55 protein-coding genes (1 of these 55 cut by a window edge) are annotated in these 56899 nt (G+C 60.6%); 10 read left to right on the plus strand and 45 right to left on the minus strand.

Annotation, left to right across the window (positions count from 1 at the left end; translation table 11 throughout):
- The first annotated feature begins 5 nt into the window (after positions 1-5).
- Positions 6-218, plus strand: a complete 213-nt coding sequence (locus GIW28_RS07095; protein WP_236447850.1) for a DUF6124 family protein — start codon at positions 6-8, stop codon at positions 216-218.
- Between the two features lie 125 nt (positions 219-343).
- Here the strand turns inward: GIW28_RS07095 and GIW28_RS07100 are convergent, their stop codons facing one another.
- The 39 genes from GIW28_RS07100 to GIW28_RS07290 all read right to left on the minus strand — a co-directional run bounded on the left by GIW28_RS07100 (position 344) and on the right by GIW28_RS07290 (position 39240).
- A complete protein-coding gene (locus tag GIW28_RS07100) occupies positions 344-547 on the minus strand; it encodes a cold-shock protein (RefSeq protein ID WP_169984815.1) in 204 nt (67 codons plus the stop codon).
- Between the two features lie 391 nt (positions 548-938).
- Positions 939-1100 (minus strand): hypothetical protein, encoded by a 162-nt coding sequence (locus GIW28_RS07105; protein WP_017134952.1) that lies wholly within the window; start codon positions 1098-1100, stop codon positions 939-941.
- A gap of 272 nt (positions 1101-1372) precedes the next feature.
- Entirely contained in the window at positions 1373-2680 is a 1308-nt protein-coding gene (locus GIW28_RS07110) for a type II toxin-antitoxin system HipA family toxin (protein WP_236447849.1), read from the minus strand.
- Positions 2677-2973: a helix-turn-helix domain-containing protein gene (locus GIW28_RS07115; RefSeq protein WP_099548883.1), complete on the minus strand. Its 297-nt coding sequence runs from the start codon at positions 2971-2973 to the stop codon at positions 2677-2679. The genes GIW28_RS07110 and GIW28_RS07115 overlap by 4 nt, the downstream gene beginning before the upstream one ends.
- Before the next feature lie 354 nt (positions 2974-3327).
- Entirely contained in the window at positions 3328-4464 is a 1137-nt protein-coding gene (gene flhB / locus GIW28_RS07120; protein ID WP_056859763.1) for a flagellar biosynthesis protein FlhB, read from the minus strand.
- 3 nt (positions 4465-4467) lie between these two features.
- Positions 4468-5253, minus strand: coding sequence for a flagellar biosynthetic protein FliR (gene fliR, locus GIW28_RS07125; RefSeq protein WP_017134949.1), 786 nt, complete (start codon positions 5251-5253; stop codon positions 4468-4470).
- A gap of 3 nt (positions 5254-5256) precedes the next feature.
- Positions 5257-5526, minus strand: a complete 270-nt coding sequence (gene fliQ / locus GIW28_RS07130; protein ID WP_003214552.1) for a flagellar biosynthesis protein FliQ — start codon at positions 5524-5526, stop codon at positions 5257-5259.
- A gap of 4 nt (positions 5527-5530) precedes the next feature.
- The gene (gene fliP / locus GIW28_RS07135; protein WP_017134948.1) at positions 5531-6274 is read right to left on the minus strand and encodes a flagellar type III secretion system pore protein FliP; all 744 of its coding nucleotides are present in this window, start codon (positions 6272-6274) and stop codon (positions 5531-5533) included.
- Positions 6274-6714 carry a flagellar biosynthetic protein FliO gene (gene fliO, locus GIW28_RS07140; protein WP_236447848.1) on the minus strand — a complete coding sequence of 147 codons (441 nt, stop codon included), beginning with the start codon at positions 6712-6714 and terminating at the stop codon, positions 6274-6276. Before fliO ends, fliP begins: the two co-directional genes overlap by 1 nt.
- A gap of 1 nt (position 6715) precedes the next feature.
- On the minus strand, positions 6716-7183 hold the full coding sequence (gene fliN, locus GIW28_RS07145; protein ID WP_017134946.1) for a flagellar motor switch protein FliN: 468 nt from the start codon (positions 7181-7183) through the stop codon (positions 6716-6718).
- Between the two features lie 45 nt (positions 7184-7228).
- Complete coding sequence (fliM, locus tag GIW28_RS07150; RefSeq protein WP_010166091.1) at positions 7229-8197, minus strand: flagellar motor switch protein FliM; 969 nt, start codon at positions 8195-8197, stop codon at positions 7229-7231.
- A 9-nt stretch (positions 8198-8206) separates the two neighbouring features.
- Positions 8207-8710 (minus strand): flagellar basal body-associated protein FliL, encoded by a 504-nt coding sequence (fliL, locus tag GIW28_RS07155; protein WP_017134945.1) that lies wholly within the window; start codon positions 8708-8710, stop codon positions 8207-8209.
- Between the two features lie 222 nt (positions 8711-8932).
- Positions 8933-10273, minus strand: a complete 1341-nt coding sequence (locus GIW28_RS07160; RefSeq protein ID WP_236458945.1) for a flagellar hook-length control protein FliK — start codon at positions 10271-10273, stop codon at positions 8933-8935.
- Positions 10274-10491: 218 nt separating this feature from the next.
- Positions 10492-10836 (minus strand): Hpt domain-containing protein, encoded by a 345-nt coding sequence (locus tag GIW28_RS07165; RefSeq protein ID WP_236447518.1) that lies wholly within the window; start codon positions 10834-10836, stop codon positions 10492-10494.
- A gap of 30 nt (positions 10837-10866) precedes the next feature.
- Positions 10867-12585 carry a fused response regulator/phosphatase gene (locus GIW28_RS07170; protein ID WP_236447517.1) on the minus strand — a complete coding sequence of 573 codons (1719 nt, stop codon included), beginning with the start codon at positions 12583-12585 and terminating at the stop codon, positions 10867-10869.
- Positions 12582-12887, minus strand: coding sequence for an STAS domain-containing protein (locus tag GIW28_RS07175; protein ID WP_099548877.1), 306 nt, complete (start codon positions 12885-12887; stop codon positions 12582-12584). Before GIW28_RS07175 ends, GIW28_RS07170 begins: the two co-directional genes overlap by 4 nt.
- A gap of 182 nt (positions 12888-13069) precedes the next feature.
- Positions 13070-13519, minus strand: a complete 450-nt coding sequence (fliJ, locus tag GIW28_RS07180) for a flagellar export protein FliJ (RefSeq protein WP_058422167.1) — start codon at positions 13517-13519, stop codon at positions 13070-13072.
- A 3-nt stretch (positions 13520-13522) separates the two neighbouring features.
- Positions 13523-14881 (minus strand): flagellar protein export ATPase FliI, encoded by a 1359-nt coding sequence (gene fliI, locus GIW28_RS07185; RefSeq protein WP_065929750.1) that lies wholly within the window; start codon positions 14879-14881, stop codon positions 13523-13525.
- Positions 14871-15635 (minus strand): flagellar assembly protein FliH, encoded by a 765-nt coding sequence (gene fliH, locus GIW28_RS07190; protein ID WP_170040635.1) that lies wholly within the window; start codon positions 15633-15635, stop codon positions 14871-14873. Before fliH ends, fliI begins: the two co-directional genes overlap by 11 nt.
- Before the next feature lie 10 nt (positions 15636-15645).
- Positions 15646-16665: a flagellar motor switch protein FliG gene (fliG, locus tag GIW28_RS07195; RefSeq protein ID WP_010208743.1), complete on the minus strand. Its 1020-nt coding sequence runs from the start codon at positions 16663-16665 to the stop codon at positions 15646-15648.
- A complete protein-coding gene (gene fliF / locus GIW28_RS07200) occupies positions 16658-18433 on the minus strand; it encodes a flagellar basal-body MS-ring/collar protein FliF (protein ID WP_017134938.1) in 1776 nt (591 codons plus the stop codon). The genes fliG and fliF overlap by 8 nt, the downstream gene beginning before the upstream one ends.
- A 16-nt stretch (positions 18434-18449) precedes the next feature.
- Positions 18450-18779 (minus strand): flagellar hook-basal body complex protein FliE, encoded by a 330-nt coding sequence (gene fliE, locus GIW28_RS07205; RefSeq protein WP_017134937.1) that lies wholly within the window; start codon positions 18777-18779, stop codon positions 18450-18452.
- A gap of 131 nt (positions 18780-18910) precedes the next feature.
- A complete protein-coding gene (locus GIW28_RS07210; protein ID WP_099548873.1) occupies positions 18911-20290 on the minus strand; it encodes a sigma-54-dependent transcriptional regulator in 1380 nt (459 codons plus the stop codon).
- Positions 20291-20297: 7 nt separating this feature from the next.
- On the minus strand, positions 20298-21509 hold the full coding sequence (locus GIW28_RS07215) for a sensor histidine kinase (RefSeq protein WP_026013516.1): 1212 nt from the start codon (positions 21507-21509) through the stop codon (positions 20298-20300).
- A 110-nt stretch (positions 21510-21619) separates the two neighbouring features.
- Positions 21620-23095 carry a sigma-54 dependent transcriptional regulator gene (locus GIW28_RS07220; RefSeq protein WP_017134934.1) on the minus strand — a complete coding sequence of 492 codons (1476 nt, stop codon included), beginning with the start codon at positions 23093-23095 and terminating at the stop codon, positions 21620-21622.
- 169 nt (positions 23096-23264) lie between these two features.
- A complete protein-coding gene (gene fliT / locus GIW28_RS07225; protein WP_017134933.1) occupies positions 23265-23561 on the minus strand; it encodes a flagellar protein FliT in 297 nt (98 codons plus the stop codon).
- Positions 23562-23584: 23 nt separating this feature from the next.
- Positions 23585-23974, minus strand: coding sequence for a flagellar export chaperone FliS (gene fliS, locus GIW28_RS07230; protein WP_017134932.1), 390 nt, complete (start codon positions 23972-23974; stop codon positions 23585-23587).
- Positions 23975-24112: 138 nt separating this feature from the next.
- On the minus strand, positions 24113-25513 hold the full coding sequence (gene fliD / locus GIW28_RS07235) for a flagellar filament capping protein FliD (RefSeq protein ID WP_017134931.1): 1401 nt from the start codon (positions 25511-25513) through the stop codon (positions 24113-24115).
- 79 nt (positions 25514-25592) lie between these two features.
- A complete protein-coding gene (locus GIW28_RS07240) occupies positions 25593-25952 on the minus strand; it encodes a flagellar protein FlaG (protein ID WP_017134930.1) in 360 nt (119 codons plus the stop codon).
- Positions 25953-26027: 75 nt separating this feature from the next.
- Positions 26028-27473 carry a flagellin N-terminal helical domain-containing protein gene (locus tag GIW28_RS07245; protein ID WP_017134929.1) on the minus strand — a complete coding sequence of 482 codons (1446 nt, stop codon included), beginning with the start codon at positions 27471-27473 and terminating at the stop codon, positions 26028-26030.
- Between the two features lie 308 nt (positions 27474-27781).
- Complete coding sequence (locus GIW28_RS07250) at positions 27782-28711, minus strand: ketoacyl-ACP synthase III (protein WP_017134928.1); 930 nt, start codon at positions 28709-28711, stop codon at positions 27782-27784.
- A 277-nt stretch (positions 28712-28988) separates the two neighbouring features.
- Complete coding sequence (locus GIW28_RS07255; RefSeq protein WP_017134927.1) at positions 28989-30572, minus strand: flagellar hook-associated protein 3; 1584 nt, start codon at positions 30570-30572, stop codon at positions 28989-28991.
- Between the two features lie 14 nt (positions 30573-30586).
- On the minus strand, positions 30587-32623 hold the full coding sequence (gene flgK / locus GIW28_RS07260) for a flagellar hook-associated protein FlgK (RefSeq protein ID WP_017134926.1): 2037 nt from the start codon (positions 32621-32623) through the stop codon (positions 30587-30589).
- 10 nt (positions 32624-32633) lie between these two features.
- Positions 32634-33905 (minus strand): flagellar assembly peptidoglycan hydrolase FlgJ, encoded by a 1272-nt coding sequence (flgJ, locus tag GIW28_RS07265; protein WP_236447550.1) that lies wholly within the window; start codon positions 33903-33905, stop codon positions 32634-32636.
- Positions 33906-33909: 4 nt separating this feature from the next.
- Complete coding sequence (locus GIW28_RS07270; protein WP_225933067.1) at positions 33910-34998, minus strand: flagellar basal body P-ring protein FlgI; 1089 nt, start codon at positions 34996-34998, stop codon at positions 33910-33912.
- 27 nt (positions 34999-35025) lie between these two features.
- Positions 35026-35721: a flagellar basal body L-ring protein FlgH gene (gene flgH / locus GIW28_RS07275; RefSeq protein ID WP_017134923.1), complete on the minus strand. Its 696-nt coding sequence runs from the start codon at positions 35719-35721 to the stop codon at positions 35026-35028.
- Positions 35722-35774: 53 nt separating this feature from the next.
- Positions 35775-36560, minus strand: a complete 786-nt coding sequence (gene flgG, locus GIW28_RS07280; RefSeq protein WP_056859743.1) for a flagellar basal-body rod protein FlgG — start codon at positions 36558-36560, stop codon at positions 35775-35777.
- Positions 36561-36627: 67 nt separating this feature from the next.
- Positions 36628-37368, minus strand: coding sequence for a flagellar basal body rod protein FlgF (locus GIW28_RS07285; protein WP_017134921.1), 741 nt, complete (start codon positions 37366-37368; stop codon positions 36628-36630).
- A 306-nt stretch (positions 37369-37674) separates the two neighbouring features.
- On the minus strand, positions 37675-39240 hold the full coding sequence (locus tag GIW28_RS07290; RefSeq protein WP_236447551.1) for a sigma-54-dependent transcriptional regulator: 1566 nt from the start codon (positions 39238-39240) through the stop codon (positions 37675-37677).
- A 257-nt stretch (positions 39241-39497) separates the two neighbouring features.
- On the opposite strand from GIW28_RS07290, the gene phhA reads away from it, so the two are divergent.
- The 3 genes from phhA (at position 39498) to GIW28_RS07305 (ending at position 41951) form a co-directional block, all read left to right on the plus strand.
- Positions 39498-40304 carry a phenylalanine 4-monooxygenase gene (gene phhA / locus GIW28_RS07295; protein ID WP_017134919.1) on the plus strand — a complete coding sequence of 269 codons (807 nt, stop codon included), beginning with the start codon at positions 39498-39500 and terminating at the stop codon, positions 40302-40304.
- Positions 40305-40401: 97 nt separating this feature from the next.
- The gene (locus GIW28_RS07300) at positions 40402-40758 is read left to right on the plus strand and encodes a 4a-hydroxytetrahydrobiopterin dehydratase (protein WP_017134918.1); all 357 of its coding nucleotides are present in this window, start codon (positions 40402-40404) and stop codon (positions 40756-40758) included.
- Positions 40758-41951, plus strand: a complete 1194-nt coding sequence (locus GIW28_RS07305; RefSeq protein ID WP_236447552.1) for an amino acid aminotransferase — start codon at positions 40758-40760, stop codon at positions 41949-41951. Before GIW28_RS07300 ends, GIW28_RS07305 begins: the two co-directional genes overlap by 1 nt.
- Before the next feature lie 130 nt (positions 41952-42081).
- Here GIW28_RS07305 and GIW28_RS07310 read toward each other — a convergent pair whose 3' ends face one another.
- Positions 42082-42891, minus strand: a complete 810-nt coding sequence (locus GIW28_RS07310; protein WP_017134916.1) for a UDP-2,3-diacylglucosamine diphosphatase — start codon at positions 42889-42891, stop codon at positions 42082-42084.
- 137 nt (positions 42892-43028) lie between these two features.
- On the opposite strand from GIW28_RS07310, the gene GIW28_RS07315 reads away from it, so the two are divergent.
- Positions 43029-43778 carry an AraC family transcriptional regulator gene (locus tag GIW28_RS07315; RefSeq protein WP_236447553.1) on the plus strand — a complete coding sequence of 250 codons (750 nt, stop codon included), beginning with the start codon at positions 43029-43031 and terminating at the stop codon, positions 43776-43778.
- Between the two features lie 276 nt (positions 43779-44054).
- Positions 44055-44939, plus strand: a complete 885-nt coding sequence (locus GIW28_RS07320; RefSeq protein ID WP_099548867.1) for a DMT family transporter — start codon at positions 44055-44057, stop codon at positions 44937-44939.
- 3 nt (positions 44940-44942) lie between these two features.
- On the opposite strand, the gene GIW28_RS07325 is transcribed toward GIW28_RS07320, so the two are convergent.
- Positions 44943-45230 carry a SelT/SelW/SelH family protein gene (locus GIW28_RS07325; protein ID WP_236448151.1) on the minus strand — a complete coding sequence of 96 codons (288 nt, stop codon included), beginning with the start codon at positions 45228-45230 and terminating at the stop codon, positions 44943-44945.
- An 84-nt stretch (positions 45231-45314) separates the two neighbouring features.
- Between GIW28_RS07325 and GIW28_RS07330 the strand changes: the two genes are divergently transcribed.
- Complete coding sequence (locus GIW28_RS07330; protein ID WP_099548865.1) at positions 45315-47504, plus strand: patatin-like phospholipase family protein; 2190 nt, start codon at positions 45315-45317, stop codon at positions 47502-47504.
- A gap of 179 nt (positions 47505-47683) precedes the next feature.
- Here the strand turns inward: GIW28_RS07330 and GIW28_RS07335 are convergent, their stop codons facing one another.
- Together GIW28_RS07335 and recQ are read right to left on the minus strand one after the other, a co-directional pair.
- Entirely contained in the window at positions 47684-48118 is a 435-nt protein-coding gene (locus GIW28_RS07335; protein WP_017134911.1) for a MarR family transcriptional regulator, read from the minus strand.
- Positions 48119-48239: 121 nt separating this feature from the next.
- Complete coding sequence (recQ, locus tag GIW28_RS07340; protein ID WP_017134910.1) at positions 48240-50369, minus strand: DNA helicase RecQ; 2130 nt, start codon at positions 50367-50369, stop codon at positions 48240-48242.
- Between the two features lie 276 nt (positions 50370-50645).
- Between recQ and GIW28_RS07345 the strand changes: the two genes are divergently transcribed.
- From GIW28_RS07345 to GIW28_RS07355, 3 genes are all read left to right on the plus strand, one after another.
- Positions 50646-51233 (plus strand): UPF0149 family protein, encoded by a 588-nt coding sequence (locus tag GIW28_RS07345; RefSeq protein WP_017134909.1) that lies wholly within the window; start codon positions 50646-50648, stop codon positions 51231-51233.
- 11 nt (positions 51234-51244) lie between these two features.
- Positions 51245-51637 (plus strand): YbaN family protein, encoded by a 393-nt coding sequence (locus GIW28_RS07350; RefSeq protein ID WP_169984834.1) that lies wholly within the window; start codon positions 51245-51247, stop codon positions 51635-51637.
- 119 nt (positions 51638-51756) lie between these two features.
- Positions 51757-55227 (plus strand): hybrid sensor histidine kinase/response regulator, encoded by a 3471-nt coding sequence (locus GIW28_RS07355; protein ID WP_017134907.1) that lies wholly within the window; start codon positions 51757-51759, stop codon positions 55225-55227.
- Between the two features lie 35 nt (positions 55228-55262).
- Here the strand turns inward: GIW28_RS07355 and rmuC are convergent, their stop codons facing one another.
- Together rmuC and GIW28_RS07365 are read right to left on the minus strand one after the other, a co-directional pair.
- Complete coding sequence (gene rmuC / locus GIW28_RS07360) at positions 55263-56627, minus strand: DNA recombination protein RmuC (protein WP_163005473.1); 1365 nt, start codon at positions 56625-56627, stop codon at positions 55263-55265.
- Between the two features lie 175 nt (positions 56628-56802).
- Positions 56803-56899: the end of a hypothetical protein gene (locus tag GIW28_RS07365; protein WP_099548863.1), read on the minus strand. It continues 227 nt past the right edge of the window; 97 of the gene's 324 nt are visible here — the last part of the coding sequence; its start codon lies beyond the right edge, outside the window; its stop codon occupies positions 56803-56805.

Below are 56899 nucleotides of genomic sequence, written 5' to 3' on the forward strand. Positions count from 1 at the left end.
CCCTTATCGACGGCATCAGCACCGAAGACCTGCTGGTCAACCTCACCGAAACCCTGGCATCCGCCCACGCCCTGACCTGCGACGTCGCCTTTGACCTGGAAGGAACACAGCGAGAAGGTGCGCTGGGTATTGCGCAGTTGATTGAGGTGGGACGGTTGTTGGCTGAGCGACTGCTGGATGACAGGGAGCCGTCACCAGCGACGATCGTCGAGGGGTGACCCGTTCAAATGTGGGAGCTGGCTTGCCTGCGATTGCGGTGTGCCAGGCACTGAAGGGCCAGCTGTAAGTCAGTGATGATCGTTCCCACTCTCCCGCGTGGGAACGATCAATGATCTTCAAATCCTCACGCTGGTCGCACGTTCTGAGCTTGGGGCCCTTTCGCTCCCTGCCCTATCTCGAACTCCACTTTTTGATTTTCCTCGAGTGTCTTGAAGCCTTCAGCTGAAATTGCAGAAAAATGAACAAAAAGATCAGGCCCGCCACCATCCTGGGTAATAAACCCAAAACCCTTCTCCGCGTTAAACCACTTCACTTTACCCGTTGCCATTGCCGTTCTCCTGACATCCCATTCAAAAATCCGCACCAGGCTCCCCAATAAGCCTGATACAAAACGCAAACACACCCTTTGGCCGGTGAATCCTGGCGAACTGTACCCGCTGGCCTTCTCTCCACCGGGTACACGCTGAACTCAAGCGGTCCAAACACACCGGTTCATCATCGCCATCCAACGCAATCAGCCCTTCACCGGTCTTGCGGTTATAAACCTTGATCGTCCCCGTCACCGCTTCCATCACCCTTCCCCTGCATCTCGTTACTACTTGCGTACAGTGCCTGGCACCATCAAACCGCGAGAACGCAGAGCTGACTACTGTCAGAGTTGACAGGTAGACGGGGATTAACGACCAGTGGTAGTGATTGTTTGCTGAGCAGGCGGGGGGTTATTTTTTTCGTTTGCGGGATTTGCGCGCCTTGGGCGGCGCATCGATTTCGCTGCAGGGATTGCCCGTTGCCTGAACGGGTACTGCATTGCCTTCGCGGTCGCGGGCGACAAAACCAATGCCCTTGACGGCGTCAAACCACCTGACCGTAGCCCTGTCCATGACCGCTCTCCCGAGCCGCGCATGACGGCGCACCTCGCCGCTCTATGTAACAGTGAAGGCGGTGCAATGGATACTGTCAAAGTTGACAGGTAACGCTGAACTTTAGACAGATGGCAGCGCTGGTTGTTATGCCGCCAAGGGCTCCGCCCGCCGTGCCTGCCCCGCAGCCAGTCCGGCAAGTTCGGACAAGGGAGCAACCGAAGGGGTTGCCCAAGCAGGGTGCGGAGCTTCAAGGCTGGTGTTCAAACGTTCCGATTCTCACCTACGAGGTGTCAGCGCTTGGTAGGTCGTATCAGTTTGAAGTAGTCATGGTCTTGTTCCAGAACAGCTTTGTAACCGGCGCCTGCTTTGAGGGGAATCCTTACACTTTTGAAAATGTCATCCCATTGGGCAAATGCGGCTAGCGTTTGCTCAATGTAGTCGTTCGGCTTGAGGTACTTGTAGTCTGCGCACAGCTCCTGAATCAGCCTCCGGATTGCCTTCCCTCGACCGTTATATGCCGTTGTGTGTTCACCCCGAGCCTCCGAGAAAGTCAGGTCGTATGCCGGCGCGAGCGTCCACCTTGCTTCGTCGCCAGGCTTCTCTGGCTCACGCCCGATGAACGCGAAGTTCTTGGTGTGATCGTCGTAGTTGTGAAACAGTGCATTGAAAACCATCACCCTGGCCATTTTTTCGACCTCTGCGGCACTACGCGTCAGCATGTTTGTGAGCTTCAGTAGCCCGCTGTAGTCCATGGATGGCAGTTTGTACGCAGCGTACATAAGCGCAGAAACCGTGATCATGTGAAGCTTTTTATCGCCCTGCCGGTCAAAGCGCTTTGTTGCGAAGAAGCCCTCGCGACTACCGTCATGCATGGTCATGTTCAGGACAGTCGACTCAGCCATTTCGACACCTGCGTCCCTGGCCATCAGGTAGTAAGCATACTCAATTGCGCCGGTTTCAACCGGCTCATCTGGCGCCCTGAATTTGACTATCCAGTGATCATAGCCCGGCAGAATTGGCCCAAAAGCGGACGTTGCATGCTGCCCATCAGGAGACATTGCGACAATCGCTTTAGGGCGGGCACCACCAGGCGATCCCCCTGCAAGCCTGAGCTTGGTAAGCACTGCCGAAGTGTCTCCTGACAGGACTTCCACGGAATTCTCGAAGAGCTCTGCAAGGTTAATTGTCCCCCTCAGCTCTCCTCTTTCCGCTTTTGGATGGTACTCAAACGCTCCCATGGCTCTGTCGCCCATGTAAGCGAGCCGATCCAGGGCAGTAACTGTGTAAGCAGTTCCCTCACCGAATGTGGCATTAAGGAATCTGTCCATCAGCAGCATGCCCCAGCCGTCTGGAAGAGAGTCCGCAAAGGGGCCGTGCAATCCTTCGAACAGTTCAGGAGCACGAGCAAGCTGGGGTTTGTCGTCAAACTTCATCGTGAACGGCGACAGGTTGAAGCCTGTAGCGAGCCATACCGGGTCGTAAGTGAAAAAAATCCCAACCCCCTCCTCCCTGTACAGATCACCGACTTTCACACCGCTTTTGGTGACCTCAAGGGATTCGAAACGCTTCAGCTTCGGATAATCCTGGCGCGGTTTCATTTAGAACCCCGTTTGCGCTTTGAGTTTTTCAGCTCTGTGAGGGAGTTCGGCTGCGAAGGTTTAAACAGAGTCGTTAGCGGAGTCAGCTCATCGAGCGCGGTGGCGAGCAGAATCATCGATTCGAGAGTAATAGAACCTGCAGTCTCGAACCGCTGGATCGACGACTCCGATACCCCTGAAAGCTCTGCCAAGGTCTTCCTCGTGAGGTTTTTCGATAGCCGTAGCTTTTTTGCATTTTTCCCCACATCGCGAGCGATCTCTGCGGGGGAGCTGAGCAAATGCATGAAGGACATGGCAGGCCTCGTTTAATTTTTACTAATGGCTAAATCTGACTTATTAAGGGCATGAAATCAGCATTATTAGTCAGTTTTGACCATTATAGTGCTATTGGCGTGCGCGAGGAAAAATAATATACCTTGCTAACAGTCAGATATGACTATTTATATGGAAAAATTCGCTTTAATAGGTCAGTTATGACTAATTATATTTTCCCTGCGCACAACTCAAACTTTGGTTGTCCGTGAGGCTCCCTATCCATTGGGGTTTAGATCATGCGCCGAACGGCGCGCTGCAAGCTCGGCGCACGGGCAGGAAAAAACGCGAGGTCGGAGCCGGGCTTGCCTGCGATGGCGTCGGTGCAGGACGACTCAGGAATCGCGGCGCAGCTCCGGCGGAATCGGCAGGTCCTTGAGCGGGTCTGGCCGCTTGCCCTTGCCCGCGCGGTATTGGCGGATCTGGTACACGTAGGCCAACACCTGCGCCACGGCCAGGTACAGGCCAGCGGGGATCTCCTGGTCGAGGTCGGTGGAGTAGAAGATCGACCGCGCCAGCTCCGGCGATTCCAGCAGCAGAATGTCGTTGGCCACGGCGATTTCGCGAATCTTCAGCGCGGTAAAGTCGCTGCCCTTGGCCAGCAACATCGGCGCGCCGCCCTTCTCCGGGTCGTACTTGAGCGCCACGGCGTAGTGGGTCGGGTTGGTGATGACCACGTCGGCATCCGGCACCGCCGCCATCATCTTGCGCTGGGACATTTCGCGCTGCAGTTGGCGAATCCGCTGTTTGACCTCGGGGCGACCTTCCTGGTCCTTGTGCTCGTCACGCACTTCCTGCTTGGTCATCAGCAGTTTCTTGTGGCTTTCCCACAGCTGAATCGGCGCGTCCACGGCGGCGATGATGATCAGCCCGCAGGCCATCCACAGCGCACTCCAGCCCACCACCTGCACACTGTGAATAATTGCGGACTCCAGCGGCTCATGGGCGATGCGCAGCAAGTCGTCGATGTCGGAGGACAACACCGTCAACGCCACAAACAGGATCAGGATAAATTTCGCCAGCGCCTTGAGCAGTTCCACCAGCGCCTTGGTGGAAAACATACGCTTAAGCCCAGGCCCAGGGTTCATGCGGCTGAACTTGGGCGCCATGCTGCCGGCGGCAAACAGCCAGCCGCCGAGGGACACCGGCCCGATCAGCGCCGCCAGCAACAGGGTGATAAGCACCGGCTGCACCGCCAGAATCGCGATCTTGCCCGAGTGCAACAGGTACTGGCCCATGGCGCCGGGGCTCAGCAGCACTTCGCGCGGCAGCGAAAAGTTGAGCTTCATCAGCTCCATCAGGTCCAGCGCCAGGCCACCGCCGTAGATCAGCAGGCCCCCGGCACCGGCGAGCATCACCGCCAGGGTATTGAGTTCTTTGGAGCGGGCAATCTCGCCCTTTTCCCTGGAGTCCTTTTTACGTTTCTCCGTGGGGTCTTCTGTTTTGTCCTGGCCACTCTCGCTCTCGGCCATGGCTCAACGCGCCCGTGCCAGATCACGTAAAAACTGCAAGGCGTCGGTGGCCAGCGGTTGATACTGATTGAGAATGTCGGCCATGCCGATCCAGAAAATCCCCATGCCCAACACCAGGGTCAGCGGGAAACCAATCGAGAAAATGTTCAGCTGCGGCGCCGCGCGAGTCATCACGCCAAACGCGATGTTGACCACCAGCAGCGCAGTAATCGCCGGCAACACCAGCAACAACGAGGCGCCCAATACCCAACTCATGCGGCCGACCAATTCCCAGAAGTGATTGACCACCAGCCCCGAGCCCACCGGCAAGGTGGTGAAGCTTTCGGTCATGACCTCGAACACCACCAGATGGCCGTTCATCGCCAGGAAAATCAAGGTCACCAGCATGGTCAGGAACTGCCCGATCACCGCCACCGACACACCATTGGTGGGGTCGACCATGGACGCGAAGCCCATGCCCATCTGGATCGAGATAATTTGCCCGGCGATCACAAAGGCCTGGAAGAACAAGGTGAGGGAAAAGCCCATCAGCGCACCGATCAGGATCTGCTCGGCAATCAGCAACAACGCACTGAGGTCCAGGGCATTCACCGGCGGCATCGGCGGCAAACCGGGCACGATGACCACGGTAATGGCGAAGGCAAAATACAGGCGGATGCGCCTCGGCACCAAGGTGGTCCCGAACACCGGCATGGTCATCAGCACTGCCGTGACGCGAAACATCGGCAAAATGAAAGACGCCACCCAGGTGCTGATCTGGGTGTCGGTCAAGGCCAGCACAGATTGCATCGGTCAGCCGATCAACTGCGGAATACTGCCGTACAGCTGCAGGATGTATTCCATAAAGGTTTGCACCAGCCACGGGCCGGCGACGATCAGGGTGATCAGCATCACCAGCAAACGCGGGAGGAAGCTCAAGGTTTGTTCGTTGATCTGGGTCGCGGCCTGGAACATCGCCACCAGCAGGCCCACCAACAGGCTCGGCACCACCAGCACGGCGACCATCATGGTGGTCAGCCACAGCGCTTCACGGAACAGGTCAACCGCTACTTCTGGCGTCATGTCACTACACCCCGCCGAAACTGCTGGCCAGGGTGCCGATAATCAGCGCCCAACCGTCCACCAGCACAAACAGCATGATCTTGAACGGCAGCGAGATAATCAGCGGCGACAGCATCATCATGCCCATGGCCATCAGCACGCTCGCCACCACCAGGTCGATGATCAGGAACGGGATAAAGATCATGAAGCCGATCTGGAACGCGGTTTTCAATTCGGAAGTGACGAAGGCCGGCACCAGGATGGTCAACGGCGCCTGATCCGGTGTGGCAATGTCGGTGCGCTTGGACAGGCGCATAAACAGCTCCAGGTCGCTGGAGCGGGTTTGCGACAGCATGAAGTCCTTGATCGGGCCTTGGGCTTTGTCGATCGCATCCTGGGCCGTAAGTTTCTCGGCCAGATAGGGCTGCAAGGCTTGCTGGTTCACCTTGTCGAACACTGGCGCCATGATGAAAAGCGTCAAGAACAGCGCCATGCCGGTGAGGATCTGGTTCGACGGTGTCTGCTGCAGGCCCAAGGCCTGACGCAAAATCGAGAACACGATGATGATCCGCGTAAAGCTGGTCATCAGCATGACAAACGCCGGGATAAAACTCAGCGCAGTCATGATCAGCAAAATCTGCAGGCTGACCGAGTATTCCTGGGCGCCGGCCGCGTTGGTGCCCAGGGTGATCGCCGGGATCGACAACGGGTCGGCTGCCAACGCCAGCGGCGCGGCCAGCAACAGCATGAGCGTCAATAAAACGCGCATTACTTCTTATCCTTCTGATCCTTGCCCAGCAACTCCATCAGGCGCTGGGCGAATTCCGGCGTGGAGGTCTCGGTCCTGGTTGCTTCCACCGGCGTCTTGAGTACGTGCAACGGGGTGATGCGGCCGGGCGTGATACCCAGCAGGATTTGCTCTTCGCCCACCTGCACCAGCACCAGCCGATCACGCGGGCCGAGGGCGCGCGAGCCGATCATCTCGATCACCTGGGCATTGCCCGGCCCGATGCGCTGCACGCGGCGCATCAGCCAGGCGAGCACGAAGATCAGACCGACTACCAGCAACAATCCAAGCACCAGCTGGGTCAACTGGCCGCCGATACCACTGCTGACCACAGGTGCCGCAGCCGCCACTTGGGCGACCGGCTCAGCCGCCAGGGCGCTCAATGGCAGCGCCAGAAACAGTCCCGCCATCGAATACTTCATCTCAGCGCAACTTCTTGATGCGTTCGCTTGGGCTGATCACGTCCGTCAGGCGGATGCCGAACTTCTCGTTGACCACCACCACCTCGCCATGGGCGATCAGGGTGCCGTTGACCAGCACGTCCAGCGGCTCACCGGCCAGGCGGTCGAGCTCGATCACCGAACCCTGGTTGAGTTGCAGCAGGTTGCGGATGTTGATTTCGGTGCTGCCGACTTCCATGGAGATCGACACCGGAATGTCGAGAATCACATCCAGGTTCGGGCCGTCGAGGGTCACCGGGTCGTTGTTTTTCGGCACGCTGCCGAATTCTTCCATCGGCAGGCGTTTGCCGGCCGGCGCCATGGCGGCGTCGGCGGCCAGCAGCGCGTCGATGTCGTCCTGGCCGACATCGCCGGTTTCTTCCAGGGCCGCAGCCCATTCGTCAGCCAGGGCCTGGTCTTCGGCGGAAGTGTTTTCGTGTTCGGTAGCCATTACATGTCCTCGGCGCAGCAAAAATTCATCGATAGAAGGGGCAGATCAGCGACGGTTGATCGGTTCGATCACTTGCAACGCCAGGTTGCCCTTGTGGGAACCGAGCTTGACCTTGAACGACGGCACGCCATTGGCGCGCATGATCAGCTCTTCCGGCAACTCCACGGGGATCACGTCCCCCGGTTGCATGTGCAAAATATCGCGCAAACGCAGCTGGCGACGGGCCACAGTGGCGCTCAAAGGCACGTCGACGTCCAGCAGGTCTTCGCGCAGGGCCTTGACCCAGCGTTCGTCCTGGTCGTCGAGGTCGGACTGGAAACCGGCGTCGAGCATTTCGCGCACCGGCTCGATCATCGAGTACGGCATGGTCACGTGCAGGTCGCCGCCACCGCCATCAAGCTCGATGTGGAAGGTGGAGACCACAATGGCTTCGCTGGGGCCGACGATGTTGGCCATGGCCGGGTTCACTTCCGAGTTGATGTACTCGAAATTGACTTCCATGATCGCCTGCCAGGCTTCCTTCAAGTCGATGAAGGCTTGCTCCAGCACCATGCGCACCACACGCAATTCGGTAGGGGTGAATTCACGCCCTTCGATCTTGGCGTGGCGGCCGTCGCCGCCGAAGAAGTTGTCCACCAGCTTGAACACCAGCTTGGCGTCGAGGATGAACAGCGCGGTACCGCGCAACGGTTTGATCTTGACCAGGTTGAGGCTGGTGGGCACATACAGCGAGTGCACGTACTCGCCGAACTTCATCACCTGCACGCCGCCCACCGCTACGTCTGCCGAGCGGCGCAGCATGTTGAACATGCTGATACGGGTGTAACGGGCGAAACGCTCATTGATCATCTCCAGGGTCGGCATGCGCCCACGGACGATGCGATCCTGGCTGGTGAGGTCATAACTTTTGACGCTGCCGGGTTCGGCAGCCATTTCGGTCTGTACCAGACCATCGTCGACGCCATGCAACAGCGCGTCGATTTCATCCTGGGACAGCAGGTCTTGCACGGCCATGTCGTGATCCTACTGCAATACGAAGTTAGTGAAGAGCGCCTGCTCGACCACGACTTTGCCGAGCTCTTTCTGGGCCACTTCCTGCACGCTGGCAGTGACCTTCTGGCGCAGCATTTCCTGGCCGACCGGGGTGGCCAGGCTGTCGAAGCTCTGCCCGGAGAACAGCATCACCAGGTTGTTGCGGATCACCGGCATATGTACTTTAAGCGCATCCAGGTCCGCCTGGTTACGCGCCAGCAAGGTGATGCTCACCTGCAGGTAGCGTTGGCGACCGTTCTGATTGTAGTTGGCGACAAAGGCCGGCAGCATCGGCTCGAAGATTGCCGGTTGCTTGACGTTAGTGGCGGTTTCGGCGGCGGGAGCCGGTTTGCTCGCGCTGCTGTGCATGATGTACCACGTGCCGCCAATCGAGGCGCCAATGGCCAGGAGCAGGCCCAGCACAATCAGCAGGATCAGCTTGAGCTTGCCTTTGCCTGCGGGTGGGGTTGCTGCTGCGTCGTCACTCTTCGCCATGCCAATAATCCGTCACTATTCGGGGATTCATAGATCTACGGGAAGGCAAGAGCAAGTGTTATGCCAGAGTTGTCTGGCAGTTGGGGAGAGAACTAACACCACAAACCAAATGTGGGAGCTGGCTTGCCTGCGATAGCGGTGGGTCAGTTAATACTTCTGTAACTGATGCACCGCTATCGCAGGCAAGCCAGCTCCCACATTGACCGCGTTTTTTGGCTCAAGTCAGGCGTAGTAATCGACGGCGCTGGAGCCGATCACGGTCTGGCTCACCGGCGCGACCGCCGCCGCCACTTCAGCAGCGTCACCCGCTTCCCCACCATCACCGCGCCCACCACTGCCGCTTATGCCGCGCGCCTGGTTCTGCTGCTGTTGCTCCTGGCCCTGCCCCTGCCAGCCACGGGACTGGTCGGACACATTGACATCCACCTGCCCCATGCCCTGCTGGGCAAACATCTCGCGCAAACGGCCGGACTGGCTTTCCAGCGCTTCACGTACCACGGCGTGGCCGCTCATGAAGTTGACCTGGGCTTGCTGGTCGGCGGTCATATTGACCTTGATATCCAGGCGCCCCAGTTCAGCCGGTTGCAACTGAATCTCCGCCGACTTGAGGTTGGCGCTGGACAGGTACATCACGCGGTTGACCACCTCTTCGGTCCAGCCGCTCTGGTGCATGGCCAATGGCGCATTGGCCACGGGCGGCAAGGCGTTCGCGGTTTTCGGCGTGGCAGCCTGGGTCAGCGCGGCCAGGCGGTTGGCGAAATCATCCACCCGCGTGTCGCTGCCGGCGTCTTTCAAATCCTTGAGGCCACCTTCGATCAGCCCACTGAAGGCCTTGTCGCCGCCCTGGTCAGTGCTGTCTTTGGTGGCTTGCTGGTCGACCATGTTGGCAAGACCTGCGGCAAAGTTCTGCGCGGCGGTTGGCTGGTCCTGAGCGGTGGTCGGCGCGGCTTTCTGTGGCGTCTGGCTGCTGGCCGACACATGGCCGCCCTGCTCCATGGCCAAGCGCACGGCCGGCATCGAATCCAGCGGATCGGCTTCAGGGTCGAAAGCCGGTTGCTTGGCGTCATCGGTGGCTGCAAGCGGCGCCGCGACCACCGGCTGGGCCGTGTCGTCATGGATGGCTACCGGCGCGGGCGTTGGCACCGGAACAGGCACCGGCGCAACAACGGCGACCAATGCCGGGTCGACCACCGGATCAGCCGGGGGCTGCTGCGCCACGGCCGGGTCGGCGGGCTTGTCGTCATCACTGCTGGCGCTGTCGTCAGCCTTGGCCGGCTTGGCAGGCAAGGGATTGCCGCTATCGGCAACCGCTGGCGTGCTGGCGGCAGGCTTGTCGTTGTTGGCGACCGGCTTGGTGTTGGTATCCGAAGGCTTGTCACGCGAGATTTTGACCGGAGTGTCATCGGTCTTCAGCGTGGGCTTGGGGCTTTGGTTGGCAAACACTTGAGCGAAACCAGGGCCCTTGTCCCGTGGGTCCGCGGCCGCTACAGGCGGTGTGGCGGCCGGCGCTTGAGGCTTGGCCGCAGCGGCAGCCTGAAGGAGCGAATTGGGGGCGACTGGCATAGTTAAAGGTCTCCACTGCATTGGGGGTCGGGGATGCAGTATCGGGAGATAGAGCAAGAGTCGGGCCAGGTTTGGTTTTTTGACGGTAGATCCATTGTGCTCTGTGGGAGCTGGCTTGCCTGCGATGCAGACACCTCGGTGTATCAGGCAAAACCAGTCGATGCCATCGCAGGCAAGCCAGCTCCCACATTTGGCCGAGACCGGCTTGGCGACTCAATTCAAAGCTGAAAGCGCTGCCTTTCCGACTCATACAGCGGCCGCACCAACGCAAACTCATGATCAATCTGATCAACCAGCGCACCCAAGTCCGCCGACAACTCGACAGACTCCACCTCCAGCCGCTGACACAACTGCGCCAACCGCACCGCCCCAAGGTTGCCACTGCTGCCCTTGAAGCTATGGGCAATCCGCCCCAACGCCTTGGCATCACCACGCGACTTGCGCAACGCTTCGACGCGCTTCTGTGAATCGTCCAGAAAAGTCTCCAGCAACTTCGGATATTCGCCTTCCATCACTTCCTGCAGGCCCGTCAACACAACAGGGTCCAGATGAGTCTCAAGCACTTGTTCGCTCCTTGATCAAGAATCGGCGGATTATGCCAGAGCCCCCCAGCAAAACTCCACGCACACACTGCGCCCGCCATCGGTCCAGCGTACATCGCTGCTCAGTTGCCGTACCAGGCTCAGCCCCCGGCCAGACAAACGGTCGATATCCAGCGGCCGCGCCAGCACCTGTTCCACGTCAAACCCTGGGCCACTGTCTTCGATGCGCAGCGTCATTTTGCCGCCCGTGGCAGTCGGCACCACCTGCACATGTACCCGCACATAACCGCTGTTCAACTGCGTCAGGCGCTCATTGCGCTGCCGGTAATACTCGGCAAATCCTTGGGCATCGCGCTTGAGTCGCGAATCCAGGCCCAGCACGCCATGCTCCAGCGCATTGGAATACAACTCGGCCATCACGCTGTACAGCGCCCCGCTTTGCCCACGCAGGCCATGAATCTCCAGCAGCAATTGCAACAGGTACGGCAACGGGTTGTAGCTTTTGAGCGTTCGCGCACGAAACTCGAAGCTCACCGACCAATCCAACGGGCACGACTGGCCACTGTCGGCATACAGCGGCTCAGCCGCCCGCGACGGCTGGCCAGGCTGCAAGGTGATCTCCACCATGCTGACATCATCGCGCGCCTCACCCCGGAACACCGCCAGGGCCTGCTCAATCTCCTCAAACAAGCGGTCAGGCTTGCGATTACTGGCAAATACCTGCTGCAAACGCGCCGCGCCAAATAACTGTTCACTGGCGTTGGCGGTATCCAGCACCCCATCGGACAACAAGAACACCCGGTCGCCCAAGGCCATGGGCCAGACTTCGGTGCTGTCATCAAACGCCTGTGCCGAAAGCACACCCAGCGGCAGGTGCCGGGATAACAAAGGCGTACGCTTGCCGGTGGCGATCTCATGCACATAGCCGTCGGGCATGCCGCCGTTCCATACCTCCACCACGCGCCGCTGGGTACTCAGGCACACCAGCGTGGCGCAGCAGAACATGTCCACCGGCAAGATGCGCTTGAGCTTGGCATTCATCTCGCGCAGGGTCTGCGCCAGGCCGTAACCCTTGGCGGTCATGCCGTAGAAGACTTCCGCCAGCGGCATGGCGCCCACCGCGGCCGGCAGGCCATGGCCGGTGAAGTCACCGAGCAGCACATGCATGTCGCCGGACGGCGTATACGCCGCCAACAACAGGTCGCCGTTGAACAGCGCATAGGGCGATTGCAGGTAACGAATGTTCGGCGCCGCATTGATGCAACCCGAATGCGCTACCTTGTCGAACACCGCCTTGGCCGCGCGTTGCTCATGCAACAGGTAATCGTGGTGCCGGGCGATCTGGTCGCGCTGGCGCAGCACCGTGGCCTGCAGGCGCCGCAGACGGTCCATGGCATTGATCTTGGCGGCCAGGATCAGCGGGTTGTAGGGTTTGGGCAGGAAATCATCGCCACCGGCATCCAGGCATTGGGCCAGGGCTTCGCTTTCGCGCAGCGAGGTGAGGAAGATGATCGGCACCAGCGCCTCACCCGCCAACTGTTTGATCCGCCGCGCCGCTTCAAAACCGTCCATCACCGGCATAAGGGCGTCCATCAACACCAGTTGCGGGCGCTCGCGGGTAAACACCTCGACGGCTTGTGCGCCATTGGTGGCGGTGAGCACCTGGTGGCCCTGACGCCGAATGATGGTCGACAGCAACAGCAAATCGGCGGCGCTGTCTTCGGCGATCAGGATCGTCAGTGGTTCAAGGACCGGGGCCAAGGAGCTCAACTGATGTCGAACAGTTTGTCGAAGTTGGAGATGCCGAGGATCTTGCGCACATCGGAGTTGCTGTTGATCACCTGCACTTCAGCGTCATCGCCGCCGGCATGGTCGCGCAATAGCAGGAGCATGCCCAGGGCCGAGCTGTCCAGATAGGTGGCTTCTTTCAGATCTACCACGTAGATGTCGGGCACCTTGTAGAACCGCTCGTAGGCATCGCGAAAGGTCTGGTGGCTTCCGAAATCGAATCGGCCTCTTACTTTAATGGTCAACTTCGTCCCATCCAGGGATACTTCTGACTCGACTGACATGTGACTGCTTCCTTGTCATTGCAATGTGCAACAAGGTTTAGCAGCTGAACCGGATCTGGGCAACACCGAGCACTCAATGTGGGAGCTGGCTTGCCTGCGATGCAGGCGACGAGGTGTATCAGTGATACAGCGGTGATGCTATCGCAGGCAAGCCAGCTCCCACAGTAGGCAAGTGGAAACTGTTAGTACTGTGACTGCCGTGGAAGTCGCTGTGATAGCTCATCGAGCAGCTTCTGCTCACGCTTGTCCTCAATCGCCCGCGCTTCGTCGATATAACGCTGCACCAGCTTGCGCAAGCCTTCGACCCGAGCGAACGCCGCTTGCCAAGCCTCACGGGCCTTATCGAGATTGTTCTGATGCCAGGCCAGGCTCTGGCGCTGCTGGCCCACAGCCGTCTCAAGCTGGTTAAGAAAGCCCTGGTAGCCCATCAACCACTGTCCGGACACACCCTTACTGCCACGCTCGATCCACTGCTGCTGATATTCGCCGCGAAAGCGCTCCAGGTCGCCCAGCTTGCTTTCCGCCAGGCGCACCTGACCCTGGAAGTAACCCAGGCGTTGCACGGCGGTTTTTTCGGCCTTTTCGGCCATGTCCACCACTGGGGCCAGGCGTGAAGAACGGGTGCTGGCCATGGCTTAACCGCCCGGCGCCGGAGCGAAGATCGAGCCCAGGTGAGCTTCGCTTTCGCCCATGCTGATCTTGTCGTTGAGCCCCTGGCGCAGGTAGCTCACCAGTTGCGGTTGCAGCGCGATGGCCAGGTCGGTTTCGCGATCACCACCGGCCACGTAGGCGCCGACGCTGATCAGGTCGCGGCTCTGCTGGTAGCGCGACCACAGTTGTTTGAAGTGCTGCGCACGGGCCATGTGCTCCGCGGTGACCACCGCCGGCATCACCCGGCTGATCGAGGCTTCGATGTCGATGGCCGGGTAGTGCCCTTCCTCGGCCAGGCGCCGCGACAGCACGATGTGGCCATCGAGCACGCCCCGCGCCGAGTCGGCAATCGGGTCTTGCTGGTCATCGCCTTCGGACAACACGGTGTAGAACGCGGTGATCGAACCACCACCAGCCTCGGCATTACCGGCGCGCTCCACCAGCTTGGGCAGCTTGGCGAACACTGAAGGCGGGTAGCCTTTGGTGGCGGGCGGTTCGCCGATGGCCAAGGCGATTTCCCGCTGGGCCTGGGCGAAACGTGTGAGCGAGTCCATCAGCAACAGGACGTTCTTGCCCTTGTCGCGAAAATATTCGGCGATACGCGTGCAGTACATGGCGGCGCGCAGGCGCATCAGCGGCGCATCGTCCGCAGGCGACGCGACCACCACCGAGCGTTTGAGACCTTCTTCACCGAGGCTGTGCTCGATGAACTCTTTCACTTCACGGCCGCGCTCGCCGATCAGCCCGACCACAATAATGTCGGCCTCGGTAAAGCGCGTCATCATGCCCAGCAACACCGACTTACCCACGCCGGTACCGGCAAACAGGCCCAGACGCTGGCCGCGACCGACCGTCAATAAACCGTTGATGCTGCGAATGCCCACGTCCAGCGGCACACTAATGGGGTTGCGGTTGAGCGGGTTGATGGTCGGGCCGTCCATCGGCACCCAGTCTTCGGCCTTCATGCCGCCCTTGCCGTCGAGTGCGCGGCCGGCGCCATCGAGCACGCGGCCGAGCATGCTCATGCCCATCGGCAGGCGGCCGGTGTCGGCCAACGGCACCACGCGGGCGCCAGGGGCGATGCCCGCCAGGCTGCCGACCGGCATGAGGAAAATCTTGCTGCCGGAAAAGCCCATCACCTCGGCTTCGACCTGCACCGGGTGGTAGCTGTCGTCGTTGATCACCAGGCAGCGGCTGCCCATGGCGGCGCGCAGGCCTTCGGCTTCGAGGGTCAGGCCGACCATGCGCAGCAGGCGCCCTTCGAGGATCGGCTGGCCGGGCAACTCCGTGACCTCGGCGTAGCCACCCAGGCGCTTGGCGAAGCTGGTGCGATCAAGGCGCATCGGTGGCGTCCAGATCAACGCTCAGGTCAGGTTCGGCGGGGTTCAACACCTGCTCATGCACCTGATCCAACAGCTTGGCCATGATCTGGCTGATGCGGGTTTCCACCGTGGCATCGATGCGGCTGTGTTCGGTTTCCACGCGGCAACCACCGGGCAACAACGCCGCGTCCTCGACGATGCGCCAGGTTTCTTCATGGCGCTCGCGCAGGGCTTTGACCTGTTCGAAATCCTGCGGGTTGATGTACAGGCGCACATTGCCCACGCCCAACGGCAGCAGCTTGAGGGCTTCGCGCATGACGCTTTCGATATGGCTGGAATCGAGCACCAGCTCGCGCTGGATGACTTGCCGGGCAATGTGCTCGACCAGGCCGACCATGGCTTTTTCGATCTGCGAGTCCTGCTCGGCAATCGGGTCGAACAGCGTACCCATCAGCCGCTCAAGGCTGGCGAGTTTGACGCCGAGCGCCTCTTCGGCTTCCTGGCGTACTTTGAGGGTAGTGCTGCGAAAGCCGTCTTTTTCGCCGGCCGCAAAGCCTTCGTTGTAGGCTTCCTGGCGGATGGCTTCCAACTCTTCAAGGGTCAGTGGCTGGACTTCATCCAGTGGCACTTCTTCCATCTCTACCGGCGTTTCAACCAACGGCTCGGGCTCAGGTTCCGGCACATGTGGATCGAAGCTGGGCAGCGACCAGATGTCGAACCCGCCGACATCCCGCGCGCGAATCAGATCGCTGGGCGTCTCATCTTTGTTCGACATGGGACGCGCCTTAGATCATTTCTTCGCCGCCCTTCCCACCGAGAACGATTTCTCCGGCTTCGGCCATACGGCGGGCAATGGTGAGGATTTCTTTCTGCGCGGTTTCGACGTCGCTGACGCGCACCGGGCCTTTGGCTTCGAGGTCGTCGCGCAACAGCTCGGACGCACGCTTGGACATGTTCTTGAAAATCTTCTCTTTGACGTTTTCGTCCGAGCCTTTGAGGGCCAGCACCAGCACGTCGGAGGAGACTTCGCGCAGCAACGCCTGGATGCCACGGTCATCGACATCGGAGAGGTTGTTGAACACGAACATGAGGTCTTCGATCTGGCCGGACAGGGTGTCGTCGATCTCGCGGATCGAGTCCATCAACTGGCCTTCGACCGAGCTGTCGAGGAAGTTCATGATGTCGGCCGCACGCTTGATGCCGCCCAAGGTGGTGCGCGAAGCGTTCGAGTTGCCAGAGAACTGCTTCTCCAGAATCGTGTTGAGTTCTTTCAGGGCCGCCGGCTGCACGGTGTTCAGCGACGACACGCGCAGGATGATATCCAGGCGTACTTTATGGTCGAAGTGGCCGAGCACTTCACCGGCCTGGTCCGGGTCGAGGTAAGCGACGACGATGGCCTGGATCTGCGGGTGCTCGTAGCGGATCACGTCGGCCACCGCGCGCGGCTCCATCCACTTGAGGCTGTCCAGGCCACTGGTGTTGCCACCCAGCAGGATGCGGTCGATCAGGCCGTTGGCCTTGTCTTCGCCGAGTGCCGAGGTGAGCATCTTGCGGATATAGCTGTCGGAGCCAACGCCCAGGCTGGTCTGGTCGCCGACGATCTCGACGAACTCACTCATCACCTGCTCGACTTGCTCGCGGTGCACATTGCGCATCTGCGCCATGGCCACGCCCACGCGCTGGACCTCTTTAGGCCCCATGTGGCGCAGCACTTGGGCAGCGTCGGTTTCACCCAGGGACAGCAGCAGGACTGCGGCTTTGTCGACCTTGGTGAGCTTGGCAACAGCGGCTCGATTATCACTCATCTGCGTTGATCCACTCTTTCACGACCTGGGCCACACGGCCCGGGTCTTCTGCTACCAGACTCTTGATTGCGTTCAACTGAGCGTCATAGCCTTCGCTCGGGCTTGGCAACAGGATGCTTTGCGGGCCGCCGAGGCTGACGCGGTCGTTGGCCAGTTCGCCGTCCAGGCCGCCCATGCCACCCAACTCGACGTCGCCACCGGCCAAGGCCAGCTGTTTCTTGCCGTTGCCGGTGATGTTGTTGAGCACCGGACGCAGCACGCCGAACACCAGCACCAGAATGAACAACACACCCAGCACTTGTTTAACGATGTCCCAGAACCACGGCTGCGTGTAGAACGCAGGGTCGGCGATCACTTCGGCGCGCTCGGCGGAGAACGGCATGTTGATCACGCTGACGCTGTCACCCCGGCTGGCGTCGAAGCCGACGGCGTCCTGCACCAGGCGCGTGAAACGGGCCAATTCATCAGTGCTCCACGGCGCACGGGTGACGGCGCCGTCAGCCGGGTTGACCTTGACCTGATCATCGACCACCACCGACACCGACAGGCGATTGATCTTGCCCTGCTGCTGCTTGGTGTGGCTGATGGAACGGTCGAGTTCGAAGTTCTTGGTCGACTGGTTACGCTTGTCCGCCGGGTACGGCGCGAGCATCGGCTGGCCGGTGGCCGGGTCCATGATCTGCTGGCCGTTGGCGTCCAACAATGGCTGCCCTGGCTGGATCGCGCCAGCCGTAGCGGCCGCGCCACCGGTGGTTTGTGGTGCAGTCGCCGGAGCCGGTGGCTGGTTGCTCAGGGCACCCGGCACACCTTGCGGGCCATTGCTGGCGGTGCGTTGTTCGCTGGTGGACTGCTCGCTGCGCAGCGCCGGTTGGTCGGGGTTGAACTGTTCGGAGGTCGACTCGACCGCGCTGAAATCCACGTCGGCGGACACTTCAGCCTTGTAGCGATCGTTGCCCAACACCGGTTGCAGGATGTTGTGCACGCGCTGGGTCAGCATGCTTTCCATGCGACGGCTGTAGTCGAACTGCTTGCCGGCCTGGGTCAGCGCGGAGTTCTCGGCCTGGTCGGACAGCAGGTTGCCCTTCTGGTCGACCACGGTGATTTGCGACTTGCTCAATTCGGGAACGCTGGTGGCCACCAGGTTGATGATCGCCAGTACCTGGCCAGGCTCCAGGGAGCGGCCGGAAAACAGTTCAACCAACACCGAAGCACTGGGCTTGCGTTCGTCACGCACGAACACCGAGCTTTTCGGGATCGCCAGGTGCACGCGGGCGCCCTTGACGTTGTTCAGGCTGCTGATGGTGCGCGCCAGCTCGCCTTCCAGGCCACGCCGATAACGGGTGGCTTCCATGAACTGGCTGGTGCCCAGGCCCTGGTCCTTGTCGAGGATTTCAAAACCGATATTGCTGTCAGACGGCGTTACGCCGGCTGCAGCCAGCTTCATGCGCGCACGGGCCACGTCATCAGCCTTGACCAGCAAGGCGCCGGAGTTGGGCTCCACGGTGTAGGCGATGTCGGCGGCGGCCAGGGTTTCCATGATCTGCTTGGAATCCATGCCGGCCAGGCTGCCGTACAGCGGGCGGTAATCAGGTTGTTGCGACCACAACACCACGGCAAAACCAATCGCCACACTGGCGGCCAGGCCGACCATCAGGCCCACCTGACGCAGCATGGTCATTTCCGAGAGGTTTTCCAGGAACGACAGGCCAAACAGCGGCGGCTTGCCGTCTGCCTTGGCGGGTACGTTGTCGGAGACTGCTTCTGCCATGACTTAAATCTCGTCCTTAAACCGGCATCTGCATGATGTCTTGATAAGCCTGAACCAGCTTGTTACGCACTTGGGTCAAGGCTTGAAAGGAAACGCTGGCCTTTTGCGAGGCGACCATCACATCGGTGAGGTCCACGCCGCTCTTGCCGATCTCGAAGGCGGTGGCCAACTGACTGGAGGCTTGCTGGGTGTCGCTGACTTTGTTGATTGCCTGACCGAGCATGTCGGCAAAACTGCTTTGGCCCAATTCCGGCGCTGGCGCGACGGATTTCGGTTGAGCCATGGCATCCATTTGCATGGAGCGCATATCCAACATCAACCGATTGAACTCAATACCCTGGCTCATGACCTTCTCTCTCCGACGACCCGCAATTTTTTGACACTACGCAGCGGTTACTACGGGTGGTAGCAACAAGGGTGCCAGCTCCGTGGCAATTCGTAAGAAAAGGCGACAAACCCTGTCAGCCCAAGAATTTTTCAGGTGGCGAAAAGGTAGGCTTCCACGTCCATCCCGGCGTCGCGCATCTGCGCCAGCTTGTAGCGCAGGGTGCGCGGGCTGATGCCCAGGCGCTCAGCGGCCTCTTTGCGGCGGCCGCGCTCGGCACGCAAGGTGTCGATGATCATCTGGAATTCGCGGCGGCGCAGGTCGTCGCCCAGGGCACCGCCGGACTCGGTTTCGGCAGCCGCCACAGGTGCGGGCGCCAGGCTCGGCAACGGCGCGCTGCCATTGCCCATGGCCAGGCAGAAGTCTTGCGGCTGGATCAAGCCGCCCTGCTGCAAAATCAGCGCGCGCTGGATGGCGTTGTCCAATTCGCGCACGTTGCCGGGCCATGGGTAGCTGATCAGGCAAGCCTGGGCCTCAGCCGACAACCGCGCCTGGGCGTGCTTCATTTTTTTGACGTGGTTGTTCAGCAGGCGCTCGGCCAGCGGGATGATATCCGCCGGGCGCTCGCGCAACGGGCGCCAGGCCAGCGGGAATACGGATAGCCGGTAGAACAGGTCTTCACGAAAGCGCCCCGCCGCCACTTCGCCCGCGAGGTCGCGGTTGGTGGTGGCAACCACGCGGATATCCAGCTGGATCGGCTTGCGTGCGCCCACACGCTCAACCTCACGCTCCTGCAATACCCGCAGCAGCTTGGCTTGCAGGCCCAGGGGCATTTCCGAGATTTCGTCGAGCAGGATGGTGCCGCCGTCGGCCTGTTCGAACTTGCCGGCCTGGGCCGCGATGGCGCCGGTGAACGAGCCTTTTTCATGGCCGAACAAGGTGGCTTCAAGCATGTTGTCGGGGATGGCCGCACAGTTGATCGCGATAAAGGGTTGTTTGGCGCGGCTCGATTGCTGGTGGATATACCGCGCCAGCACTTCTTTACCGGTGCCGGACTCGCCGGAGATCAGCACGGTGGAATCGCTACGCGCCACACGCGCTGCCAGTTCCAGCAACTGTGCGCTGGCCGGCTCAAAGGCAATAGGGCCTTCGCCTTCAGCATTCGAAACAACGCCGAGTGCATGCCGGGCAACCAGCTCGATCAGGGCTTTGGGTTCAAAGGGTTTGACCAGGTAATCCGCCGCGCCCTGGCGCATGGCGTCCACCGCCCGCTCCACGGCGCCATGGGCGGTCATCAGCAACACCGGCAGTTGTGGCTGGCGCGCGCGCAGCAGGCCGAGCAACTGGTGGCCGTCCATGCCGGGCATGTTGACGTCACTGACCACCAGGCTGAAAGACTCCTGCTCGACCGCCTCCAAGGCTTCCTCGGCAGAACCGACCGCCCGGTAGTCATGGCCCGCCAACAGCAGCGTGTCAGCCAATGCTTCACGCAGGGCACGATCGTCTTCGACCAATAAAACCTTGATAGCCATAGTCCTTTTACTCCGCGCTTACCGTGCTGGAAAACAGCGGCAAGGTCATCAATGCACAGGTGCCACGCCCCAACCGGGAGTGCAGCTGCAATTCTCCCTGATGCGCACGCGCCACGGCCTTGACCACGGTCAGGCCGAGGCCGGTGCCGTTGGTCTTGGTGGTAAAAAACGGTTCGCCCAGGCGTTGCAGCACACACGGCTCAATGCCGCTGCCGCTGTCGCTGATACACAGGCGCAGGGTTTGCTCGCGGGTGTACAGGTGCACCTTGAGCCGCGCCCCGGGCAGGCTTGCCTGGGTGGCGTTTTCGATCAGGTTGAGCAAAGCGCCGACCAGGGTGTCGCGGTTGCACAGCAACTCGCCCTGGTGGCTGTCGCACTGCCAACGCACCTGGGCGTCCTGGATATGGGTGGCCGCCGCCGCTTGCAGCGACTGCATCAACATAGCCGGCGTAACGCGGTCGGTCAGCGGCAATTCGCCGCGGGCAAACACCAGCATGTCGCGCACCTGGTGCTCCAACTCATGCAGGCGCTCTTTAAGGCGGCCAGCAAAACGTTGGTGGGTGGCGGCCGGCAATTGCTCATCAGTCAAATGACTGGCGTAGATCAGCGCCGCCGACAACGGCGTGCGGATCTGATGCGCCAAAGAAGCAACCATCCGCCCCAACGACGACAAGCGCTCATGGCGCGCCAGTTGGTCTTGCAGGTGACGGGTTTCCGTCAGGTCGTTGAGCAGCACCAGTTGGCCAGGCTCGGCGTCCAGGGAACGGGTGGCGATGGACAGACGGCGGCCGTCCTTGAGGGAGATTTCGTGGCCGTCGTCTTCACGGGGGGCGAAGCAACGGGCGATGACTTCCCGCCATAACTCGCCTTCCAGCGGCAGGCCGAGCATGTCGACGGCAGCCGGGTTGGCTTCACGCACGCGGCCCTGATCATCAATGACGATCACGCCACCGGGCAGCAGCGACAGCAGGTTTTGCAGACGGTTGGCCAGGCGCTCTTTCTCGGCCAGCTCTTGCATGCGCTGGGCACTGACCACCGCCAGTTCGCCTTTAAGCTCGGAAACCCGCGCCTCCAGCAAGCTGTAAGAGTCAGTCAGTTGGCTCGACATCTGGCTGAACTGCGAGAACGCCTGCTCAAGACCCTGCCGGGTAAGCGGCTCTGCAGACGGAACGAGCCCCGGGATAGCAGGGGCTGTAGAAAGTTGGGCGGCGTGGGGCATCATGCTCTCTCGCTTGGCTGACCGTCAGTTAAACGGAACGTTGCGAGGGCTATAGCAATACCCGTGCCGAAAAAAAACTACTGATATTTCAGTAGCTTAAAAAACAGGCGTCAATCATCCGCCTGTTCATCCCCTTCCCGGCGGCTCATACCGTACTTGCGCATCTTCTCAACCAAGGTGGTTCGACGGATACGCAAGCGCTCGGCGGCACGGGCGACAATGCCGTTGGCATCGTCCAGCGCCTGCTGGATCAGGCCTTGTTCGAGGCTACCGAGGTAGTCCTTCAAGTCCAGGCCTTCGGGCGGCAGCATGGCGGTGGAGCCGAAGTCCGGCGTGTGGCCGTTGATGGCCACGCGCTCTTCGAGGTCGGTGCGCAGGCTGTCGACCAGTTGCTCGTCTTCGTCGTCGACGTAGCGAAATTTCTTCGGCAACTCGACCACGCCGATCACACCGTAGGGGTGCATGATCGCCATGCGCTCCACCAGGTTGGCCAGCTCACGCACGTTGCCCGGCCAGCCGTGGCGGCACAGGGACATGATCGCGGCGGAGTTGAAGCGGATCGAACCGCGCTTTTCGTGCTCCATGCGCGAGATCAACTCGTTCATCAGCAACGGGATGTCTTCCACGCGTTCGCGCAGCGGGGCCATCTCGATGGGGAATACGTTGAGGCGGTAGTACAGGTCTTCGCGGAAGCTGCCGACCTCGATCATGCTTTCGAGGTTCTTGTGGGTGGCCGCGATGATGCGCACGTCGACGCTCTGGGTCTTGTTGCTACCCACGCGCTCGAAGGTGCGCTCCTGCAACACGCGCAACAGCTTGACCTGCATCGGCAGCGGCATGTCGCCGATTTCGTCGAGGAACAAGGTGCCGCCGTTGGCTAGCTCAAAACGCCCGGCACGGCTGGTGATCGCCCCGGTAAAGGCGCCCTTCTCGTGGCCGAACAGTTCGCTTTCGAGCAGCTCTGCCGGGATCGCCCCGCAGTTGACCGGCACGAAAGGCCCGTCGCGGCGCTTGGAGTGGTAGTGCAGGTTGCGGGCGACCACTTCCTTGCCGGTGCCGGATTCGCCAAGGATCAGCACGCTGGCGTCGGTGTCGGCGACTTGCTGCATCATCTGGCGCACGTGCTGGATCGCACGGCTGGTGCCGACGAGGCTGCGGAACAGGTTGGGTTCACGGTGACGGCCGCGCTCGCGGGCCTGGTCGTACATCTCGCGATAGACCTGGGCACGGTGCAGCGAATCGAGCAATTTGCTGTAGCTGGGCGGCATTTCCAGGGTTGAAAGCACGCGGCGGCGCTGGTCTTCCGGCAGGTCCACGGAAGAAATATCGCCCATCAGCAACACCGGAAGGAACTCATCCCAGGTCGACAGTGTCTTTAACAGGCCCAAAATGGCGCCAGGAGCATTTACCGTCCCGATCAGCACACAGATAACTTCACGGCTCGACGACAAAGAGCTGACCGCCTGCTGCCAGTCATGGCTGCCGCAGGGTAAATTTTCTTCACCGAGAAAATTTAAAATCACCGCTAAATCGCGGCGGCGGACGCTATCGTCATCAATCAGCAGAATTTTGGTTTCACGCCACATGCAATAGCAACTTCCCTAGTAAAACTTCCTGCCCCAGAGTGAGGGCAATCGAGACGCCTGTAGGACTTCATACCTTACTGACGCCTGAAATCTGAAAACAGCACTAGTTAAGTCAAAAATACGAGCACAGTCAAATATATGACGCGCTGTTCGGATTAACTGAGCCAGTTCAGCCGAACAGATGGTAAACCTTTGACGCACTTTGCGCGCGGTTGATCTGCGACATCTCTTCGAAAATCGCCTGGCGCTCGCCGGTCGTCACCTCCAGCAACTGCTGATACACCGCCAGCAAACTCTCCAGCTTCTCCCGCAGCGCATCCTCGTCCACCGGCGCGTTATTGAGCGCCTCGTCGATGACCGCGCGGCACCCCATGTCCAGTTCGCCGATGGCGTCCCAGTTACGTTGCGCCAATGCGTCGACCAAGGCTTCGCGGGTCTCGTCAATCCGTTGCAGGGCGTGGCTCATGACATCATCCTCAGGCCAAAGGCCTACAGTGTTGCAATACCGTCCCAGCCTTCCTTGAGCGTAATCATCAGGCCGGCTACTTCATCGATCATGCTGACATCGCTCTTGCTGTTGGCTTCAAGCAAACGCGTGGTCATGTAGGCATACAGGTTATCGAGTTGCTGCAACGCGGCCGGATCATCGGTTTTTTCCGGGTTCAGGCCATCACGCAGGCCGATCAGGATGTCGATCGCCTTGCCCAGCAGCAAACCCTTCTGCGCGATATCACCACGAGCCATGGCGCCCTTGGCCTGAGCCATGCGGTCCAGCGCGCCTTCCATCAGCATCTGCACCAGACGGTGTGGGCTGGCTTCGGAGACCTGGGCATGGGAATTGACCTTCTGGTATTGGCGAAGGGCTCTCATGGGATTCATGTTTCTACCTCGTGACAGGCAACAGCTAAATTAGGATGGGCTCTGACTAATATGTCGACGGGATGACAAAAAACTTTAATCCGGCGATCTGCTCAAGGCCGTGCCCGGTGCAGGAGCACCGGGCGGCGCCAGCCGGAATCAACTGTCCGAATTCGACTTGTTCAGCGCGTTGAGCGTGGTCATGACACTGGAGCGCTGGCTGGTGAGCTGGGCGACCAGGTTGTTCATGGTGGTGTACTTGGCGGTCAGGCTGGTCTTGAGGGCAGCCATACGCGCGGTCAGGGTGTCCTGCTGGTTTTGCAGGTCCTTGAGGTTGTTCGACAGCGTGGTCGAACGGGTAGCCAGTACACCGGTGTTGCTCAGGGCAAAGCTGTCGGTCGCGGTTTTCATGCGGGCGAGCAGGCCTTTGTCACCGTTGAAGATACCGCCGATATCGGTGGGGTTGGTGGCGACGGCCGCGCTGAAGATTTTGTCGTCAATGCTCAGCTTGCCGGTGGTCTGATCGGTGTTCACACCAAATTGAGCCAGGGACTTCAACGTGCCCGAGCCACCCAACGCGTTCAGCTCGCTACGCAGCGCCTGCTGCAGGGAGCGCATGGTGGCATCGCCAGTCAGCGCAGAAGGCGTGGTCGAGCCATCGGCATTGGTGGTGACTTTGGTTTCGGTGCCGATCGCGGTCATCAAGGCGTTATAAGTGTCGACGAAGCCTTTAACCGAACTTTTGAGGGTGTCGTTGCTGCGGGTGACCGTGATGGTCGAGGCGATACGCTTGGACGGGTCGGTGACACCAGTTGGCAACGGCGACACAGCCGTCAGCTTGATGCTCACACCACTGATTGCTTCAGTCAGGGTATTGCTCTTGGACTCTTGTGAAGTACCGTCAATGGTGTACTTCGCGTTTTGCGGTGGGTCACCCACCACCGCGGCCCCAGCTTGCAGGCCAGAGTTACCGCCCAAGGTAATGTCGGTACCAGCGCCGGTATTGGTCGAGGTCACGACCAGACGTGAACCGGTGGAGTCAGTCAGGATGTTGGCACTCAGACCCGCGCTGCTGTACTGCGCGTTGATCGAGTCACGCACCTGCTGCAAGGTTGCGCCCGGTGGAACACTCACCCCGTAACTCTGACCAGACTGGGAAATTTCCAGGGTCGTAGCGGCAGTGCCGGCATTGACGACAGTCTTGGCCCCACCTGGGTAATTTTGGGTAGCGATCTTCGAGGCAGTCGCCAACTGGTTGACCACCAGCTGATAACTGCCGGCCGAAGCACCAGCGCCCAAAGTGACCGTGGACACGTTGGCATCCGAGGTGGTCGCCGTCAGGCCACCAATACTGGCGTCCTTGGCCATGTTGTCCATGGCGCCACGAAACGCATCCAATGCCGCTTGAATCTTGCCGATCGAGGACAGTTGGGCGGTCTGCGTCTGCGTCTGTTTGTTGATCTGCGACTGCTTGGGCGCTTGTTCAGCGTTCACCAAGGCCGTAACGATCGACTCGGTATTAATCCCCGTAACCGGGCCGCTTACCGTGATATCACCCATGACACTTCTCCTGATCGGGGCTGGCGCTTTATTGACGGACGACGCCTCAAGCAGCTACAGCAACAAAATTCATGCCAGCTCAGACTTTCGCGTCAAACAACACGTTGCTGGCGTCGTGAAGGCTTTGTGCGAGTTTCAATGCAGTTTCCGACGGGATCTGACGAATGACTTCGCCACTGTCGGTTGCAATCACCTTGACCACCACCTGATGGGTGGAGTCATCGATGGAAAATTCCAGGTTGCGCTGGGCAGCCTGAACGAAGTTGCGAATATCCGTAACGGCCTGTTCGAGGTCGGACGGTTTCGAGTCTTGCTGGGGTTGAACCGTGGCCAGCGCGGGGTCTACCTTGGTTTTCTGCAGGCCGTTGTTCACGGGGGCAGGCGCGCTCTGCGGCGCCACTGCCGGATAAGACAGGTTCAGCTTCACACTCATGTCCATGTCCAATCTCCTCATCACGCAAAAGACGAAAGGGCACGTAAACGCGCCCTTCCGTCATTCATCTGCCGATGGCTATTACTGAAGCAGCTTCAGTACAGCGGATGGCAGTTGGTTGGCCTGGGACAGGATCGCAGTGGAAGCCTGTTGCAGGGTTTGTTGCTTGGTCAGCTGAGCAGTTTCAGCAGCGTAGTCAACGTCCTGGATCTGACCGCGAGCGGCGCTGGAGTTGTCGGCAATGCTCTGCAGGTTGGCAACGGTGTTGTCGAAACGGTTCTGAACAGCACCCAGGCCGGCACGCTGGGAGTCGATGTCGGAGATCGCTTGAGTGATCACGTCGATCGAGTTCTGTGCGTTGGCAGCAGTGGTGATGTCAGTGTTGTTAACGGTGGTTTTGGTGGAGTTGGCAGCAGTACCAGCGGCTGCGAACAGACCGGTCACACCTGCACCGCTCAGCGAGTAGCTGCTGGAGGAGTTCAGGGAAACAGCACCAGTAGCGATGATCGCGGTGTTAGCCAGAGCAACGGCAGTACCGGCGGTACCAGTACCGTCCAGGGTAGCAACCTTGACACCTGCGATAGCACCGGCGTCACCAGCGTTGAAGGTCAGGTTCTCACCGGTGTCGGACTTGACCGACAAGGCTTGGGTGGTCGAATCGTAGTTGACGCTGATGCCCAGCTTGGCAGCGTTGGACTTCAGTTGGTCAGCCAGGTCGGAAGTGCTGGTCACACCAGTGAACTGCACTGCAGTACCGCTGCCCACTTGCAGGGTGAAGTTGGCGCTGGCCGGAGTAGCAGCAGCAATGGCAGTGGCGTCAACGGTGAACTGTGCAGTGGTGCTGGCAGTAGCAGCCAGGCCGCCTACAGCGCCGTTCATCTGAGCAGCGATCTGCTTGGCGGAAGCGCCGGCAGCGATGGTCAGGGCCTTGGACTGGCCACCACCGGTAACGGTGATTGCGCCGCCGGCAACGCCTGTTGCACTTGGAGCAACGCCTTGGCTTTTCAGCTGCTGCGAACCAATGTTGTTGGCTGCAACGTTACCGATGCTCATGTCGATGGTCTGGTTGGCGTTGGCGCCGACCTGGAACGACGTAGTACCGAAAGAACCGTCCAGCAGGTTCTTGCCACCGAAGGTGGTGGTGGTAGCGATACGGGTCAATTCAGCAGTCAGGGCTGCGTATTGAGCCTGGTTCGACTTACGGTCTTCAGCGCTTGGCGAGCCGTTAGCGGATTGCAGTGCCAGGGTACGCATGCTTTGCAGGATGTTGGTGGACTGCTGCATTGCGCCTTCAGCGGTCTGAGCAATCGAGCTGCCGTCGTTGGCGTTTTTGATTGCAACGCCCAGGCCGTTGATCTGGCTGGTCAGACGGTTGGAGATTTGCAGGCCGGCCGCATCGTCTTTGGCGCTGTTGATACGCAGGCCGGAGGACAGACGCTGCATGGAGGTTTGCAGGGCGCCGGAAGCCTTGTTCAGGTTGTTCTGAACGGTCAACGAAGCAAGGTTGGTGTTTACTGTTAAAGCCATGACGAAATCCTCGTGGGTGGTGTACTGCGGCTTCCGGCCCTGGCAACCGCCGGGTGTGGCCTAGAGAACCTTCGTAATAGTTATCGTCGTGAAAGCAGGTTGCTTGAGGACTTTTTTGATTTTTTTTACTAGCACGGGGCCACCCTTTGTAATTCAAGGGCTTAAAGCGGCTGAAAAGTCCTGAATTCATGGGCCGCTGACATCTTGGGGCTGCTGCGCAGCCCAACGCGGGGCAAGCCCGCTCGCCACAATAAAAAACGCCCAGGCTTTTTGAGCCTGGGCGTTTTTGTGCGCAGCCTATTAGAGCGTTACGGGCGATAGAGAATCGCCGAGCCCCACGACAGGCCCACGCCGAAACCGCTGATGGCAACGCGCTTCCAGTCGGCGTCCATCATGTGCTTTTCCAGCAGCAACGGAATGCTCGACGACACGGTGTTGCCGGTCTCGACCATGTCCTTGATGAACTTCTCTACCGGGGCCTCTTCGAAACGCCGGGCAACCGCGTCGACAATCGCCGCACTGCCCTGGTGGATGCAGAATGCGTCGATTTCGTCAGCTTTGAGGTCCGACTCATTGAGCAGCTCGTGCAAATGTGCCGGCACCTTGAGCAAGGCAAAGTTGAACACCTGGCGGCCGTTCATGAAAAACACGCCATCACTTACCTTCAAATGCGGCGCGCCGGAACCGTCGGTGCCGAACTTGGACTTGCCCAGCAACCACGGCGCGTCTTCACCCATCCAGGTGGCGGTGGCGGCATCGCCGAACAGCATGGTGGTGTTGCGATCTTCCGGGTCGACGATCTTCGAATACGGGTCGGCGGTGATCAACAGGCCATTTTTCAGGCCGGTGGCTTCCATGAAGCCCTTCATCGCATAGATGCCGTAGACGTAGCCCGAGCAGCCCAGGGAAATATCAAACGCAGCCACGTGGGTGGGCAGGCCCAGCTTGTCCTGGACGATGGCGGCGGTGTGGGGCAAACCCTCTTCGTCGCCGTTTTGCGTCACAACGATTAGCGCGTCGATGGATTCGCGCTTCAAATCCGGGTTGGCCGCAAACAAGGCGTTGACTGCCTCGACACACAGATCAGAGGTTTCCTGCGCAGCATCCTTGCGCGGCAGGAACGCCGAACCGATCTTGCCGATGATGAAATCTTCATCCTTGGCGAATTTGGCGCCCTGGGCGTAGTTATCAACCCCGTCTGCCGGCACGTAACTGGCGATGCTTTTTATGCCAATCATTGTGGCTTCCCAATACTAAATAGCTGGATAACACCCCTCGGGCTTGGCCGGGAGCGCTGACAATAAAGGGGATAACCCCATGAAAATATCGCTGAAAGCCGCCGCGTAAAGACTCGCAAGCGACTTATCCTTTTCACACGATACAGTGAAGATGCCCTTTATGACTCACAGGTCACTCAATTTTGTGCGCTTTATGCAAAACCCGGCAACATTCACGGCACCAGAAACGACAACGGCCCACCCTGTTGCCAGGGTGGGCCGTGTGTAGGACTGCCGATTACATGCGGCTGAACAGGCTCAACTGGGAGATTTTCACAAAGGCCAGTTGCGAGGCTTGCAGCATGGTTTGCTGCAAGGTCAGGTCAATGGCGGCCTGCCCCATATCGACGTTGGCCAATGAGGACATGGTCGATGTGTTGGCCAGGCCCAGGCTGGTGTTTTCCTGGCCTTGGATATCCAGGGCATTCTGGCGCGCACCGATGGAGCCGCGCACCTGGTTGATCTGTGCGTCGGCATTCGACAGGTTGCCGATGGTGGTGTTAAGCACATCCTTGAGCTTGTTCATAGCCACCGGGTCGCCATCGGCCGGGGTCTCCAGCGCCTTGCGCAGCTGGCCCAAGGTATCCAGGGCGTTCATGTTCTTGTTGCTGGTGGCACTGAGCGAAAACTGATCACCGGCCCCCGGCGTACCGCTTACATCGAAAGTTACCCCGGCGGCGGTGATCGATGTCGCGCCGGTGGCCATGGTACCTGTGGCAATCGATTTGCTGTCGGCCGTATAGGGCTGGGCATAAACCTCGTAGGCATTGCCGCTGGTGAACTTGATCACCGCCCCCGAGTTGGGAAAGGTACTGGCGTAGGCCGCCTGATCCGTGACGCGGCCACCGGTCAGCTGCGCCGTGGACGGATTGCTCGCCGTACGCGAACTGCTGAAGGTGTCCGGCTTGCTTTCCAGCGTAAACGCCTTGCCCGCCACCAACGCATCAGACGGCGCACCCGTGGCAACATCCGGCCCCAGGTTCAGGCTGATATCGAACTTCACGCCGCGCAGGTTAACGCTGGAAGCGCCTTCCTTGGTGGCATCAAAGGTGCCGTTACCGGTGATCTCCGAGGTAACGTCATTGCCGTCCTTGTCGGTCACGCTGTACTGGGTGCTGCTGGCGAAGGTCAGCTTATACGGCTGGCCGTCGGCAAAACTCTTGGTGTACGCGGTGCCGGACGTGACCAGGCCTGCCGAGATCGCGACTTTGCCGTCATTCACAGCCGGTGGCAAAATCGAGGTCTGCGTGCGACCGGTATTGGAGGAGCTCTCCAGCAGGGTCTTGCCGGTATCACCCATGGCGACCGTCAGGTTGCTCGAGACCTGCAGGCTCAGCGGTGTTTCGTCGCCCTGATAAGTGTAGGTACCATCGTTATTGCGACTGTAGGGCGGCGTATCGGTCTTGGCCCCAGAGAACATGTAGTTGCCACTGGAATCCTTGGAGTTGAGCAGGCCCAACACATGGTCCTCAAGCGCACCGACCTGGGCGGCAATCGCCTTGCGATCATCATTGCTGAGCTTAAGGTTACCGGCCTGCAACGCCAGACCGCTGGCGGTTTGCATAGCCAGGCTGATGCTGGCAAGCACGCTTTCTTCATTATTCAGCGAGTTCTGCAAAGTCGTAATGTTGCCGTTGTACTGCCCCAGCATGTCTTTCTGCTGCTGCAACATCAGCAATTGGGCAGCAGCCACCGGGTCATCGGACGCGGTTTGCACACGCACACCGGAACTCGCCTGGTCCTGGGCCTTCACCACACCCGAATAGTTGTCCTGATACTTGCTGGAGCTGGTGTCGAAATACTGCTGTGTAGAGATACGCATCGTTCCAGACTCCTTTAAAGGGCGTTGATCAGTGTGCTGAAGGTTTCCTGCGCAGCCTTGATGATCTGCGACGACGCGGTGTAGTACTGCTGGAACTTGATCATGTCGCCCGCTTCCTCATCCAGGTTGACCTGGGACACCGAGTTGCTGGCCGCCTTGTTCGCCGCCAGCAAGGCGCCGGTGGCGGTGCTGTCGGTGTTGGCCTGGGCGGCCTTGGAGCCAACCTGGGACACCAGCCGGCTGTTGGCACTGACCAGGCTGACACCCGCATTCCCGTCCACCGCACCCACCGTGGCCTTGGTCTGCAACCCCAGCAGTTCCTGGGCGTTACGGCCATCGGAGGTGGCGCCGCTGTTGAACGAAAAGGTGGTGCTGTCGCCGTTGGCCGGCGAACCGGACACGGTGGTGTCAAAGCTGAAGCTTTTGCCGGGGATCAACGCACCGCCGGCATCACGCATCGGCACGTTCACACTGATCTTGTTGCCCTGGCCCGGAATGATGGTGCCGGTGCCGATCGGGTTGCCCTGGGCATCACTGATCGCATAGGACTGGGTGCCGTCCGCCGCCGGCTTGCCGAACACCATTTTCACCGGCATCGAGTTTTCGATCCCGGTTCGCAATTGCGCAGTCGCGGCGCCGCCGTCGATATCGATCGGCACGGTCAAGGTCGGCTGGGTGAACGTACCGGTGCCGGTATTGGTCTTGCTGGCATTGCCGGCCAAGGGCGCGGCGAAGGCGAGTTTGTTCGGGTCTTTGAGGTCGACACTGATGCCGCTGGCGCCATTGGCCGTCGGGCTGACCTTGAAGCTGTCGCCGGCCGCCACCGGTCCCTTGCCGTTCAAGGCCAGGGTGAAGCCGTCAATCACCGGCGGTGGCGTGGTGGTGGTGTCGAACGAGCCCATGGCTTTGCCGTCGGAGCGCACCACGTTGTATTGATTGCCGCTGGTGAAGGTCACCTTGTAGTCGAAGGTCGACAGCTTGCTGCTGTCGGCAATCGTCACGTTCAGGTTGCCCGAGCCTGCACTGTTACCGGCGGCCGCCTGGCTACGCTGGGAAATCGCCGCAGCGCTGTTGATGTCGCCAAACAGCGAGGAGCCAAAATCGCTGTTCAGGTCCAGGCCCTGGCCCAACTGGCTGTTAACGCTGTCGGCCGTGGCAATGGCGATGCGTCCCAGGTCGTTGATGGCGGGCATCAGCGCATCACTGCGATAACGCAACAGGCCGCCAATGCTGCCGCCACTGACCACATTGCCGATGTCCATCGGCGTGTCGCCCATGTTCAGCTGAATGGTGTACTGGCTGTTGTCGTTCTTGCTCGGCACCGCCGAAATGGTATTGGCAACGCTGCCTTCTACCAGCGATTGGCCGGTGCCGGTGGTGATGCTGAACTGGCCGTTCTTTTCGGTGGCCGTCACGCCGATCAGCTCATTGAGCGAACGCACCGCCTCATTGCGCGCATCCAGCAGGTTGGCCGGCGCACTGGTCGAAGAACCCTGGGCCGTGGCAATTTGGCTGTTGAGCGAGGCAATCGACGAAGTCAGTTTGTTGACCTGGTCACTCATGGTCTGCAACTGACCGTTGATGCTTTCTTTCTGCTGGGTCAACTGCGTGGAAATCGCGTTGAAGCGGTTGCTCAACGTTTGGGCGTTGGTGATCAGCAACTGCCGCGCGGACACGTCGCTGGGCGTGGCCGCGGCGTTCTGCAAAGAGGCAAAAAACGCGCTGAGCACGGCCGACATACCCGTGGACTTGTCCGACAGGGTCTTGTCGATGGCGGCGGCCTGGCCCGCGTAGGCGTTGGCATCGCTGTTAAGAGCGGTGCTGCTCTGGTAGGCAGCGCCCAAGAAGTCGTTATAAATGCGGCGCACATCCGCAAGCGTTGTACCACTGCCGATAAACACGCCGCCATACTGGTTGCTGGCGCTGGCATTCTGGGTGGTCTGCTGGCGCGAGTATCCCGGGGTATTGACGTTGGCAATGTTGTTACTCAAGACCGACAACGAGCCTTGAGCGGCATTGAGTCCTGACATCCCGATACTGAGCAAACTCATGATTCAGACCTTATAAATGTGTGGTTGCGCCAGCGGCAGCGAAATTCTGGTAACTGTTCATCGTTTTGGCGATCTGCGAAATCTTGCTGGCGTAGTCCGGGTCGGTTGCATATCCGGCTTTTTGCAACTCGCGTACAAACTGTTCCGGGTTGTCGGCTGATTTCACAACTTCTTTATAGCGATCATTGCTTTGCAGCAATGTCACGAGGTCGTGGAAGCTGTCCTGGTAGGAGTTGTAGGAGCGAAATTGCGCCGTTTCCTTGACCATCGACCCATCACGAAACTCGCTGGTGATTGCACGCGCCTGGCCGCCCTGCCAGCTCTGCCCGGCCTTGATGCCGAACAGGTTGTGGCTGCTGCTGCCGTCCTCGGCGCGCATCACCGATTTACCCCAGCCGGTTTCCAGCGCGGCCTGGGCCACCAGGTACTTGGGATCCACGCCGATGCGCGCGGCGGCCGCCTTGGCCATCGGCAGCATGGTGGCGACAAATTCATCCTGCGAGCTGAAGGCTTTTTTCGCCGGCGCCAGCGGTGGCTGGGCAATCGCTCGGCCATAAACCTGCATGCGCCCGCTCGGCACGGCAAAGTTCCGCGCGGTGCTGTTGACCACGTTATCGGTGGCGGCGCTGTTACGCAGTGGCGCACTCGCGGCCTGCGTGGCGGGCTGAGTGCTCGGCACGATGCCGGCCAGCAGGCGGTCGGTCAGTTTGCTCGGCAACGCCATGCGGCGCTGGTTCATCAGTTCCATGTCGTTGGTGTGCGCGCTGGCGCCTTGCGGCTCTGCAACGCGGTAAGCCCACAACGGCCGCTGGCCATTGGAGCGTCCCAACGGGCCATTCGCCTGGGTGCCGGCGGCGATTTCAGTCGGCACATCGACCTTCTTGGCCTTGACCGGCTCGGCCGCCGCCGGGCCTTGCAAGGTCGAGGACTGCGCCTCGACCGGCTTGTTCTTCTGCATCTGGCGCATCAGCACGTCAGCCAAACCGATACCGCCGCCTTCGCGGGACATCGAGACCGCCAACTGCTGGTCGTACATTTCCTGGTACTGCTTGGCAGCCGGGGTGTTCAGCGGGTTGTCCTTGCCCAGCGCCTCGGTGGCCGAACGCATGGACTTGAGCATCTCGCTCAGGAACAGCGACTCGAACTCCTGCGCCACTTTGCGCATGTTGCCTTCGCTGTTCTTGTCGGCGCCGACCTTGAGCTGGTTCAGCCGGTTGAGGTCGGAGTAAGACCCCGAATCCGCCGTGCTGGTGAACCCGCTTTTGTGCATATCCATGGCCATGGCCTTAGATCACGATCAGGTCGGCTTGCAAGGCGCCGGCCTGTTTCAAAGCTTCGAGAATCGCCATCAAGTCGCCGGGCGCTGCGCCCACCTGGTTCACCGCGCGGACAATCTCATCCAGGGTGGTACCGGGGCCGAATTTGAACATCGGCTTGGCTTCTTGCTGGGCATTGACCCGCGAGCGCGGTACCACTGCCGTCTGGCCATTGGACAGCGGCCCAGGCTGGCTGACGATCGGGTCTTCGGTGATGGTCACGGTCAGGCTGCCGTGGGTGACCGCTGCTGGCGACACCTTGACGTTCTGGCCGATCACGATGGTGCCGGTGCGCGAGTTGATGATGACTTTGGCAACTGCCTGGCCCGGGTCGACTTCAAGGTTTTCCAGGATCGACAGGTAGTCGACACGCTGGCTTGGGTCGAGCGGCGCCGTCACACGGATCGAGCCGCCGTCGATGGCTTGTGCTACGCCAGGGCCGAGCATGTCGTTGATCTTGTCGACCACACGCTTGGCGGTGGTGAAGTCCGAGCGGTTGAGGTTCAGGGTCAGGCTGTTGCCCTGGTTGAAACCGCTGGGCACGGTGCGCTCAACCGTGGCGCCACCGGGAATGCGACCGGCCGATGGCACGTTCACGGTGATTTTCGAGCCGTCACGGCCCTCGGCGTCAAAACCGCCGACCACCAGGTTGCCCTGGGCAATGGCGTAGACGTTGCCGTCGATACCTTTGAGCGGCGTCATCAGCAAGGTGCCGCCGCGCAGGCTTTTCGAGTTACCGATGGAGGACACGGTGATATCCACCACCTGGCCCGGCTTGGAGAACGCCGGCAAGTCGGCACTGATCGACACGGCCGCGACGTTCTTGAGCTGCACGTTGCCCGACCCAGGCGGCACCTTGATGCCGAACTGCGAGAGCATGTTGTTGAAGGTCTGCAGGGTGAACGGCGTCTGGGTGGTCTGGTCACCCGTACCGTTAAGCCCCACCACCAGCCCGTAGCCGATCAATTGGTTGGAGCGCACGCCGGAAATACTGGCGATGTCTTTCAACCGCTCGGCGTGTGCTCCTGCGCTCAAGGCCAGCAATAACGCGGCAGCCATCAGCTGTTTGAGGTTCAAAATGGCCACCTAGAAAGGGAACAGCGGGCTAAGGAAGAAACGGTCGAACCAGCCCGGCTGACTCGCATCAGCAAACGAACCCGTACCCGAGTAGGTAATGCGTGCATCGGCAATGCGCGTGGACGGCACGGTGTTGTCGGTGGAAATATCATCGGCACGCACCATGCCCGCGATACGCACCAGCTCGTCGCCGGTGTTGAGGGTCATCCACTTTTCACCGCGTACGGCGATGATGCCGTTGGGCAATACATCCGCCACCGTTACGGTGATCGAACCGGTCAGGCTGTTGCCCTGCCCCGCCGCGCTCTTGCCATTGGTGGCACGGTCGCCGCTGTAACCGGCGTTGAGGCTCAGGTCGCCATCGCCCAAAGGGTTATTGGTGGTCAGGCCGCCACCAAACAGCGAGGTCAGGCCGATGCCGGTCTTGCTGGTCTTGCCGATCTGCGAGTTGGCATTCTTGCTGGCCTGGGTCTTCTCGTTCAACGTGATAGTGATGATGTCACCCACACGGAAGGCCTTGCGGTCGCTGTACAGGTTCTGTTCGAAACCGGCCTGGTAAATCGAGCCATTGTTGGCCGCCGCCGGCAACGGCGTGCGCGGCAACACCGGCGCGTAGTACGGATCATTGGGTTTTGGCGTCGGGGCGACACAGCCCGCGAGCACGGCGATCCCACTCAATGCCAGAACAGAAACATAGCGATTCATGACCCTTACCTCACGGTGTTGCAGGCGCCGCAAAAGGCGCCCCATAGACTTGATTACAGATTCTGCGTTACGAACGAAAGCATCTGGTCGGCGGTGGAAATCACCTTGGAGTTCATCTCGTAGGCGCGTTGGGTGGTGATCATGTTGACCATCTCCTCAACCGTGCTGACGTTGGAGGTTTCCAGGGTTTGCTGCAGGGTGGTACCGAAGCCGTTGAGACCTGGGGTGCCGATTTGCGGCGCGCCGCTGGAGGCTGTTTCCAGGAACAGGTTGTTACCCATGGCCTGCAGGCCGGCCGGGTTGATGAAGTCGGCGGTTTGCAGGTTGCCGATCACTTGCGACGCCGGGTTGCCGGCCACGGTGATAGACACGGTGCCGTCGGTGCCGACGGTAAAGGTCTTGGCATCGGCTGGAACCACCACAGCCGGCTCCAGCGCGAAGCCGTTGGCGGTGACGATCTGGCCATTGGAGTCGAGGTGAAAAGTACCGTCACGGGTGTAGGAAGTAGTGCCATCCGGCTGCAGGATCTGGAAGAAACCCCGGCCGTTGATGGCCATGTCCAGCGGCTGGTTGGTTTGCTGCAGGTTACCGGCGCTGAAGTTCTTCTGGGTGCCGACGATCTGCACACCGGTACCCAGTTGCAGGCCCGACGGCAGTTCGCTGTCCTGGGTCGACTGGGCGCCTGGCTGGCGCTTGATCTGATAAAGCAAGTCCTGGAACTCGGCGCGATCACGTTTGAAACCCGTGGTCGACACGTTCGCCAAGTTGTTGGAGATGGTGGTCAGGTTGGTGTCCTGCGCGGCCAAACCTGTTTTGGCAACCCATAGAGCCGGAAGCATAGTGTTCTCCTTCGTGCGCCTGTTTGTTGGCGCTGTGCTGCAAAATTAGTCTTCAGTAAACCGGCAATCAGCTCATCGACAGAACGCGGGTCATGGCCTGGTCGTCTTCTTTAGCGCTGTTCATCATCTTGATGTGCAGCTCGAACTGCTTGGAGAGCGACAGCACGGCGGTCATTTCTTCCACCGCATTGACGTTGCTCGCCTGCAGGAAACCCGAGGTCAGCCGCACGTTCGCGTCGGCCTGGGCCGGTTTGCCATCCTTGGTATGGATGGCGCCATCCAGGCCCTTGGTCATGTTCTTGAGGTCGGGCTGGACCAGCTTGATGCGGTCCACTTCAGCCATCACGCGCGGGCCTTCGCCCATGGCGCGGATGCTGATGGTGCCGTCGGCGCCCACTTCGATTTTCTGCTCGGGCGGCACGGCAATCGGGCCACCGTTGCCCATCACCGGCATGCCGTTGCCGGCACGCAACACGCCCAACGCATCCACATTCATGCTGGCGCTGCGCACGTAGGCTTCGCCGCCATCCGGGGTTTGCACGGCCATCCAGCCGTCACCGCTGACCGCCACATCGAGGTCGCGACCGGTTTCAATCATGGCGCCCTGGGAGAAGTCGGTGCCCGGCCGTTCGGTCATGGCAAATGCCCGCGCCGGAAAGCTGTCACCGAACACCGGCATCGAGCGCGCCTGCTCCAGGTCCCGTTGAAAACCGTTGGTGGAAATGTTCGCCAGATTGTTGGCATGGGCCTTTTGCGCCAGTGCATTCTGGCTGGCGCCGGTCATTGCCACATAAAGGTACTTGTCCACGCTCTATCCTCTTTCTGACGGACGCTTGCCGCCCACCGTTGCTCTGATGAGGCTTAAGCAATTTGCGAACCAACTTTTGAAAATAGATTGAAGTCCATGTACGGCGGGGGTTTGCGGGCAGGCTTAGAGATTAGGTGGCAGGGATAGAGTCGAAAAAACGGCGGACTACTGCCGCCTGCGGCAAGCACCGGTCTTAAGGACGACAAAGATCAACTGTGGGAGCTGGCTTGCCTGCGATAGCGGTGTATCAGCGACACATGAGCCAACTGACCCACCGTCATCGCAGGCAAGCCAGCTCCCACAGGTTTAACCGCGTTCATTCTTCAGAATTTCGTAATCACGCAACTTATTCGCGATCGTGGTGTGCGACACGCCTAGGCGCTTACCCAACTGCCGACTGCTCGGGTGCTCGGCGTACAAAGCCTCCAGCACCGCCTTTTCAAACCGCCCAACGATGTTCTCCAACCCGCCTTCCAGGGAAAAATCCCCAAGGGGCTGGCGCACCCCATAATCCGGCAGGCGAATATGCTCAGCCTTGACCATGCCGCCGTCGCACAACGACACCGCCTGAAACAACACGTTTTCCAACTGCCGCACATTGCCCGGCCAATGGTAGTGACTGAGCCGGTCCATCGCCGCCGGCGCCAGCTTGGGCAGCGGGCAACCAATCTGTCGGCTGGCCTGGTCAAGAAAGTGCTCAACCAGCGGCGCCAGGCCATCCAGGCATTCACGCAGCGGCGGGATATGCAGCGACAGCACGTTGAGCCGGTGATACAGGTCCTGACGGAATTCGCCACGGGCGCAGAGTTCCGACAGGTCCACCTGGGTGGCACAGATCACCCGCACATCGAGGTACACCTCTTCATCACTGCCCACCCGGCGAAAGCAGCCGTCCTGCAAAAAGCGCAGCAATTTCACCTGCAAGCGTGCGCTCATTTCCCCCACGCCATCGAGAAACAACGTACCGCCCGCCGTCAGCTCCAGCAGGCCCAACTTGCCCTCGGCCCGCGCCCCTTCAAATGCGCCGGGGCCGTAGCCGAACAGCTCGGTCTCGGCCATCGACTCCGGCAGGCCCGCGCAATTGAGCGCCATCAAGGGCGATTGCCCGCGCGGACTGGCCAAGTGGCAAGCGCGTGCCAGCAACTCTTTGCCGGTGCCGGTTTCGCCTTCTATTAATAGCGGCGCATCCAGCGGCGCCATGCGCCGGGCTTCGCGCACCACCGCGGCCATGACCCTGGAGCTTTGGAAAATACTGTCGAAGCCGCGCAGCTCTTGCTTGCGCACATTGTAGATACGCTCGCCCACACGGTCGGCACGGTGCAGGGTCAGCACGGCACCGGCCATGGCCTCGCTGTCGTCGTGTTCGGAAGACTGCAGCGGCGCGATGTCCGCCAAAAACACGTCACCCTTGACCTTGACCCGCAAGCCGTTGATGCGCGATTTGCTCGCACGCACCAACTCCGGCAGGTCGAAATCCTCGGCATAACGCGACAGCGGAATGCCCGGCACCTCGTCCACCCGCACCCCGAGCAACTGCGCCGCCGCGCGGTTGGCGGCGACGATGGAGCCGCCAATATCAATCGACAACACCGGAAACTCCAGGGCGCCGAGCAGCGCATTGAGCTCCATATGCCGACGTTCGCTGGGCATCAGCCCTACCCTTTTAACGCCAAATACCCCGGCAATTGCTTCGAATTGCGGGCGCAGCGCCTGGAACTGCATGTTCACAAGGTTGGGGCAAAACAGGTAAATGGCGTTGCCATGTTCACCGCCTACCTCGCCTTTGGCGACGTTGACGCCGTATTCCACCAGCAGGTTGAGAATGTCCCGCAGGATGCCGATACGGTTCTGGCAGTGCACTTTAATACGCATGAAAAAGCCCAAATGGTGGGAAAGCGCCGGGTCTTTTTGCCGCTGGGCGCAGATAGTCGTCAAGATTATGTGACAGCTTGTGACCTTTTCCCAGCCCAAGACAACGAGAGGCCGGCATACCGTAACGAAAACTTTACGAATGACGGTAACTTTTCCTACGCGCAAGCACCGGAGCCCGATGGAATCCGTCGCCTTCCGGGTTATCAATAGGCTCATCGCAGGACATAACAAGAACGAATGCCTAGCAGGAGAGCCGTATGAAGCAGACGCACTACGTGGCCCGCGAGCCCGATGCGCAAGGTTTTATCCACTACCCGCCGGAAGAACACGCGGTGTGGAACACCCTGATCACGCGCCAATTGAAAGTGATCGAAGGACGCGCCTGCCAGGAATACCTGGACGGCATCGACAAGCTCGGCCTGCCCCTGGACCGCATCCCGCAACTGGGTGAGATCAACAAGGTGTTGGCCGAAACCACCGGCTGGCAAGTTGCCCGCGTCCCCGCACTGATCCCCTTCCAGACCTTCTTTGAATTGCTCGCCAGCAAGCAATTTCCGGTGGCGACCTTTATTCGCACCCGCGAAGAACTGGACTACCTGCAAGAGCCGGATATTTTCCACGAGATCTTTGGCCACTGCCCGCTGCTGACCAACCCATGGTTTGCCGAGTTCACCCACACTTACGGCAAGCTCGGCCTCGCGGCCACCAAAGAGCAACGCGTGTACCTGGCGCGCCTGTACTGGATGACCATCGAATTCGGTTTGGTGGACACGCCGCAAGGTCGACGCATCTACGGTGGCGGCATCTTGTCGTCGCCTAAAGAAAGCGTGTATTGCCTGTCGGATGAACCCGAACACCAGGCCTTCGACCCGCTGGAAGCAATGCGTACGCCGTATCGCATCGACATCCTGCAACCGCTGTACTTCGTACTGCCCGAGCTTAAGCGCCTGTTTGAAGTGGCGCAGGAAGACATCATGGGCATGGTCGAGCGCGGTATGCAGTTGGGTCTGCATGCGCCGCTCTTCACCCCAAAGGCAGTGCCGCCCAAACCCGAAGCTGCTTGAACCTTACATTTTGAGGCCAGGTGAATCTGTTCCCTGGCCGCGCGTTGCTTTAGGGTAACGCCCACTGATCTCAATCTTTCGAATTCAGGACACCCCCATGACCACCTTGAACCAAGCCCACTGCGAAGCCTGCCGCGCCGATGCCCCACAAGTCAGCGACGAAGAGCTGCCGGTACTGATCAAGCAGATTCCCGACTGGAACATCGAAGTACGCGACGGCGTGATGCAGCTGGAAAAGGTTTTCCTGTTCAAGAACTTCAAGTTCGCCCTGGCCTTTACCAACGCCATGGGTGAAATCTCCGAAGCCGAAGGCCATCACCCGGGCCTGCTCACCGAGTGGGGCAAAGTCACCGTGACCTGGTGGAGCCACTCGATCAAAGGCCTGCACCGCAACGACTTCATCATGGCCGCGCGCACCGACGAAGTGGCCAAGGACGCCGAGGGCCGCAAGTAATGCATTTTGATGCCATTGGCCGCGTACCCGGGGACCCGATCCTCGGGCTGATGGACCTGTATGCTCAGGACGCCAACCCGAACAAGTTCGACCTGGGCGTGGGTGTGTATAAGGACGACCAGGGCCTGACGCCGATTCCGCACTCGGTAAAACTGGCCGAACAGCGCCTGGTGGACACGCAAACCACCAAGACCTATATCGGCGGCCATGGCAATGCGGCCTTCGGTTCGCTGATCAGTGAGCTGGTGCTGGGCGCCGATTCAGCGCTGATTCGCGAGCGTCGCGCCGGTGCCACGCAAACCCCTGGCGGCACCGGCGCGCTACGCCTGAGTGCCGACTTTATCGCGCAAAACCTGCCCGGCCGCGGCGTGTGGCTGAGCAACCCGACCTGGCCGATCCACGAAACCATCTTCGCCAAGGCCGGGCTCAAGGTCAGCCATTACCCGTATGTGGGCGCGGATAACCGCCTGGACGTGGCCGCGATGCTCGCAACACTGGCCACCGTGCCCAAAGGCGACGTGGTGTTGTTGCATGCCTGCTGTCATAACCCGACCGGTTTTGACTTGTCCCAGGACGACTGGCGCCAGGTGTTGCACATCGTGCGCGAACGGCAATTGCTGCCATTGATCGACTTCGCCTACCAGGGCTTTGGCGACGGCCTGGAGCAGGACGCCTGGGCGGTACGGTTGTTTGCCGCCGAGCTGCCGGAAGTGCTGGTCACCAGTTCCTGCTCGAAGAACTTCGGCCTGTACAGCGACCGTGTCGGCGCGCTGATCGTGTGCGCGGCAGACGCCGAGAAGCTCACGGACGTGCGCAGCCAACTGGCGAATATCGCGCGCAACCTGTGGTCGACGCCGCCGGATCATGGCGCCGCAGTGGTAGCGACCATCCTGGGCGACGCCGAGCTGAAAAAGCGCTGGAGCGATGAAGTCGAGGCCATGCGTTCACGCATTGCCCAACTGCGCTCCGGGCTGGTGGAGGCGCTGGCGCCCCACGGGCTGGCCGAGAAGTTTGCGCATATTGGTGCGCAGCGCGGGATGTTTTCCTATACCGGTTTGAGTGCTGAGCAGGTCAAGCAACTGCGCGAGAAGCACAGCGTGTATATGGTCAGTTCGGGGCGGGCGAATGTGGCGGGTATTGACGCGACACGCCTGGCATTACTGGCCGAGGCCATCGCCGACGTCTCGAAATAACTGAAGAAATCCAATCAAATTGTGGGAGCTGGCTTGCCTGCGATTACGGTGTGTCAGTCACTGAATAAGTTGACTGAACAACCGCCATCGCAGGCAAGCCAGCTCCCACATTTTTGACCGTGCGAACCTTCTAGCCCGCAACCATCTCAGCCTTGAGCAGCGCCTCTTTAGCCTGCGCATCCGCCAACCGATACAACTCGATACTGCCATCCCAGTGCTCGATCAACGCGGTGCACGACTCCACCCAATCCCCGCAATTGAGGTAGTCCACCTCGCCCACCTTGCGAATCTCGGCATGGTGAATATGCCCGCACACCACGCCATGCAGCTCGCGTTTGGTCACTTCGTGGGCGATCGCTTCTTCGAAATCGCTGATAAAACTCACCGCCGTCTTGACCTTGTGTTTCAGGTACGCCGACAGCGACCAGTAGCCATAGCCATACCGCGCACGCCAGTGATTGAGCCAGCGGTTGAGCGTGAGGGTGAACTCATAGGCCGAATCGCCCAGGAACGCCAGCCAACGGTGGTATCGGGTGATCACATCAAATTGATCACCATGAATCACCAGGAGATGGCGGCCATCGGCAGTGACGTGCACGGCCTCGTCCACCAGCTGGATATTGCCCAGGATCAGCTTGGAGTAGCGGCGCAGGAATTCGTCGTGGTTGCCGGTGACGTAGATCACCTCGGTGCCGCGCTTGGCCATGGTCAGCAGGCGGCGGATCACATTAGTATGAGCCTGAGGCCAGTACATGCCGCCGCGCATTTTCCAGCCGTCGATGATATCGCCGACCAGATAGACCTTGTCGGCGTGGTAGCCCTTGAGGAACTGTGACAGGTGCTCGGCCTGGCAATCCCGGGTGCCCAAGTGCACGTCGGAGATCCACAGGGTACGAACCCGTTGTTTGCGGCTGGGTTTGGCGAACTCGGCACTGGTCATGGGCATCCCTCGACGGTGTTTTCGCGAGCTTGCGCCCAGGCGGTTAATAGCCCATGACAACTGTGCGTCAGTCTGATGACAGCGATCAAAGCCCTTGAAGCGTTGTAGACTGCAGGCCTGCTGCCCAGGAGACCGCGATGAGACCGACCCTCACGCTGCGCCACTACATTGAAGAGCCGCTCGCCCACAGCCATGACCACGCCCAACTGGTGTTCGGGTTGTCGGGGCACCTGGACCTGGAAGTCGATGGCCTTGGCAGCCAGGTGCACGCCAGCAGCGTGATGGTGCTGCCCTTCTCGGCCCACCATGCCTGCGGCAGTCGCGACGGCAGCCGCTGTCTGGTGCTGGATGTGCCCGACGAGCATTGGGTGGCGCAGTCCTTGGACGAGCACGCCGACACCAGTCGCCGCCTGCTCGATCAACCGGCGCGACTGACACTGGACGCCCGGCAAAGCCAGTTGGTGCAATGGCTGGCACACAGCCCGGTGGATGACCCGCTGATCGCCCAGCAAGGCGCGGTGTTGCTGCTGGCCAGTCTCAATCATCCGCTGGCCCAACCGCTACCGGGCAAGCGTTTGCCGTATGCCGCGTTCAATGCGCATATCGAACGCCACGCTGCGCGCCCGTTGCAGGTGGCCGATCTGGCGCGTATTGCCGACCTCTCGGTGGCGCGCTTGCATGCACGTTTTATGGCCGAGTGCGGGCAAACACCGATGGACTACCTGCGTAGCCGTCGCCTGCACATGGCGTTGAAACTTTTGCGCGAGACGCCGCTGCCTGTTGGCGAAGTTGCCGAACGCGTCGGTTACGCCTCGCAAAGTGCCTTCTCTGCCGCCATGCTGCGTGAGTTTGGCGCCTCACCGGGCACGCTGCGTCGCTCATCGTAAGCATAAACTCTGACCGCCCAGGCGGCTGATCCCAACCGCGAACACCGTCACTGTGGCGAGCGGGCTTGCCCCGCGTTGGACTGCGCAGCAGTCCCATTTTTGGGGTCGCTTCGCAACCCAACGCAGGGCAAGCCTGCTCGCCACAGGTTATTCGTTGCCTAATGGGATGATTGTGATGAGAGGCTGGCGCTAAGATTCGCGAGGTCCGCGACAGACACCGGCGCCTGCAACCCTCTAGACTGCGATTCTGTCACCCCCGTTGGTTCAAGGATCGCAATGACTCCCCGCTCAGCCCTTGGCGCCCTGCATATCGGCGCACTGATGTTTGGCCTCACTGGTGTCTTCGGCAAGCTGGCAGCCGCCTCGCCGGCCATCATTGTGTTTGGCCGCGCCGCCTTTGCCGTAATCGCCCTGGCGATCTTTGCGCGATTTGCCAGCAACACCACCTGGAAAACCCTGGAGATGCGCGACTGGCGTCGCCTCGTGGTCAGTGGCGTGCTGCTGGCGGCGCATTGGGTGACCTTCTTCATTGCCGTCAAAGTCGCCGGGGTGGCCGTCGCCACCCTTGGCTTCACCGCGTTCCCGGCCTTTACCGTGATGCTTGAAGGGCTGATCTTCCGTGAGCGCATTCGCGCCAACGAAGTGTTGCTGGTGGCGCTGGTCACGGTGGGCCTGGTGTTGGTCACGCCAGACTTCGACCTCGCCAGCCAAGCCACGGGCGGCCTGCTGTGGGGGATTCTCTCGGGCCTGTTGTTCTCGCTGCTGTCGCTGAACAACCGCGCCAGCTCCGGGCGCATTCCGGCGGTGCAGGCCGCGCTGTGCCAGAACGTGGTGGTCGCGGCGTGCCTGCTGCCAGTCGCAGCACCGGGCCTGGCGGATGTACGTGCGATTGACTGGCTGTGGATCGGTCTGCTCGGGGTGTTCTGCACCGGCCTGGCCCATAGCTTGTTTGTCGCCAGCCTCGCGGTGATCAAGGCGCGCACCGCCTCGGTGGTGTTCGCCATGGAGCCTGTCTACGGCATCACCGTGGCCTGGCTGCTGTTTGCCGAAACCCCGACCTTGCGCATGCTGCTGGGCGGCGCGCTGATCATTGTCGCCATCGTGCTCTCAGGCTTGATGGGCAGTGCCAGCCAGGCCAAACAGCCGGCAGCCACCGCGTAGCCTTCAGGCTTTGCGGTCGTTGTGCCCCAGGTCGCGCTGCGGGTCGATCTGGTCGCGCACGCGCTGCTTGAGTACCTTGGCCTCTGGAAAGCCGCCGTCGGCCTTGCGCTCCCAAATTTGCACACCGTCGCAGGTGATGCGAAACGCCCCGCCGGTGGCTGGCTCAAGCGCCACACGGCCCAAGTCATCGGCAAATGTAGTCAACAATTCCTGGGCCAGCCACGCCGCGCGCAACAGCCATTGGCATTGGGTGCAATAGGTGATGACGATCTCGGGTTTGCTGGCAGACATAATTAGAGAAGTTCCTGACATATCGGGCACGGACGATCGAGTGACTATAATACCGGCCTTTATCGCCCAGCCTCGAGATTCATGATGCGCCGCCTGTTGTCCTGCCTGTTTCTGTGCCTGCTTCCCCTGATCGCTGATGCCGTCGAAAGCCCACGCCCCAAGATCGGCCTGGTGCTGTCCGGCGGTGCCGCCCGTGGCCTTGCGCATATTGGCGTGCTCAAGGCCCTGGAGGAGCAAGGTATCCATATCGATGCTATCGCCGGCACCAGCATGGGCGCGGTGATTGGCGGCCTGTACGCCTCGGGCTACAAGATCGATGAACTGGAAAAGCTCGCGCTCAATATCGACTGGCAGCAGGCATTGTCCGACGCCCCGCCGCGCGAAGATGTGCCGTTTCGGCGCAAACAGGATGACCGCGATTTCCTCGTCAAACAAAAACTCAGCTTTCGCGATGACGGCAGCCTTGGCCTGCCGCTCGGCGTGATCCAGGGACAGAACCTGGCGCTGCTGCTGGAAAGCATGTTCGCCCACTCCAGCAATACGCGTAACTTCGACAAGCTGCCAATCCCGTTCCGCGCTGTGGCCACCGACATCACCACCGGCGAAAAAGTGGTGTTCAGCAAGGGTCACTTGCCCCAGGTGATCCGTGCGAGCATGTCGATCCCGGCAGTGTTCGCTCCGGTGGAACTGGACGGACGGCTGTTGGTGGACGGCGGCATGACCGACAACATCCCACTGGATGTGGCGCGCGAAATGGGCGTCGACATCGCTATCGTCGTGGACATCGGCACGCCGCTGCGCTCACGCAAACAACTGGCGACGGTCGTGGACGTGCTCAACCAGTCCATCACCCTGATGACCCGACGCAACTCAGAAGAACAACTCAAGGCCCTGCATCCCAAGGATGTGCTGATCCAGCCGCCGCTGGCCGCCTACGGCGTGACGGACTTCGGCCGCGCCAAGGACATGATCGACGCAGGCTACCGCGCCACCCGCGCCCTCGACGTGCGCCTGGCGCATTTGCGCCCCGCCGAACCGATCGACCCACAATTGGTTGAGGCCCGCACCCCGGGCGAACGCACGCCGGTGATCACCGCCATCAAGGTGGAGAACGACTCGAAAGTCAGTGACGACGTAATTCGCTACTACATTCGCCAAACCCTGGGCGAGCCGCTGAACCTGGGCCGCCTGCAAACCGACATGGGCACGTTGTACGGCCTGGATTACTTCGAGCAGGTGCAATACCGCGTGGTGAAAAAGGGCCAGGACAATACCCTGGTCATCAGCGCGCGCGGCAAACGCAGCGGCACCGACTATTTGCGCCTGGGCCTGAACCTGTCGGATGACATGCGCGGCGCCAGCGCTTACAACCTCGGCGCCAGTTACCGCATGAACGGCATCAACCGCCTTGGCGCCGAATGGCTGACGCGCGTGCAGATTGGTGATCGCCAAGAGCTGTACAGCGAGTTCTACCAGCCACTGGATGTGGGCTCGCGCTATTTCGTCGCGCCTTATATCAGTGCCCAGGCGCAGAACGTCGACCTGGTGCTGGACAGCGACCCTATCGCCGAATATCGCCTGGAGCGCTACGGTTTTGGTTTGAACGTGGGGCGCCAGATTGGCAATAGCGGCGAGATCCGCTTCGGCGTCGGTGAAGCCTGGGGCAAGGCAGATGTGCGTGTTGGCGAGCGCGACTTGCCGAGTGTGAGCTTCAATGAGGGTTTCTATGAGCTCAAGTACTCGTTCGATTCGCTGGATAACGTGTACTTCCCCCATACCGGCGAAGACATCGGCCTGGCCTTCCGAGAGTTCGAGCCCGGCCTGGGTTCAGACCAGCGCTACCGACAGTGGGAGTTCAAGCTGGACAAGGCCATGAGCCACGGCCCGGACACCTTGATACTCGGCGGTCGTTATGGGCGCACGCTGGATAAATCCGACGTGGTGGTTTCCAGCTTTCTGCTCGGCGGTGCGCGGCAATTATCAGGCTTTCGCGAAGACTCAATCTCGGGGCAGAACATCGCCCTGATGCGTGCTGTGTACTACCGCCGCCTGACGCCGCGCTCATACCTGCCGCTGGATTTCCCGCTGTACCTCGGCGCCTCGGTGGAACGCGGCCGGGCGTGGAACAACGATAACCAGTTTGACAGCGGGTACATCAATGCCGCGAGTATTTTCCTCGGTTTTGATACGCCGTTAGGGCCGCTGAATTTCAGCTATGGGTTCAATGATGACAAGCAGCAGGCGGTGTACCTGAACCTGGGGCAGACGTTCTAGCTGGATGCCAGGCTACTGTGGCGAGGGAGCTTGCTCCCGCTGGGGTGCGAAGCGCCCCCAATGCGGTGAATGCGATCATTCAGGTGCAACGAGGTTGATGGCTTTGGGGCTGCTACGCAGCCCAGCGGGAGCAAGCTCCCTCGCCACAACAAGCCCGCTTGCCACTAATTGGGTCTGCCTCAGGACTTTTCCAGGTTCGCCAGAATGTGCCCATGCACGCGCATGCACACGCGCAAATCTTCTTCATCCACGCCCACGAACAACTCATGGCGCAAGGCCGTGGCGATGGTTTCGATCTGATCAATCAACGGACGGGCGGTGTCGCACAACAGAATGCGCTTGGCGCGACGATCCTCCAGCACCGCCTGGCGCTGCACCAGGCCCTGGCCTTCAAGGCTGTCGAGCAGGCGCGCCAGGGTCGGACCTTCTACGCCGACGCTTTGCGCCAGTTCACGCTGGGTGGGCGCATCTACAAAACGGGCCAGGTGCAACAGCACCAGCCAACGCGCCTGGGACAAGCCCAGCCCCGCCAAACGGCGGTCGAGTTCGGCGCGCCAGCCTCGGGACATTTGCGCCAACTGCATGCCAAAGCGGTGTTGTTCGGTTAACGGCATAAAAAACTCATGATTTAGACTGAAAATAGAATGTGGCTAATTATTAGTCAGCTAAGCATGAGCCATGCCAGGAGGCAAGTGGTGCTATGTACTGATTCGTTACATTGTCGTAATTGGCACATTAAATTTCGAATTCAGACTGCAAAGCGGCACGTACGCAATACAAAACCCCCTCAGGAACACGCCCGGTAAACAGCGGTGCGATCTCCGTGACAGGTGGCAATTCGCCTTCTCCGTCGAGGAAGGCATCCTGGATTTCACCGAGCAAATCTTCCGGTAAATCAAGGGCCTGCTCCAACGACAACTGTTGCTTGCCGATGGATTCAGCCAGCAAGGTGTAGACGTTTTTTTCCGAGCATTGCAGCTGGCCGGCGATCTGGATCGGGGTCATGCCGGCACGTGCCAGGCTGATCAGTTCATGGCGGATGTCGGCGACTTCCTTGGGCGCCTCGGCCTGGCCGCCGAGCACCTCGAGGAAGGCCTGGCCGTAGCGTTCCAGCTTGCGCGCACCCACGCCGCTGACCTTGGCCATCTCGGCCATGCTGGTCGGTTGCTCGCGCAACATCTCCAGCAACGTGGAGTCGGGAAAGATGACGTAAGGCGGCACGCTGTGTTCCTGCGCCAGTTTGCGCCGCAGGGTGCGCAAGGCTTCCCACTGTTCGCGTTCTTCGCCACGCACCAATTGGCTGGCCGGGCTGGTGCTGCTGCTTTTTGCGGTGGTTTGCGGCTTAAGGTCGCGGCGCAGCTCCAGGCTCACCTCGCCCTTGAGCAATGGCCGGCAACTGTCGTTCAGGCGCAAGCCGCCGTAGCCTTCGATGTCGATGTCCACCAGGTTGCGCGCGACCATCTGCCGGAACAACGAACGCCATTCGCCTTCGGCGCGCGCCTTGCCGACGCCGTACACCGAGAGTTTTTCGTGGCCGAAGCTGCGCACTTTCTCGTTGTCCTTGCCCAGCAATACGTCCACCAGATGCCCCACGCCGTAGCGCTGGCCGGTACGGTAGATGGCCGACAACGCCTGGCGCGCCGGCTCGGTAGCGTCCCAGGTCTGTACGCCATCGGTGCAATTGTCACAGTGCCCGCATGGCTCGGGCATGTCCTCGTCGAAATACGCCAGCAGCGTCTGTCGGCGGCAGCGGGTCTCTTCGCACAGCGAGAGCATGGCATCGAGCTTGTGTTGTTCCAGGCGTTTGTGGCGCTCGTCGCCTTCGGAGTTCTGCAACATCTGCTTGAGCATCACCACGTCTTGCAGGCCGTAGACCATCCAGGCATCCGCCGGCAGGCCATCACGGCCGGCGCGACCGGTTTCCTGGTAGTAGGCCTCAAGGGACTTTGGCAGGTCCATGTGTGCAACAAAACGCACGTTGGATTTGTCGATGCCCATGCCGAACGCGATGGTGGCCACCATGATCAGGCCTTCCTCGTTGAGGAAGCGCTTCTGATGGGCAGAGCGCGTGTCATTGGGCAGCCCCGCGTGATACGGCAGCGCCGGGTAGCCTTGCTCGCAGAGAAACGCGGCCACTTCATCGACCTTCTTGCGCGACAGGCAATACACGATGCCTGCGTCGCTGCGCCGCTCGGACAGGAACGCCAGCAACTGCTTGCGCGGTTGTTCCTTGGGCACGATGCGGTAAAAAATATTTGGCCGGTCGAAGCTCGACAGAAAGCGCTCGGCGTTCTGCAGATGCAGGCGCTCGACGATTTCTTCGCGGGTGCGTTTGTCGGCGGTGGCGGTCAGGGCGATGCGCGGCACGTCGGGGAACAATTCCGCCAGTTGGCCCAGTTGCAGGTATTCGCGACGGAAATCGTGGCCCCATTGCGACACGCAGTGGGCTTCGTCGATGGCGAACAGCGCAATTTCCAGACTTTGCAGGAAGGCCAGCATGCGTGGCTGCACCAGCCGTTCTGGCGCCAGGTAGAGCATCTTCACTTCACCGCGCTTGATGCGCGCAGCCAGCTCGCGCTGCTGTTCGGCACTCAAGGTGGAGTTCAAGGCGGCGGCGGCGACACCGAGTTCTTCTAGGGTGGCGACCTGATCGTCCATCAACGCGATCAGCGGCGACACCACCACGGCCAAGCCATTGCGCAACAGCGCCGGCACCTGAAAGCACAGCGACTTGCCGCCGCCGGTAGGCATCAGGACCAGGGCATCACCGCCACTGGCCACGCGCTCAATGATCGCACCCTGGCGGCCACGAAAACTGTCGTAGCCGAAGATGTCCTTGAGGACGCGTTGAGCCTGTTCGAGCATGTAAAACTCCAAAATGGTGCCGAAATCCCTCTGTACAGGCTGGCCGAAAAAACACCGCTTCACGGGAAATAATCCGTAAGCGAAGTTTTCGCGGATTGGCGCTTGGCCTGCAGGGGCATCACAAAACGCGGCAGTATACCCGAGCGTTACCTGGCAAAGGGCGCCACTGACGAATAGTCACCCCGCTCCAGTACCCGGCAAATATGCCTTGCAGCTGGCCTGGACGCTCAAGAAAGCCTAGAATTGCGCATCGTTTATTCCCAAGGTAGCCCTTCAATGTCCTTCGCTGAGCAACTAACCCGCCTGCAAGCCTTCCTCGACGCCGATGAGCTGCATGACGAGGCGCTGGACTACGTGGCCGCTCACGGCTACCTGACCGCCCTGTCGATCTGCGCCGACGTCGTGCCCGACCGTGAATGGATCGACGCGCTGTTCGCCGAAGAACCGCACTACGCCGACGCCGCCCAACGCGAAGAAATCGAATCCACCCTGCTGGCCCTCAAGGCCCACATTGGTCGCCAACTGGCTTCCGATGAGGAATTCGAGCTGCCGTGCGAGCTGGACCTGGGCGAGGAGCCGGATGACTCCGACCTGCGCGGCTGGTGCATCGGCTTCATGGAAGGTGTGTTCCTGCGCGAAGCCGCCTGGTTCGAAACTGCCGAGGAAGAAGTCAGCGAAATGCTGCTGCCGATCATGGTCGGTTCGGGCCTGTTCGACGACCAGCCGGAATTCTCCGACATCGCCGCCGATGCCAACCTGATGGACGACATGATCGTACAGATCCCGGAAGCCCTCACCGCCTTGTACCTGCTGTGCAATGCGCCTGACGAAAAACCGGCGATCCTCAAGCCACGTCACCACTGAGTCGGTTGCCCATGACGCCCATGGGCAAGCGCTCACTGCTCCTGCGCTACGTGCTGCTGGCCATCGGCTGGCTGAGCGTAGCGCTGGGAGTGATCGGTATCTTCCTGCCGGTATTGCCGACCACGCCCTTCCTGCTACTCGCAGCCGCCTGCTTCGCCCGAAGCTCCCCGCGCTTCTACCAATGGCTGGTGGAACACCCGCGCCTGGGGCCGTGGATCAAAGACTATCTGGACGGCAATGGCATTCCGCTCAAGGGCAAGGTCTACGCCATCGGCCTGATGTGGCTGAGCATTGGTTTTTCCTGCTACCTGGTGCCGCTGCCTTGGGCACGTGGGTTTATGCTGACCAGTGCAGTGCTGGTGAGCATTTACATCTTGCGTCAGAAAACCCTGCCACCGCGTTGAACACGCGCTGCGACATTCGATCCCACACGACCTTGGTCGACACTGACTAACCCCCAGCATCATGCGAGACTGTCCCACCGGGCTCGGAATGCCCGGGTGTTCTTATGCTCGGAGTTACCATGACGCTGTCCAGCGGGCTGATCGCCGCCGTTGCCCTGGCCTATATGGCCATTATGTTTGCCATCGCCTTTTACGGTGATCGCCGCCACGCGCCGCTACCGCCACGAATACGTGCCTGGGTATACAGCCTGTCGCTGGCCGTTTACTGCACCAGTTGGACCTTCTTCGGCGCCGTAGGCCAGGCCGCCGAACAACTGTGGGCGTTTTTACCAATCTACCTGGGACCTGTCCTGCTGCTGGTGCTGGCACCTTGGGTGTTGCAGAAGATGATTCTGATCAGCAAACAGGAAAACATCACCTCCATTGCCGACTTTATCGCCGCACGCTACGGCAAATCCCAATCGTTGGCGGTGGTGGTGGCGCTGATCTGCCTGGTCGGCGTGCTGCCCTATATCGCTCTGCAACTCAAAGGCATCGTGCTGGGCGTGAACCTGTTGATCGGTTCCGGCCCCGACACCACCGGCACCCGCGCCCAGGACACCGCGTTGATCGTGTCGCTGGTATTGGCGCTGTTCACCATTGTGTTCGGTACCCGCAACCTCGATGCCACCGAACACCACCGTGGCATGGTGCTGGCGATCGCGTTTGAATCCCTGGTCAAGCTGTTCGCCTTTCTGGCGGTAGGCGCATTCGTGACCTTCGGCCTATACGATGGTTTTGGCGATCTGTTCAGCCAGGCCATGCTCGCCCCGCGCCTTGAAGAATACTGGACAGAAACCATTAACTGGCCATCGATGGTGGTGCAGACTGGCGTAGCGATGATGGCGATTATCTGCCTGCCCCGGCAGTTTCACGTCACCGTGGTAGAGAACATCGACCCGCAGGATTTACGCCTGGCCAAGTGGGTGTTCCCGGCGTACCTGATCCTCGCCGCGCTGTTCGTCATCCCTATCGCCCTCGGCGGCAAAATGCTCTTGCCCGCCTCGGTATTGCCGGACTCCTACGTGATCAGCCTGCCCATGGCCGAAGCGCACCCGGCCCTTGCAGTGCTGGCGTTTATCGGCGGCGCCTCGGCGGCCACCGGCATGGTGATTGTGGCGAGCATTGCCTTGTCGACCATGGTCTCCAACGACATGTTGCTGCCGTGGCTGTTGCGCCGCTCCAGCGCAGAGCGGCCGTTCGAAGTGTTCCGCCACTGGATGCTGTCGGTGCGCCGCGTCAGCATTGTGATCATCCTGTTGCTGGCCTACGTGAGTTACCGCCTGCTCGGCTCCAGCGCGAGCCTGGCAACCATCGGCCAGATCGCGTTCGCCGCCGTTACCCAACTGGCGCCAGCGATGCTTGGCGCGTTGTATTGGAAGCAGGCCAACCGACGAGGCGTATTTGCCGGCTTGGCGGCTGGCACTTTCTTGTGGTTCTACACCTTGGTCCTGCCGGTGACGGCGAAAAGCCTGGGGTGGTCGTTGAGCCTTTTCCCCGGCCTGACGTGGATGCATTCGCACCCCTTTGGTTTCACCGTCACCTCGTTAACCCTGGGTACTGTGTTTTCTCTTGCGGGCAATTTCACGCTGTTTGTGTGGGTCTCGATGCTGTCGCGCACACGGGTATCCGAGCATTGGCAGGCCGGGCGCTTTATCGGCCAGGAAATCAGCCAGCGCGCCAATGCGCGCTCGATGCTGTCGGTGCAAATCAGCGACCTGCTCAGCCTCGCGGCACGTTTTGTCGGCAAGGAACGCGCCGAGCAGAGCTTTATCCGATTTGCCTATCGCCAAGGCAAAGGTTTCAACCCCAACCAGAATGCCGATAACGACTGGATCGCCCACACCGAACGCCTGCTGGCCGGCGTGCTCGGCGCCTCTTCGACACGCGCAGTGGTAAAAGCCGCGATTGAAGGCCGGGAGATGCAGCTGGAGGACGTAGTACGCATCGCCGACGAAGCCTCCGAGGTGTTGCAATTCAACCGCGCATTACTGCAAGGCGCGATCGAAAACATCACCCAAGGCATCAGTGTGGTCGACCAGTCCCTCAAGCTGGTGGCCTGGAACCGCCGCTACCTGGAGCTGTTCAACTACCCTGAAGGCCTGATCAGCGTGGGCCGGCCGATTGCCGACATTATTCGCTACAACGCCGAGCGCGGCCTGTGTGGGCCGGGTGAGGCCCAGGTGCACGTCGCGCGCCGCCTGCATTGGATGCGCCAAGGCCGCGCGCACACCTCCGAACGTTTATTCCCGAATGGCCGCGTGATTGAGCTGATCGGCAACCCGATGCCCGGCGGTGGGTTTGTCATGAGTTTTACCGACATCACTGCGTTCCGGGAGGCCGAGCAGGCGCTGACCGAGGCCAACGAAGGCCTTGAGCAACGGGTGACCGAGCGTACCCATGAGCTTTCCCAGCTCAATGTCGCTTTGACCGACGCCAAGGGCGTGGCCGAATCCGCCAGCCAGTCGAAGACCCGCTTCCTTGCGGCTGTCAGCCACGACCTGATGCAACCCTTGAACGCTGCACGCCTGTTCTCCGCAGCCCTTTCCCACCAGCACGACGGCCTGTCTGCCGACGCGCGGCAATTGGTGCAACATTTGGACAGCTCGCTGCGCTCGGCCGAAGACTTGATCAGCGACTTGTTGGATATTTCACGCCTGGAAAACGGCAAGATCAACCCGCAGCGGCAGCCCTTTGTGCTCAACGAGCTGTTCGACACCCTCGGCGCCGAATTCAAGGCGCTGGCTCAGGAGCAGAACCTGCGCTTCCGCCTGCGCGGCAGCCGGTTGCGGATAGACAGTGACATCAAGTTGCTCAGGCGGATTCTGCAGAATTTTCTCACCAACGCGTTCCGCTATGCCGACGGCCCCGTGCTTTTGGGCGTGCGCAGGCGCAAGGACGAATTGTGCCTGGAAGTGTGGGACCGTGGCCCTGGCATCCCGCTGGATAAACAGAAGGTCATCTTTGAAGAGTTCAAGCGCCTGGACAGCCACCAGACCCGCGCCGAGAAGGGTCTGGGCCTGGGTTTGGCAATCGCTGACGGCCTGTGCCGCGTGCTCGGGCATACGTTGAGCGTGCGCTCGTGGCCGGGCAAAGGCAGCGTGTTCAGCGTGCGCGTGCCGCTGGCGCGTAACCAGGCCAGCCCGCAGGCCAAGATCGCGCCAGACAATGGGCTGCCATTAAGCGGCGCGCAGGTGCTGTGTGTGGATAACGAGGAAAGCATCCTGATCGGCATGCGCAGCCTGCTGACGCGCTGGGGCTGCGAAGTGTGGACGGCCACCGACCAGGCGCAGTGCGCGGCACTGCTGGCCGAGGGCGTGCGCCCGCAACTGGCGTTGGTGGATTACCACCTGGACCACGGCGAGACGGGCACGGAGCTGATGGGCTGGCTGCGGGCGCAGTTGGCAGAACCGATTCCCGGGGTGGTGATCAGTGCCGATGGGCGACCGGAGATGGTGGCCGAGGTGCATGCGGCAGGGTTGGATTACTTGGCCAAGCCGGTGAAGCCGGCGGCGTTGCGGGCGCTGTTGAGTCGGCATTTGCCGCTTTAAACAGAGTTTACTCGGCCCCACATTTTGGATTGCATTTACTCAGGCAGATGCGCCACACCGTCTGAATCGGTCATCGCCCGTTCAAGCAAATCCGCTGGCAGACTTTTACTCGCACGCGCACCCAGCAACCGCAATTGCTCGGTACGGCTGACCAGATTCCCACGCCCATCTGTCAGCTTGTTACGCGCCGCGCTGTAAGCCTTATCCAACTGTTGTAGGCGGTTGCCCACTTCATCCAGGTCCTGGATGAACAGCACGAATTTGTCGTACAGCCAGCCGGCCCGTTCGGCAATTTCCCGCGCATTCTGGCTTTGGCGCTCCTGCTTCCACAGGCTGTCGATCACTCGCAGGGTAGCCAGCAAGGTCGTGGGGCTGACAATCACGATATGGCGGTCAAACGCCTCCTGAAACAGGTTCGGCTCGGCCTGCAGGGCGGCGGAAAATGCGGCCTCGATGGGCACGAACAGCAACACGAAATCCAGGCTGTGCAGCCCTTCCAGACGCTTGTAATCCTTGCCGGCCAAGCCTTTGACGTGGTTACGCAGGGACAGCACATGCTGCTTGAGGGCCGCCTGGCCAATCACCTCATCATCTGCCGCGACGTATTGCTGATAGGCCGTGAGGCTGACCTTGGAGTCGACCACCACCTGCTTGTCGCCCGGCAACATGATCAGCACGTCCGGCTGAAAGCGCTCGCCGTCCGGCCCTTTGAGGCTCACCTGGGTCTGGTACTCGCGGCCCTTCTCCAGCCCGGCATGTTCCAGTACCCGTTCAAGAATCAGCTCGCCCCAGTTGCCCTGGGTCTTCTGGCCCTTGAGGGCACGGGTCAGGTTGGTGGCTTCGTCTGACAGGCGCAGGTTCAATTGCTGCAGACGCTCAAGCTCTTTAGCCAGGGAAAAACGCTCGCGGGCTTCGTTCTGATAGCTTTCTTCCACACGCTTTTCGAAGGACTGGATGCGTTCCTTCAGTGGGTCAAGCAACTGGCCCAGGCGTTCCTGGCTGGTTTCGGCGAAACGCTGCTCACGCTCATCGAAGATCTTCCCGGCCAGCTCGGCAAACTGCGCGCGCAACTCATCGCGCGAACCTTGCAGGTCGGCGAGGCGTTGTTGATGACTGTCCTGTTGTTCACGCAATTCGGCGCGCAAGGCAGCTGACAGCGCATCGAGGCGGCGCAGCTCGGTTTCCTTGGCGCTGCGGTCGAGGTTCCAGGCATGGGCGGCATCGCGGGCGTTATCGCGGTCGATTTGCAGCAGTTCGACTTCGCGGCGCATGGCGGCCAGGTCGGCCTGTTTCGCGGCATTGGCCTGGCTGAGGTCGCTGATTTCATCGCGGCTGGCGTCCAGTTGCGCGGCTAGCCCTTCCTGGGCCAGTTGCGCGGTTGCCAGGCGCTCTTCGAGCAGCTCCCAACCGGTCATGCGCGCGGTCAGTCGACGTTGAATCTGCCAGCACAGGGCCAATAAAGGCACTGCTGCACCCGCCAGACCCAAGGCAATACTGGTCCAGTCAAAAACCATAGCCATTTCTGCCATCACCGAAAAGGAGCAAGGTTAACCAAGCATGGGGCTTGAGGACAGCTCAGTCTTCGACCTGCCCCAACTCGCGCAGGGCGCGGCGGTCGCCAGCGCGAGCCGCCAGGCGCAGCAGGTCGTGGCCTATGCGGCGGTCGCGGGCG

The organism is Pseudomonas sp. PA-5-4B (assembly GCF_021606215.1).
GTDB lineage: Bacteria > Pseudomonadota > Gammaproteobacteria > Pseudomonadales > Pseudomonadaceae > Aquipseudomonas > Aquipseudomonas edaphica.

What these genes read in the sequence shown, in the direction of transcription:
- GIW28_RS07355 (WP_017134907.1), top strand. Translation starts at nt 51,757, where the DNA reads ATGACGCTGTCCAGCGGGCTGATCGCCGCCGTTGCCCTGGCCTATATG.
- GIW28_RS07215 (WP_026013516.1), bottom strand. Translation starts at nt 21,509, where the DNA reads ATGCCCCACGCCGCCCAACTTTCTACAGCCCCTGCTATCCCGGGGCTC.
- fliF (WP_017134938.1), bottom strand. Translation starts at nt 18,433, where the DNA reads ATGGCAGAAGCAGTCTCCGACAACGTACCCGCCAAGGCAGACGGCAAG.
- GIW28_RS07310 (WP_017134916.1), bottom strand. Translation starts at nt 42,891, where the DNA reads ATGACCAGTGCCGAGTTCGCCAAACCCAGCCGCAAACAACGGGTTCGT.
- fliR (WP_017134949.1), bottom strand. Translation starts at nt 5,253, where the DNA reads ATGCAATCTGTGCTGGCCTTGACCGACACCCAGATCAGCACCTGGGTG.
- phhA (WP_017134919.1), top strand. Translation starts at nt 39,498, where the DNA reads ATGAAGCAGACGCACTACGTGGCCCGCGAGCCCGATGCGCAAGGTTTT.
- fliG (WP_010208743.1), bottom strand. Translation starts at nt 16,665, where the DNA reads ATGAGTGATAATCGAGCCGCTGTTGCCAAGCTCACCAAGGTCGACAAA.
- GIW28_RS07305 (WP_236447552.1), top strand. Translation starts at nt 40,758, where the DNA reads ATGCATTTTGATGCCATTGGCCGCGTACCCGGGGACCCGATCCTCGGG.
- GIW28_RS07220 (WP_017134934.1), bottom strand. Translation starts at nt 23,095, where the DNA reads ATGTGGCGTGAAACCAAAATTCTGCTGATTGATGACGATAGCGTCCGC.
- fliS (WP_017134932.1), bottom strand. Translation starts at nt 23,974, where the DNA reads ATGAATCCCATGAGAGCCCTTCGCCAATACCAGAAGGTCAATTCCCAT.
- GIW28_RS07105 (WP_017134952.1), bottom strand. Translation starts at nt 1,100, where the DNA reads ATGGACAGGGCTACGGTCAGGTGGTTTGACGCCGTCAAGGGCATTGGT.
- fliM (WP_010166091.1), bottom strand. Translation starts at nt 8,197, where the DNA reads ATGGCCGTGCAAGACCTGCTGTCCCAGGATGAAATCGACGCGCTGTTG.
- GIW28_RS07115 (WP_099548883.1), bottom strand. Translation starts at nt 2,973, where the DNA reads ATGTCCTTCATGCATTTGCTCAGCTCCCCCGCAGAGATCGCTCGCGAT.
- flhB (WP_056859763.1), bottom strand. Translation starts at nt 4,464, where the DNA reads ATGGCCGAGAGCGAGAGTGGCCAGGACAAAACAGAAGACCCCACGGAG.
- GIW28_RS07270 (WP_225933067.1), bottom strand. Translation starts at nt 34,998, where the DNA reads ATGGCTGCCGCGTTATTGCTGGCCTTGAGCGCAGGAGCACACGCCGAG.
- GIW28_RS07315 (WP_236447553.1), top strand. Translation starts at nt 43,029, where the DNA reads ATGAGACCGACCCTCACGCTGCGCCACTACATTGAAGAGCCGCTCGCC.
- GIW28_RS07330 (WP_099548865.1), top strand. Translation starts at nt 45,315, where the DNA reads ATGCGCCGCCTGTTGTCCTGCCTGTTTCTGTGCCTGCTTCCCCTGATC.
- fliO (WP_236447848.1), bottom strand. Translation starts at nt 6,714, where the DNA reads ATGAAGTATTCGATGGCGGGACTGTTTCTGGCGCTGCCATTGAGCGCC.
- GIW28_RS07320 (WP_099548867.1), top strand. Translation starts at nt 44,055, where the DNA reads ATGACTCCCCGCTCAGCCCTTGGCGCCCTGCATATCGGCGCACTGATG.
- GIW28_RS07345 (WP_017134909.1), top strand. Translation starts at nt 50,646, where the DNA reads ATGTCCTTCGCTGAGCAACTAACCCGCCTGCAAGCCTTCCTCGACGCC.
- GIW28_RS07300 (WP_017134918.1), top strand. Translation starts at nt 40,402, where the DNA reads ATGACCACCTTGAACCAAGCCCACTGCGAAGCCTGCCGCGCCGATGCC.
- flgH (WP_017134923.1), bottom strand. Translation starts at nt 35,721, where the DNA reads ATGAATCGCTATGTTTCTGTTCTGGCATTGAGTGGGATCGCCGTGCTC.
- fliI (WP_065929750.1), bottom strand. Translation starts at nt 14,881, where the DNA reads ATGCGCCTTGATCGCACCAGCTTCGCCAAGCGCCTGGGTGGCTACGCC.
- GIW28_RS07250 (WP_017134928.1), bottom strand. Translation starts at nt 28,711, where the DNA reads ATGATTGGCATAAAAAGCATCGCCAGTTACGTGCCGGCAGACGGGGTT.
- GIW28_RS07255 (WP_017134927.1), bottom strand. Translation starts at nt 30,572, where the DNA reads ATGCGTATCTCTACACAGCAGTATTTCGACACCAGCTCCAGCAAGTAT.
- GIW28_RS07100 (WP_169984815.1), bottom strand. Translation starts at nt 547, where the DNA reads ATGGCAACGGGTAAAGTGAAGTGGTTTAACGCGGAGAAGGGTTTTGGG.
- flgK (WP_017134926.1), bottom strand. Translation starts at nt 32,623, where the DNA reads ATGAGTTTGCTCAGTATCGGGATGTCAGGACTCAATGCCGCTCAAGGC.
- GIW28_RS07175 (WP_099548877.1), bottom strand. Translation starts at nt 12,887, where the DNA reads ATGTCAGTCGAGTCAGAAGTATCCCTGGATGGGACGAAGTTGACCATT.
- fliP (WP_017134948.1), bottom strand. Translation starts at nt 6,274, where the DNA reads ATGCGCGTTTTATTGACGCTCATGCTGTTGCTGGCCGCGCCGCTGGCG.
- fliD (WP_017134931.1), bottom strand. Translation starts at nt 25,513, where the DNA reads ATGGGTGATATCACGGTAAGCGGCCCGGTTACGGGGATTAATACCGAG.
- flgJ (WP_236447550.1), bottom strand. Translation starts at nt 33,905, where the DNA reads ATGGCCATGGATATGCACAAAAGCGGGTTCACCAGCACGGCGGATTCG.
- flgG (WP_056859743.1), bottom strand. Translation starts at nt 36,560, where the DNA reads ATGCTTCCGGCTCTATGGGTTGCCAAAACAGGTTTGGCCGCGCAGGAC.
- fliE (WP_017134937.1), bottom strand. Translation starts at nt 18,779, where the DNA reads ATGAGCCAGGGTATTGAGTTCAATCGGTTGATGTTGGATATGCGCTCC.
- fliJ (WP_058422167.1), bottom strand. Translation starts at nt 13,519, where the DNA reads ATGGCCAGCACCCGTTCTTCACGCCTGGCCCCAGTGGTGGACATGGCC.
- fliN (WP_017134946.1), bottom strand. Translation starts at nt 7,183, where the DNA reads ATGGCTACCGAACACGAAAACACTTCCGCCGAAGACCAGGCCCTGGCT.
- GIW28_RS07335 (WP_017134911.1), bottom strand. Translation starts at nt 48,118, where the DNA reads ATGCCGTTAACCGAACAACACCGCTTTGGCATGCAGTTGGCGCAAATG.
- GIW28_RS07240 (WP_017134930.1), bottom strand. Translation starts at nt 25,952, where the DNA reads ATGGACATGAGTGTGAAGCTGAACCTGTCTTATCCGGCAGTGGCGCCG.
- fliQ (WP_003214552.1), bottom strand. Translation starts at nt 5,526, where the DNA reads ATGACGCCAGAAGTAGCGGTTGACCTGTTCCGTGAAGCGCTGTGGCTG.
- GIW28_RS07325 (WP_236448151.1), bottom strand. Translation starts at nt 45,230, where the DNA reads ATGTCTGCCAGCAAACCCGAGATCGTCATCACCTATTGCACCCAATGC.
- fliL (WP_017134945.1), bottom strand. Translation starts at nt 8,710, where the DNA reads ATGGCGAAGAGTGACGACGCAGCAGCAACCCCACCCGCAGGCAAAGGC.
- recQ (WP_017134910.1), bottom strand. Translation starts at nt 50,369, where the DNA reads ATGCTCGAACAGGCTCAACGCGTCCTCAAGGACATCTTCGGCTACGAC.
- GIW28_RS07290 (WP_236447551.1), bottom strand. Translation starts at nt 39,240, where the DNA reads ATGCGTATTAAAGTGCACTGCCAGAACCGTATCGGCATCCTGCGGGAC.
- GIW28_RS07110 (WP_236447849.1), bottom strand. Translation starts at nt 2,680, where the DNA reads ATGAAACCGCGCCAGGATTATCCGAAGCTGAAGCGTTTCGAATCCCTT.
- GIW28_RS07245 (WP_017134929.1), bottom strand. Translation starts at nt 27,473, where the DNA reads ATGGCTTTAACAGTAAACACCAACCTTGCTTCGTTGACCGTTCAGAAC.
- fliH (WP_170040635.1), bottom strand. Translation starts at nt 15,635, where the DNA reads ATGTCGAACAAAGATGAGACGCCCAGCGATCTGATTCGCGCGCGGGAT.
- GIW28_RS07210 (WP_099548873.1), bottom strand. Translation starts at nt 20,290, where the DNA reads ATGGCTATCAAGGTTTTATTGGTCGAAGACGATCGTGCCCTGCGTGAA.
- GIW28_RS07160 (WP_236458945.1), bottom strand. Translation starts at nt 10,273, where the DNA reads ATGCCAGTCGCCCCCAATTCGCTCCTTCAGGCTGCCGCTGCGGCCAAG.
- GIW28_RS07350 (WP_169984834.1), top strand. Translation starts at nt 51,245, where the DNA reads ATGACGCCCATGGGCAAGCGCTCACTGCTCCTGCGCTACGTGCTGCTG.
- fliT (WP_017134933.1), bottom strand. Translation starts at nt 23,561, where the DNA reads ATGAGCCACGCCCTGCAACGGATTGACGAGACCCGCGAAGCCTTGGTC.